This is a genomic window from Sinorhizobium medicae (assembly GCF_007827695.1).
Classification (GTDB): Bacteria; Pseudomonadota; Alphaproteobacteria; order Rhizobiales; family Rhizobiaceae; genus Sinorhizobium; species Sinorhizobium medicae.
Window position 1 is genome coordinate 114,578 of the sequence record NZ_VITA01000014.1, and the last position, 57,671, is coordinate 172,248.

Annotated in this window: 47 protein-coding genes and 4 pseudogenes (1 of these 51 cut by a window edge); 31 read left to right on the plus strand and 20 right to left on the minus strand. The window is 58.8% G+C overall.

Annotated elements, in window-relative coordinates; genetic code table 11:
* Positions 1-473: 473 nt before the first annotated feature.
* The 6 genes from FB009_RS22415 to FB009_RS22445 all read left to right on the plus strand — a co-directional run bounded on the left by FB009_RS22415 (position 474) and on the right by FB009_RS22445 (position 6,672).
* Positions 474-701 carry a hypothetical protein gene (locus FB009_RS22415; RefSeq protein WP_101798855.1) on the plus strand — a complete coding sequence of 76 codons (228 nt, stop codon included), beginning with the start codon at positions 474-476 and terminating at the stop codon, positions 699-701.
* 319 nt (positions 702-1,020) lie between these two features.
* Complete coding sequence (locus tag FB009_RS22425; RefSeq protein ID WP_011970438.1) at positions 1,021-1,944, plus strand: ArsR/SmtB family transcription factor; 924 nt, start codon at positions 1,021-1,023, stop codon at positions 1,942-1,944.
* A gap of 101 nt (positions 1,945-2,045) precedes the next feature.
* Positions 2,046-3,554: an arabinosylfuranosidase ArfA gene (gene arfA, locus FB009_RS22430; protein ID WP_011970437.1), complete on the plus strand. Its 1,509-nt coding sequence runs from the start codon at positions 2,046-2,048 to the stop codon at positions 3,552-3,554.
* Positions 3,555-3,601: 47 nt separating this feature from the next.
* On the plus strand, positions 3,602-4,876 hold the full coding sequence (locus FB009_RS22435; RefSeq protein WP_011970436.1) for an extracellular solute-binding protein: 1,275 nt from the start codon (positions 3,602-3,604) through the stop codon (positions 4,874-4,876).
* 72 nt (positions 4,877-4,948) lie between these two features.
* Positions 4,949-5,833 (plus strand): carbohydrate ABC transporter permease, encoded by an 885-nt coding sequence (locus FB009_RS22440; RefSeq protein WP_033043310.1) that lies wholly within the window; start codon positions 4,949-4,951, stop codon positions 5,831-5,833.
* Complete coding sequence (locus FB009_RS22445) at positions 5,830-6,672, plus strand: carbohydrate ABC transporter permease (RefSeq protein ID WP_011970434.1); 843 nt, start codon at positions 5,830-5,832, stop codon at positions 6,670-6,672. The genes FB009_RS22440 and FB009_RS22445 overlap by 4 nt, the downstream gene beginning before the upstream one ends.
* Positions 6,673-6,747: 75 nt before the next feature.
* On the opposite strand, the gene FB009_RS22450 is transcribed toward FB009_RS22445, so the two are convergent.
* Positions 6,748-7,833 (minus strand): ABC transporter ATP-binding protein, encoded by a 1,086-nt coding sequence (locus FB009_RS22450; protein WP_011970433.1) that lies wholly within the window; start codon positions 7,831-7,833, stop codon positions 6,748-6,750.
* 530 nt (positions 7,834-8,363) lie between these two features.
* Here FB009_RS22450 and FB009_RS22455 point away from each other — a divergent pair.
* From FB009_RS22455 to FB009_RS22490, 8 genes and pseudogenes are all read left to right on the plus strand, one after another.
* Positions 8,364-8,801, plus strand: coding sequence for a pyridoxamine 5'-phosphate oxidase family protein (locus tag FB009_RS22455; protein ID WP_011970432.1), 438 nt, complete (start codon positions 8,364-8,366; stop codon positions 8,799-8,801).
* A 483-nt stretch (positions 8,802-9,284) separates the two neighbouring features.
* Positions 9,285-10,787, plus strand: a complete 1,503-nt coding sequence (locus FB009_RS22460) for a serine/threonine protein kinase (RefSeq protein WP_011970431.1) — start codon at positions 9,285-9,287, stop codon at positions 10,785-10,787.
* Positions 10,788-10,878: 91 nt separating this feature from the next.
* Positions 10,879-12,468 carry an ATP-binding protein gene (locus FB009_RS22465; protein WP_011970430.1) on the plus strand — a complete coding sequence of 530 codons (1,590 nt, stop codon included), beginning with the start codon at positions 10,879-10,881 and terminating at the stop codon, positions 12,466-12,468.
* A gap of 181 nt (positions 12,469-12,649) precedes the next feature.
* A pseudogene (locus tag FB009_RS22470) lies at positions 12,650-12,850 on the plus strand (hypothetical protein); the annotation flags it as partial.
* Between the two features lie 211 nt (positions 12,851-13,061).
* Positions 13,062-13,937 (plus strand): LysR family transcriptional regulator, encoded by an 876-nt coding sequence (locus FB009_RS22475; protein WP_011970429.1) that lies wholly within the window; start codon positions 13,062-13,064, stop codon positions 13,935-13,937.
* A gap of 108 nt (positions 13,938-14,045) precedes the next feature.
* The gene (msrB, locus tag FB009_RS22480) at positions 14,046-14,489 is read left to right on the plus strand and encodes a peptide-methionine (R)-S-oxide reductase MsrB (protein ID WP_011970428.1); all 444 of its coding nucleotides are present in this window, start codon (positions 14,046-14,048) and stop codon (positions 14,487-14,489) included.
* Entirely contained in the window at positions 14,490-14,996 is a 507-nt protein-coding gene (gene msrA, locus FB009_RS22485) for a peptide-methionine (S)-S-oxide reductase MsrA (protein WP_011970427.1), read from the plus strand. It begins immediately after the preceding gene.
* Between the two features lie 201 nt (positions 14,997-15,197).
* Positions 15,198-16,424 (plus strand): bifunctional alpha/beta hydrolase/OsmC family protein, encoded by a 1,227-nt coding sequence (locus FB009_RS22490; protein ID WP_011970426.1) that lies wholly within the window; start codon positions 15,198-15,200, stop codon positions 16,422-16,424.
* 393 nt (positions 16,425-16,817) lie between these two features.
* Here the strand turns inward: FB009_RS22490 and FB009_RS22495 are convergent.
* Positions 16,818-17,787: pseudogene (locus tag FB009_RS22495) on the minus strand (DMT family transporter).
* 267 nt (positions 17,788-18,054) lie between these two features.
* On the opposite strand from FB009_RS22495, the gene FB009_RS22500 reads away from it, so the two are divergent.
* Complete coding sequence (locus FB009_RS22500) at positions 18,055-18,972, plus strand: LysR family transcriptional regulator (RefSeq protein WP_011970424.1); 918 nt, start codon at positions 18,055-18,057, stop codon at positions 18,970-18,972.
* Between the two features lie 143 nt (positions 18,973-19,115).
* Here the strand turns inward: FB009_RS22500 and FB009_RS22505 are convergent, their stop codons facing one another.
* The gene (locus FB009_RS22505; protein ID WP_011970423.1) at positions 19,116-19,337 is read right to left on the minus strand and encodes a DUF2798 domain-containing protein; all 222 of its coding nucleotides are present in this window, start codon (positions 19,335-19,337) and stop codon (positions 19,116-19,118) included.
* A 538-nt stretch (positions 19,338-19,875) separates the two neighbouring features.
* On the opposite strand from FB009_RS22505, the pseudogene FB009_RS22510 reads away from it, so the two are divergent.
* The 4 genes and pseudogenes from FB009_RS22510 to FB009_RS32815 all read left to right on the plus strand — a co-directional run bounded on the left by FB009_RS22510 (position 19,876) and on the right by FB009_RS32815 (position 22,097).
* Positions 19,876-20,618, plus strand: a pseudogene (locus tag FB009_RS22510) (SDR family NAD(P)-dependent oxidoreductase).
* A gap of 21 nt (positions 20,619-20,639) precedes the next feature.
* The gene (locus tag FB009_RS22515; RefSeq protein ID WP_011970421.1) at positions 20,640-21,047 is read left to right on the plus strand and encodes an organic hydroperoxide resistance protein; all 408 of its coding nucleotides are present in this window, start codon (positions 20,640-20,642) and stop codon (positions 21,045-21,047) included.
* 92 nt (positions 21,048-21,139) lie between these two features.
* Positions 21,140-21,565, plus strand: coding sequence for a DUF6130 family protein (locus FB009_RS22520; protein ID WP_011970420.1), 426 nt, complete (start codon positions 21,140-21,142; stop codon positions 21,563-21,565).
* A gap of 160 nt (positions 21,566-21,725) precedes the next feature.
* Positions 21,726-22,097 carry a hypothetical protein gene (locus FB009_RS32815; RefSeq protein WP_162305159.1) on the plus strand — a complete coding sequence of 124 codons (372 nt, stop codon included), beginning with the start codon at positions 21,726-21,728 and terminating at the stop codon, positions 22,095-22,097.
* Positions 22,098-22,381: 284 nt separating this feature from the next.
* Here FB009_RS32815 and FB009_RS22530 read toward each other — a convergent pair whose 3' ends face one another.
* The 8 genes from FB009_RS22530 to FB009_RS22565 form a co-directional block, all read right to left on the minus strand.
* Complete coding sequence (locus FB009_RS22530) at positions 22,382-23,662, minus strand: glycerate kinase type-2 family protein (RefSeq protein WP_127581531.1); 1,281 nt, start codon at positions 23,660-23,662, stop codon at positions 22,382-22,384.
* A gap of 38 nt (positions 23,663-23,700) precedes the next feature.
* Positions 23,701-24,552 carry a 2-hydroxy-3-oxopropionate reductase gene (locus FB009_RS22535; RefSeq protein ID WP_024324966.1) on the minus strand — a complete coding sequence of 284 codons (852 nt, stop codon included), beginning with the start codon at positions 24,550-24,552 and terminating at the stop codon, positions 23,701-23,703.
* A 3-nt stretch (positions 24,553-24,555) separates the two neighbouring features.
* Positions 24,556-25,341 carry a 2-oxo-tetronate isomerase gene (gene otnI, locus FB009_RS22540; RefSeq protein ID WP_127581528.1) on the minus strand — a complete coding sequence of 262 codons (786 nt, stop codon included), beginning with the start codon at positions 25,339-25,341 and terminating at the stop codon, positions 24,556-24,558.
* A 12-nt stretch (positions 25,342-25,353) separates the two neighbouring features.
* Positions 25,354-27,066, minus strand: a complete 1,713-nt coding sequence (locus FB009_RS22545; protein ID WP_011970415.1) for an ABC transporter ATP-binding protein — start codon at positions 27,064-27,066, stop codon at positions 25,354-25,356.
* Positions 27,067-27,078: 12 nt separating this feature from the next.
* The gene (locus FB009_RS22550) at positions 27,079-28,254 is read right to left on the minus strand and encodes an ABC transporter permease (protein WP_011970414.1); all 1,176 of its coding nucleotides are present in this window, start codon (positions 28,252-28,254) and stop codon (positions 27,079-27,081) included.
* A 9-nt stretch (positions 28,255-28,263) separates the two neighbouring features.
* Positions 28,264-29,250, minus strand: coding sequence for an ABC transporter permease (locus FB009_RS22555; RefSeq protein WP_101806571.1), 987 nt, complete (start codon positions 29,248-29,250; stop codon positions 28,264-28,266).
* 27 nt (positions 29,251-29,277) lie between these two features.
* Positions 29,278-31,392 (minus strand): family 10 glycosylhydrolase, encoded by a 2,115-nt coding sequence (locus tag FB009_RS22560; RefSeq protein WP_127581525.1) that lies wholly within the window; start codon positions 31,390-31,392, stop codon positions 29,278-29,280.
* 103 nt (positions 31,393-31,495) lie between these two features.
* Positions 31,496-33,424 carry an ABC transporter substrate-binding protein gene (locus FB009_RS22565; RefSeq protein WP_011970411.1) on the minus strand — a complete coding sequence of 643 codons (1,929 nt, stop codon included), beginning with the start codon at positions 33,422-33,424 and terminating at the stop codon, positions 31,496-31,498.
* Between the two features lie 208 nt (positions 33,425-33,632).
* Between FB009_RS22565 and FB009_RS22570 the strand changes: the two genes are divergently transcribed.
* The 8 genes and pseudogenes from FB009_RS22570 to FB009_RS22625 all read left to right on the plus strand — a co-directional run bounded on the left by FB009_RS22570 (position 33,633) and on the right by FB009_RS22625 (position 45,749).
* Complete coding sequence (locus FB009_RS22570) at positions 33,633-34,643, plus strand: LacI family DNA-binding transcriptional regulator (protein WP_018210452.1); 1,011 nt, start codon at positions 33,633-33,635, stop codon at positions 34,641-34,643.
* A 225-nt stretch (positions 34,644-34,868) separates the two neighbouring features.
* A complete protein-coding gene (locus FB009_RS22580; protein WP_011970409.1) occupies positions 34,869-35,078 on the plus strand; it encodes a hypothetical protein in 210 nt (69 codons plus the stop codon).
* Between the two features lie 847 nt (positions 35,079-35,925).
* On the plus strand, positions 35,926-37,152 hold the full coding sequence (locus FB009_RS22595) for an MFS transporter (RefSeq protein ID WP_162304051.1): 1,227 nt from the start codon (positions 35,926-35,928) through the stop codon (positions 37,150-37,152).
* 5 nt (positions 37,153-37,157) lie between these two features.
* Complete coding sequence (locus FB009_RS22600; protein ID WP_234888288.1) at positions 37,158-39,563, plus strand: PAS domain-containing sensor histidine kinase; 2,406 nt, start codon at positions 37,158-37,160, stop codon at positions 39,561-39,563.
* A 365-nt stretch (positions 39,564-39,928) separates the two neighbouring features.
* A pseudogene (locus FB009_RS33970) lies at positions 39,929-42,053 on the plus strand (FdhF/YdeP family oxidoreductase); the annotation flags it as partial.
* A 56-nt stretch (positions 42,054-42,109) separates the two neighbouring features.
* Positions 42,110-43,633 (plus strand): aldehyde dehydrogenase (NADP(+)), encoded by a 1,524-nt coding sequence (locus tag FB009_RS22615; protein ID WP_011970404.1) that lies wholly within the window; start codon positions 42,110-42,112, stop codon positions 43,631-43,633.
* A 702-nt stretch (positions 43,634-44,335) separates the two neighbouring features.
* Positions 44,336-45,376, plus strand: a complete 1,041-nt coding sequence (locus FB009_RS22620) for an alpha/beta fold hydrolase (RefSeq protein WP_011970403.1) — start codon at positions 44,336-44,338, stop codon at positions 45,374-45,376.
* Positions 45,377-45,461: 85 nt separating this feature from the next.
* The gene (locus FB009_RS22625) at positions 45,462-45,749 is read left to right on the plus strand and encodes an aldehyde dehydrogenase family protein (RefSeq protein ID WP_024324951.1); all 288 of its coding nucleotides are present in this window, start codon (positions 45,462-45,464) and stop codon (positions 45,747-45,749) included.
* A gap of 319 nt (positions 45,750-46,068) precedes the next feature.
* Here the strand turns inward: FB009_RS22625 and FB009_RS22630 are convergent, their stop codons facing one another.
* The 3 genes from FB009_RS22630 to FB009_RS22640 all read right to left on the minus strand — a co-directional run bounded on the left by FB009_RS22630 (position 46,069) and on the right by FB009_RS22640 (position 47,728).
* Positions 46,069-46,434, minus strand: a complete 366-nt coding sequence (locus tag FB009_RS22630; RefSeq protein ID WP_024324950.1) for an EF-hand domain-containing protein — start codon at positions 46,432-46,434, stop codon at positions 46,069-46,071.
* Between the two features lie 142 nt (positions 46,435-46,576).
* Positions 46,577-47,038: a YybH family protein gene (locus FB009_RS22635; RefSeq protein WP_102045402.1), complete on the minus strand. Its 462-nt coding sequence runs from the start codon at positions 47,036-47,038 to the stop codon at positions 46,577-46,579.
* 15 nt (positions 47,039-47,053) lie between these two features.
* Positions 47,054-47,728: a type 1 glutamine amidotransferase domain-containing protein gene (locus FB009_RS22640; protein ID WP_011970400.1), complete on the minus strand. Its 675-nt coding sequence runs from the start codon at positions 47,726-47,728 to the stop codon at positions 47,054-47,056.
* A 322-nt stretch (positions 47,729-48,050) separates the two neighbouring features.
* Here FB009_RS22640 and FB009_RS22650 point away from each other — a divergent pair, with 322 nt between their 5' ends.
* Positions 48,051-48,731 (plus strand): response regulator transcription factor, encoded by a 681-nt coding sequence (locus FB009_RS22650; protein WP_011970398.1) that lies wholly within the window; start codon positions 48,051-48,053, stop codon positions 48,729-48,731.
* Here the strand turns inward: FB009_RS22650 and FB009_RS22655 are convergent.
* Complete coding sequence (locus tag FB009_RS22655) at positions 48,728-49,936, minus strand: YbfB/YjiJ family MFS transporter (RefSeq protein ID WP_011970397.1); 1,209 nt, start codon at positions 49,934-49,936, stop codon at positions 48,728-48,730. The two genes, FB009_RS22650 and FB009_RS22655, sit on opposite strands and share 4 nt — an antisense overlap.
* A 164-nt stretch (positions 49,937-50,100) precedes the next feature.
* Entirely contained in the window at positions 50,101-51,195 is a 1,095-nt protein-coding gene (locus tag FB009_RS22660; protein WP_145161964.1) for an NAD(P)H-dependent flavin oxidoreductase, read from the minus strand.
* Between the two features lie 260 nt (positions 51,196-51,455).
* Here FB009_RS22660 and FB009_RS22665 point away from each other — a divergent pair, with 260 nt between their 5' ends.
* Genes FB009_RS22665 through FB009_RS22675 form a run of 3 tightly spaced genes read left to right on the plus strand, consistent with a single transcriptional unit; the run spans position 51,456 to position 53,661 of the window.
* The gene (locus FB009_RS22665; protein WP_011970395.1) at positions 51,456-52,181 is read left to right on the plus strand and encodes an SDR family NAD(P)-dependent oxidoreductase; all 726 of its coding nucleotides are present in this window, start codon (positions 51,456-51,458) and stop codon (positions 52,179-52,181) included.
* Complete coding sequence (locus FB009_RS22670; RefSeq protein ID WP_101806561.1) at positions 52,175-52,645, plus strand: RidA family protein; 471 nt, start codon at positions 52,175-52,177, stop codon at positions 52,643-52,645. Before FB009_RS22665 ends, FB009_RS22670 begins: the two co-directional genes overlap by 7 nt.
* 29 nt (positions 52,646-52,674) lie before the next feature.
* Complete coding sequence (locus FB009_RS22675) at positions 52,675-53,661, plus strand: enoyl-CoA hydratase/isomerase family protein (protein ID WP_234824717.1); 987 nt, start codon at positions 52,675-52,677, stop codon at positions 53,659-53,661.
* Positions 53,662-54,845: 1,184 nt separating this feature from the next.
* Here the strand turns inward: FB009_RS22675 and FB009_RS22685 are convergent.
* The 4 genes from FB009_RS22685 to FB009_RS22700 all read right to left on the minus strand — a co-directional run.
* Positions 54,846-55,439, minus strand: coding sequence for an NADPH-dependent FMN reductase (locus FB009_RS22685; RefSeq protein WP_011970391.1), 594 nt, complete (start codon positions 55,437-55,439; stop codon positions 54,846-54,848).
* A gap of 36 nt (positions 55,440-55,475) precedes the next feature.
* A complete protein-coding gene (locus FB009_RS22690) occupies positions 55,476-56,504 on the minus strand; it encodes a D-cysteine desulfhydrase family protein (protein ID WP_162304050.1) in 1,029 nt (342 codons plus the stop codon).
* Positions 56,505-56,589: 85 nt separating this feature from the next.
* Positions 56,590-57,399 (minus strand): SDR family NAD(P)-dependent oxidoreductase, encoded by an 810-nt coding sequence (locus tag FB009_RS22695; RefSeq protein ID WP_127581517.1) that lies wholly within the window; start codon positions 57,397-57,399, stop codon positions 56,590-56,592.
* 94 nt (positions 57,400-57,493) lie between these two features.
* Positions 57,494-57,671: the final stretch of an epoxide hydrolase family protein gene (locus FB009_RS22700; protein WP_127581514.1), read on the minus strand. The gene runs 1,118 nt beyond the window's last position; only the last 178 of its 1,296 coding nucleotides appear in the window; its start codon lies beyond the right edge, outside the window; it ends in the stop codon at positions 57,494-57,496.

Below are 57,671 nucleotides of genomic sequence, written 5' to 3' on the forward strand. Positions count from 1 at the left end.
CGGAAGCAGCGCGCCAGCTACAGGCGAAGCCGGCCAGACCGACGACGATACTGAAGAACGTTGCGGGTATGCGTGTGAGAACCCGCTTGGTAGAGTCGGGCCACTTAACGAAGTGCATGACAATTGTAAGGCTCCTTCCCTCGTGAAGGCTTCCTGAACCCGCTTTCGACTGGTGCAGGAAGCCCATCGACTTCAACTTCGCGACCTTGTGGTCGAGGAAGCTTCGGATCAGCGGCGCCATCTCGCCCAACTTGTCCGCAAGCGCGAAAGGTTCTGGACCTCGAAGGCACAAAGATCGGCATCACCGCCCCTCAACCCGTACACACGGACGGCGACATCTCGGTGTACTTCAAGGAAGCAAATGCCATCCATGTCGGAGACATCTTCTGGAACGGTCTATATCCCTTCATCGATACTCGACGGGCGGGAGCATAGACGGAACGATCGCAGCTTCAGCAAAGGTCATTGCCTCGGTGGGCGCCGACACCGTGATCATTCCCGGCCATGGCAAGCCGCTTAGCACTCTCGACGACCTGAAGCACTATCATGAGATGCTGGCGACCATTCGGGACAATGTCGCAAGGCTCAAATCAGCAGGGCGCTCCGTCGAGGAAACGGCAGCGGCGAACCTGCGTGAAGCCTTCGACGATCAGTGGGCCAAAGCGATCATCAGCCCCGCCTTCTTCACGCGCTTTGTCTAGAAGGGCGTTTAGACGAGACGCCAACAACCACAGCGCCGACCTTTGATCCTAAGAAACGAGCAGCGCCATACCAGCCATCATGAGGACCATCATGACCGACGACCACCCTTTGAACGTCTCGCGTCGAGACGTCTTGCTCGGAGGCTCAGCCCTGCTGCTGGCCTCCGGAATCTCTGCGCTTGCCGCTGGTTCGATGACGCAACCGCGATCAGAAAAGACCGTGCTGTAGGCTCCTTAGTGTCACACATCCGCACTCAAGGCAGTAGTTGCTTTCATATCGCAGAACCTGATATGTAGCGTAAGAAAGCGTGTGGACGATATGACTGGTAAAGTACTCGTGATTGATCCGATCGAGCGGCAAGACCTCATCAAAGGTCTCGCAAGCGACGTTCGCGTAATGATGTTGAAGTTGCTTCGATCGAGCGGTCCGAAAAACGTGAACGAGATCGCGGAGGAACTAAAGCTTCCCCAGTCGACGGCGTCGATCAACCTGAAGGTGCTCGAGGATTGCGGACTAATCTATACTGAGGGACAGCGGGCCAAAAAGGGCAGCCAGAAAGTCTGTTATTCGGCTTTCCAGGAAATACTCATTTCGTTTTCAGAGCCAGTGGTTGATCGATTAGCGGACGCGATAGAAGTTTCCATGCCGCTTGGTCTATATACCCAGTTTGAAGTCACGGGCCCGTGTGGGATGTGCTCCAAGGATGGCGTCATCGGCCTTCTCGACGTACCCGACACCTTCCTCGATCCGGACCGTATGAAAGCGGGGCTTCTGTGGTTTAACACGGGGTTCGTAGAATATCAGTTCCCCAACAACACCCTGCTCAAGAAGGCTAGACCTAAGGCGATCGAGTTCTCGATGGAGCTGAGTTCTGAAGTGCCGGGGACGTCCGCAAACTGGCCATCCGACATATTTCTGCAGGTCAACGGAATCGAAATCGGCACGTGGACGTCGCCTGGCGATTATGGAGATAAAAGAGGTGCTTTCACGCCGGACTGGTGGAAGCTCGCGGGTTCACAGTATGGCATGCTCAAGAACTGGCGCATCAACGGGCAGGGAAGTTTCGTCGATGGAGTGAAGATATCAAACATCAACCTCGATGATCTCGGTCTGGACAAGCATCGTTCAATCCGGTTGCGGGTTGGCGTCAAGGACGGGGCCGAGCATCCCGGCGGAATCAACATTTTCGGCAACGGCTTCGGCAATTACGACCAGGATATCGTGCTCCGCATTCAACTTTGAAAAGTCATACTTTCGCTTGACGTGACCTCCGAAACGGCTTCATATACCAACAAATCGGATACGAACCGAAAACTTGGATATTGAATTCGAGGGAGAGAGTTTTGGAGGCTCGGGTTACCGCGCATTCGCGCTATACAATCGCGGACATAGATAAGCGGCTATACGGATCGTTCCTGGAGCACTTGGGTAGGGCTGTCTATACAGGCATTTACGAACCTGGCCATCCGACGGCGCTCCCCAACGGGATGCGCAAGGACGTGATCGATCTCGTGCGGGAACTCGATACGCCGATTTGCCGCTATCCAGGTGGCAATTTCGTGTCGGCCTACAATTGGGAAGACGGCATTGGGCCGAAAGAGGGCCGTCCAACGCGCCTTGATCTCGCATGGCGCACCTCGGAATCTAACCAGGTCGGTATCCATGAGTTCGCCGAATGGGCTGAGGCTGCTGGCACCGAAATGATGCTGGCGGTCAATCTGGGCTCGCGCGGCCTGGACGCCGCACGGAACTTCGTCGAGTACGTGAACCATCCCGGCGGCAGTCAGTGGTCGGACCTGCGACGCCAGAACGGGCGCGCGGAGCCTTGGAATGTCAAGCTGTGGTGCCTTGGCAACGAAATGGACGGGCCGTGGCAAGTGGGTCATAAAAGCGCCGCCGAGTACGGCCACCTTGCAAACGAGACCGCAAAGGCCATCCGCGCCTTCGACGACAAGCTTGAACTTGTCGTTTGCGGATCATCCCACTCCGATATGGCGACCTATCCTCGGTGGGAGGCAACGGTCCTCGACGCGACATACGACCAGGTCGACTACATCTCCCTCCACATGTATTTCGAGAACTACGAGAAGAGAACTTCAGAATTTCTCGCTCTTCCGGAAAAGCTCGATCGCTACATCGGCACGGTCAGTGGTGTTATCGATTTTGTGAAGGGCAGCAAACGGTCCAATCGAGACGTCAAGATTTCCTTCGACGAATGGAACGTCTGGTATCACGAGCGCAAGAACGACGCCAAGCGGATGCGAGAATGGAATTGGCCTCATGCGCCGGTTCTCCTCGAAGACATATATAACTTCGAGGATGTGCTCCAGGTCGGGTGCATCATCAACACCTTCATCCGCCGCTCGGACGTCGTGCGAGTCGCCTGTATAGCGCAGCTGGTCAACGTGATCGCGCCGATCATGACCGAGCCAGGCGGTAGTTCCTGGCGTCAGACGATCTACCATCCCCTCCATCTGGCATCTCGCTACGGTCGAGGCACCGCGCTGCAACTCGACGTCGACTGTGCGACTTATGTCTCCAACGTTTCCGAAGCTGTGTCCTATCTCGATATCGCCGGCGTTCATGACGCCGACGCGGGCACTCTCACCTTCTTTGCGGTCAATCGCCACTCGTCCGAAGCGGCAAGCATCAAGCTCGCCGTGGAGCGTTTCGGAACCATCAGGGGCGTCGAGCACACCCTGATCAAGCACGACGATCTCGAGGCCCGGAATACCAAGGACAATCCGGACAACGTCTCACCGCGCAAGACGTCCGATGCGGTCATGGACGGAAACAGCGTCAGTGTTTCCGTTCCGCCATACTCGTATTCGATGATCAGAATTCGACTTTAAGATCAATCGGTAGCGACGACACGCTGCTTGTCTGGGAGGAAAGTGACATGCCGAATTGGTTTAAACTTACGAAGGCAGTGCTTTTGGCGGGAGGTCTCATGACCTCCGTCGCCCACGCCGAGGAGACCGTCACATGGTGGGACTTCTTCGGCGGCGGTGACGGCGTTCGCATGAAACAATTGGTCGCCGATTTCAACGAGGCCCACAAGGGCAAGATTAAGATCGATGCGACCACGCTGGAATGGGGAACGCCATTTTATTCCAAGGTCCAAACCTCTGCGGCGGTTGGCGAAGCCCCTGATATCATGACGTATCACGCCAGCCGCATCCCGCTAGCGGTGAAGCAGGGCATTCTGCAGGAAATCACCGCCGACGACTGGAAGACGATGGGCCTCGGACGATCTGACTACGCCCCCGCGACTTGGGAGGCTGTGAGCATCGACGGCAAACAGTATGCGGTGCCGCTCGATACACACCCAATCGTCCTTTATTATAACAAGGACCTGCTCAAGAAAGCCGGAGTGCTCGGCGACGACGGCAAGCCGAAGGGCATGGACTCGCGTGAGAACTTCACCGCGACGCTGAAGGCCTTGAAGGCCGCTGGGGTCAAGTTCCCGCTTGGCTCGGTGACTGCGGACGGCAACTTCATGTTCCGCACCGTCTATTCCTTCATGGGCCAGCAGGATGGTGAGCTCATGACGGACGGTGAGTTTCTTGCTGGCGACAGCGCAAAGAAGCTCGAAAACTCTCTTGCCGTTCTGTCCGAATGGACGAAGGAAGGGCTTCAATCCACCTATACGGACTACCCTGCGACCGTGGCGCTCTTCACATCGGGTGAAGCTGCGATGATGATCAACGGGGTTTGGGAAGTCCCCACTATGACGGACCTCAAGAACAACGGCAAGCTCTTCGAATGGGGAGCCGTCGAACTCCCTGTAATCTTCGATCATCCCTCCACCTACGCCGACAGTCACACCTTCGCACTCCCTGCCAACAAGGGCGAGGAGATGAGTCCCGAGAAGCGCGCCGCGGTCCTCGAGGTCATGAGCTGGATGTCAAAGAATTCGTTGTTCTGGGCGACCGCGGGGCATATCCCCGCATATGGTCCGGTCACGAACTCGGCCGAGTACAAGGCGATGGAGCCGAACCACACATATTCTTCGCTCACCGCGAACATCATCTTCGATCCCAAGACTCCGCTGGCGGGCATCGCTGGGCCAATTTTTGACGTGATGTCGAATTTCTTCGTGCCGACGCTCAATGGTGAAATGGAGCCCGCGAAAGCGGTCGAGGAGATCAAGGCCGGTTTGGCCGAGCTTTGACGACCCGAGGCCCAGGCAGTCGATCGTTCGCCTGGGCCATCCTCGTCTGAAAAGAAGTGGAGCGGGAGGATGATGCTCAGAAACCGGCGCAACGAAGGTCTCTTCGGCTTGGCGCTCGTCGCGCCTTTCGTCGCCATTTACGGACTTGTGTTCGTCTATCCGACGATCAAGCTTTTCATGACAAGCTTCACAGATGCGCCCCTGATTGGCGATGGAAACTTCGTCGGGTTCGACAACTACGCACGCCTTCCTTCTGACCGACGGTTCGGCACCGCGGTGTGGAACACGGCCTACTTCGTACTCATCACCGTCGTCCCTGGAACGCTTTTGGCATTCGCAATAGCGCTCGGCGTCAATCGTCTTGCCGGACGGCTTCAGGCGGCCGTGCTCGCTCTATTCTTCTTGCCATATATTCTTCCGGTTTCGGTCGTATATCTCCTCTGGGATTGGACGCTGAACTTCCAGTTCGGCATCGCGATGTACCTTTTCGACATGCTCGGCATCGCGCGCATCCCCGTTTTCAAGTCGACCGCCTGGTTCATGCCCGCCGTGGGTATGATCACAATCTGGTGGACCGCCGGATTTTCCATATTGTTGTTCCTCGCCGGGTTGCGAACCATCCCGACGGAAATCTACGAGGCTGCGGCCTTGGACAACGCCGGCAGATGGTCGACCTTCCGCCGGATCACTTGGCCTTTGATGTGGCCAATCACAGCGCTCGTATTGACCATCCAGTTGATTTCACAGCTCAAGATTTTTGACCAAGTCTACCTGTTCTCAGTCGGCGGACGACCGAACGACAATATGGTCCTGGTCTATTATGTCTTTCAGCGAGCGTTCCAGTCGGATCAGGGAGGCAGGGCAGCAGCCGTCGCGGTGGTTCTCTTTGTAATCGTCATCGTCGTGTCGGTTTTGAATTTTCAGCTTACACGCCTTTCGGGAGGGCGGGACCGATGACCGCGACAACAGCGCGCCGACTTAACGCCATCGGCCTCATTATCACTGTCATAACCGTCTTCTGCGCCATCATCTGGGCGTTTCCCCTTTACTGGGCTGTGGTTTCGTCACTGAAGCCTGAGCACGAAGTCGTCAGGCCCTATATCGAGCTCTGGCCCGAAACTTTCACCGTATCGCACTATGTATTCGCCCTGACGCAGACAGAGATCGGGCGGTGGTATGTCAATTCCATCGTCACGGCGACAGCCGTCACGGTGCTGACTGTCAGTTCGTCACTGTTTTGCGGCTACGCCATCTCGCAGCTGAACTTTCCGCTTCGGAATGTCTTGTGGTGGCTAATCTTGGCGAGCTTCATGATCCCCATGCAGACCCTGATCGTCAACCACTTCGAATTGGTGGCCGATCTTGGCCTGATCAATACCTGGAGTGGGATCGTGCTCCCGCAGCTCATTCATCCCGTCATCATCATCGTCTACAAGCAATTCTTTGACGGCGTGCCGAAGGATTTTCGCGAGGCCGCGGTTATGGACAATGCGTCTGAATGGCGGATTTTAACCAAGGTCTATATTCCAATGAACTGGGGTGTGACAACGGCGCTCTCGATCGTCTGCTTCATCTGGTCCTGGAACGCGTTCTTGTGGCCATTTCTTGCGGTGACCAAGACCGACATGATGACGATTACTGTGGGGATCACGCAGGTGAACGATGCCTTCGGGGTCTATTATGCAAGGCAGCTTACTGCGGCGGTTCTCGCCGGCCTGCCGGTGGCCATGGCTTACCTAATCTTTCAGCGGCGCGTCACTGAAGCGATCACACTGTCAGCGGGTATTAAAGGCTAGATCGTTATTCTCCCGCTGGCCGTTGCACGGACCTCCGATTAGATGATTGGAGGTCCGCTGCTATTGGGACGCGTATCAGATCGCTTGATAGGATTTCCCGGCCGCATCAAAGAGGTGAACGGCCAGAGGGTCGAGTCCCACGCGCACACGATCTCCCGGACGAACTTCGGAACGCCCCGCATCCTGAGCGATAAGCTGTGAACCGTCCTCAAGCGTGCAATATGCCAGCGTCCGCTCGCCGAGTTGCTCGACGACGCCAACCTGTGCCTCGATCGAGGGCCGAGAGGGATCGTTTTCGCCAGTCATGATCCGGACCGACTCTGGCCGTATGCCAAGATCGAATCTGCCTGGCGCGGGCACAGGGGCCTCAATCTCGAGTTCGAATCCGTTTCCGAATCGGATGGGTGTCCGCCCTGGACGGATGACATCGACCGGAACGAAATTCATTCCTGGGCTTCCGATGAAACCTGCGACGAAGCGGGACGCGGGTTTGAGGTAAACCTCCATTGGTGTCCCGATCTGCTCAATCTTGCATTGGTTGAGCACCACGATCCGATCTGCCAGCGTCATCGCCTCCGTCTGGTCGTGCGTGACATAGATCATCGTAGACTTCATCCGCTGGTGAAGTTGCGCCAACTCGACGCGCGTCCTCACGCGCAGCGCGGCATCGAGGTTCGACAGAGGTTCGTCGAAAAGAAACGCCTTTGGCTCCTTCACGATCGCACGCCCGATAGCCACGCGCTGCCTTTGACCACCAGATAGCTGCGCGGGTTTGCGAGAAAGCAGGTTTTCCATTTCGAGCATCCGCGCCGCCTTCAAGACCCGCGTCTCGATCTCCGCCCCCGGAAGCCCGATGTTCTCGAGCCCAAACGCCATGTTGTCCCGCACCGACATGTGCGGATAAAGCGCGTAGTTCTGGAAAACCATCGCTACGTTGCGATGGCCGGGCGGCAGCGCTTCGCTGCGCATGCCGCCGATCGTCAGAGAGCCGGAGTCGATTGTCTCCAGACCGGCGATCATCCGAAGAAGCGTCGATTTTCCCGACCCCGATGGTCCCAGAAACACCATCAGTTCGCCGGCGTTCACCGTCAGGGATATGTTGCTGATCACCGATACCGAGCCGAAGCTCTTGGAAACGTTCTCCAGACGAATTTCCGCCATGTAATCCTCCCAATGTTTCCATCATTCTTTTCGGTATGTATCGGAAGTCAAGATATCGCCTCCAACAAACACCGGGCAGCGAGCACGAATGTGGACCAAACAATATCGGCGAAGTAATCGTTGACGGCGAGTACCGGTACGGCGAGTGTGAACGTCGCGGCCAGGCTGGAGCAACTCGCGTTTCCAGGTTCCGCGCCAGGCTTGTCGGAACACAATTCCGTCCACCCCTAGGCGACGTCCACGCTTAACGGCAGCTTTGCGCCCCATCTCTGCCGGGAGGTGTGCGGCGGCGTTTTCCCGAAAACAGACGTCGACCATGACAAGCTTCAACGGCATCAATGCGCCATCAAACGAACATCATACGGGCCTTCTGAACTCAGATCGGCGGGCAGCGCATGCTACTCCAGCTGACAAAACGTTCGGAGCGGGGGTTGCCGCGGCGTTGGACGCCTGAACACTTAAACCATCTGACCGCATCGGAACCTCTCGCCGCAAACCTCGTTGTGCTTCAACAAACCGAGGAAAAACCCATGGCCGCAATGTCACTCGAAGAGCTTTCCGAAAAGATTCGCAAGATCGACTTCTGCATGCTGTCGACGCGCGAAGCCGGCGATGGAATCTCGACCCGCCCCATGAGCAACAACGGGGATGTCGAATACGATGGCGACTCATGGTTCTTCTCCTTCGAGGACACGCGGAAGGTAGCGGCCATAGGCTCTGACCCTAGAGTAAGTTTGTCGCTCTCGGCACCTCCAAGCCTGCTCGGCAAGCCTGGTATCTTCGTGGCCATAGACGGCCGCGCATCGATCATCAGAGACAAGGCAATGTTCGAAGAGCATTGGGTCGCAGAACTCGAACGGTGGTTTCCTCAGGGTACTAAGACGCCCGGGCTCGTCTTGATCAAAGTCCATGCTGGCCGCCTTGAGTATTGGGACGGCGAGGACAACGAAGTGGTTACGGTCTCCTGAGGAAACAGCAGGGATCCGCCAGGGCGTAACGTTCGTCGGGTCGCGCTTGTCACCGTGCAGTTTCGCAGGTTCGGAATTGTGCTCATGTGCGACCCACCATGCGCAATCCGGTTTGACAAACCGCCAATCGCGCAGTCGCCTCAGGGGCACCTTCCCAGCAAAGCAGGGCGCGTGCCAAGCAGACATCGGAGCCATAGATCACATGAAGGTCCTGCAACGGAGACTCTATCGATCCCTCGAGGGCGAAATACTGAACACATGAGCTTCAATATTGACCATGTCCAAAGCGTCTCGGGATCATCGAACATGACGATGTCGTCAGTTCTTTCCGCGCAAACGGCGTCGAAATCGTCTGCAACCCCGCGCGCCGGCAGGATCGTTTGATACGGATGTAATCATTTGAAGCGAGCCATTTTTTTCTGCTAGGTATCCAAACTCTATATTGTAAGCAGCGCCGTCAAATCAGCCCGACAGGAGAGTATGATGAATACAGGGGGGTCAACAAAAGCTCGCTTGGGAGTGGGTGGGTTGGACGACATCCTAGTTGGCGGCCTTTCGCGCGGTCACGTCTTCCTTCTTGAAGGCACTCCTGGGTCAGGGAAAACAACGATTGCGCTCCAATATATGATAGAAGGCGCTGCCCAGGGAGAGAAGTGCCTTTATATAACACTGTCAGAGACCGAGCAGGAACTGCGTGACGGCGCTGCCTCCCATGGGATGACATTAGAAGAACATGTCGAGGTCTTCGAGCTTGTACCCCCGGAAAGCCTGCTTGACCCGAGACAGCAGCAGAGTCTGCTCTATTCTTCGGACCTGGAACTCGGCGAAACTACAAAGCTGATTTTCGAGGCAGTGGAACGAGTGAGGCCGTCGCGGATCGTGCTGGACAGCCTTTCTGAAATCAGATTGCTCGCCCAAGGCTCGCTCCGCTATCGAAGGCAAATTCTCGCTCTCAAACACTACTTCGCGAAGCGGTCGGCGACAGTCCTGCTGCTGGACGACATGAGCACCGAACAAAACGACAAGACAGTCCACAGCGTGGTTCACGGCGTCATTCATTTAGAGGAACTCGCCCCCACTTATGGCGCCGAGCGTCGACGCCTGCGGGTACTCAAATACCGCGGACAGGCATTCCGCGGCGGATTTCATGATTTCACGATAAGAACCGGTGGCGTGCAGGTTTTTCCGCGTCTCGTTGCCGCGGAACACCGGACAGCTTTTGAGCGTAAACTGGTATCGAGCGGTATCGCAGAAGTCGATGAGTTGCTCGGCGGTGGCGTGGAGCGTGGATCAAGCACTCTTGTTCTCGGCCCGGCCGGAACAGGAAAGAGTACATTCGCGTTGCAGTTCCTAGCAGCGGCCATTGGCCGTGGCGAAAAGGCAGCGGCATTCATTTTTGACGAAGAATTGGGACTTCTCTTTACACGGATGAAGACCATGGGAATTGATCTGGAAGCCATGCGGGCTTCAGGCAACCTGCATATTGAACAGGTCGACGCAGCCGAACTCTCTCCTGGGGAATTTGCGCACCGCGTACGCGAAAGAGTCGACAGCGCCGGAGCCAAAACGGTCCTGGTCGACAGCATAAATGGCTACCAGGCAGCGATGCCTGACGAGCAGTCGCTAATACTTCACATGCACGAGCTCCTACAGTACCTCAACCGCCAAGGAGCCAACACCTATCTGACTGTCGCACAGCACGGATTGGTTGGAGACATGAAGTCGCCTGTCGACATTACATATTTGGCAGATAATGTAATTCTACTTCGGTACTTCGAGGCTTTGGGCAAGGTTCGGCGTGCAGTTTCAGTGATCAAGAAGCGCACCGGAATGCACGAGGAAACGATCCGCGAATACAGAATTTCGAAGAAGGGGTTGACTTTGGGAGAACCCCTTTCGGAATTCCAGGGTGTCCTTAGAGGAGTACCGCAATTCGCCGGTGGAAGCAAACCGTTGATGTCCACGGAGGGCGGAAGAAATTCCTGAAGCAGATCCCACCGCCCTCGTACTGACGCCTGCTGGTCCCACCGCCCTCGTACTGACGCCTGCTGGCCGCGATGCTGAGCTGGCTGTCTCAATGCTAAGTGAAGCCGCGGTGCCCTCGATTTCAATTCCCGATTTAGAGACCTTAGCAACATCAATCCATGACGATACAGCCTTCGTCGTCTTGACTGAGGAGGTGTTGCGGGGACGGGATATCGGGAGGATCTCGACATTGCTGGCAAATCAGCCGAGCTGGTCGGACCTCCCCTTTATCATCCTCACTTCGCGTGGGGGGCCGGATCGCCATTCCAGTGCCCGACTTTCAGAATCACTCGGCAACGTCACTTTTCTCGAGCGGCCTTTCCACCCCACAACATTCATTAGCGTCGCTCGCTCGGCTATGAAGGGACGGCGTAGGCAGTTTGAAGCGCGTACCAGGCTTGAGGAGATCAGTCGCCTCAATGAGACGCTTGAGGAGCGCGTGGCGATACGCACTGCAGAATTGCAGCGCGCGAACAGAGTTCTCTCTGAGCAGATTGCACAGCGCGAAGATGCCGAAGAGAGACTGCGGCAATCTCAAAAACTTGAAGCCATCGGCCAGTTGACTGGCGGCGTTGCCCACGACTTCAACAATCTCCTCATGGCAGTGCTCGGCAATCTTGGCCTGCTATCTAAATATGTCTCTCACGACCCGAATGCAGCCCGTCTCCTTGAAGGGGCGACGAGAGGGGCGCAAAGAGGGGCGGCACTTACCCAGAGGCTACTCGCATTTGGACGCCGACAGGACCTGACTGTTAGACCCACAGATATGGTGGGTCTCATCATTGGTATGGATGATCTTTTGATCCGATCAATAGGCCAGAATATTGAGCTCGAGAAGCACCTGCCACGGCAGTTACCCAGGGCGCTGATAGATGCCAACCAAGTCGAACTGGCGCTGCTTAACCTTGCGATCAACGCGAGAGATGCAATGCCAAGCGGCGGAAAGCTGGTGCTCTCTGTGAGGCAGGAACGTCTCTCTGCCACGCGAGGCGAGTTGTGTGCACGCGAATATCTTGTCCTTTCGGTTTCGGACACGGGCCATGGCATGGACGCGGCAACCCTCAAGAGAGCTATAGATCCGTTTTTCTCAACCAAGGGGCCGGGTAAAGGCACGGGGCTCGGACTCTCAATGATCCACGGTGTTGCGGTCCAAATGAACGGCGCGCTGGAACTTACTAGCGTACTCAACGAAGGTACGACCGCTGAGTTGTGGTTTCCGGCGACTTCAGAGGCCACGCTTGACGAACCGGTCAAACCGCCGGTCGCATCATCCGAAACCGCAAAGTTGCTACGAGTTTTGTTGGTAGACGACGACGCACTTATCGCGATGAGTTCAGTCGATATGCTGGTGGACTTGGGACATACTGTAACTGAAGCCAATTCGGGCAAAGCGGCTTTGGCGCTGCTTGAGGCGGGTAACGAGTTCGATCTTATGATCACCGATTACTCGATGCCTGGAATGAATGGTGCCGAACTCGCTCGCGCCGCACTACTGCTTGCACCGAAAATGCAAATTCTTGTCGCATCTGGGTATGCGGAACTTCCATCAGGCGCGGGTATCGATCTTCCCAAGCTTGGAAAACCATATAGTCAGTCGCAACTTGCGGATGAGATAAGCAAGTTGTTCGCCGGGGATGAGTAACGTTCTCCTGTATGGCTCCCCGGAATTTGATAACTCGGAACTCATCTAGTGGCTGCGGTGGCCGTTGCGTGTGCGTGCAGTTCCTATGTGGGAGACTGGTGTAAAGCTGTAAAGCGGCTGGTGACTGGCTGTTCGAGATTGCCGACGTTACATGAGCCAGCGAGGGAGCGAAATGTGGGATGGCTCCTGGTCGACGAAAACTACCGTTCCCGGGGTGCTGGCTGCCGGCAATGTCATCGACCCGGTATTCCTTCAGGCAATCAGCGCTGCAGACATGGGAAGCATGGCGGCCCTGGAAGCCGAGAAATTCCTGGCCGAGCATTCACCCGATCCGGCCGTCCGGCCGATCGAGGCGCCTGAAGCGGAGATGGTTGGAGCGTAAGTGTGGGAAATCACTCGACCACGCGCCGCCCCCCTGAGGAAGCGCGGACCCGCCCACCCGCAGTTCATCTGCGGAGGCCCGCGCTTTCCCAACGCCTTCCGGCTGCCCTTGCATTCAAACGGCACCGGGGTGACAACCGGTGTCCGGCAGCTGCCAGTGTCTCGCTTGCCGAGATCATGGCCGTTCAACCCAAGCCAAGCGAGACCGATCCATGGACATCAATCAGGTCAGGTACTTTCTCAATCTGGCCGAAACATTGAATTTCACCGAAGCCGCGCGTCGAAGCGGGGTTTCCCAGCCCAGTCTCACGCGGGCAATCCAGCGCCTCGAGGAAGACTTGGGCAGTCCGCTGATCTATCGCGACGGCAAGGACAGCCGCCTGACCTCGCTCGGCCGCGACGTTCAGGCCGAGTTCATGCGCATTGAGCTCGCGCTTAGAAACGTGCGCGAGCATTCCGAAAACACGGTGCTCGGCCGGCGCCGTATTCTCGATATCGCTGTCGCTCCCACCATCGGCCCTGCCGCATTTGCCGCATTCTTTGACGACGCGCTTGACGAGCTTCCTTCGGTGAAAATCAACATGCATCAGCTTTTGGCCGGCGAAGGCGCGAACGAAGTGCTTTCGGGCAAGTATCACGCCTGTATCCTGCCGCGGGCGCCGCGTCCCAACCCCAAGCTCAACGTCGTGCCGCTCTTTCGCGAGCCGTTCCTCCTCGCCTGCGCGGAGAGCCATCCGCTGGCGCGCAAGGATGTCGTCAGCACCGAGGCGATCGCCGCCTATCCCTATGTCGACCGGCTAGCCTGCGAGTTTCACACCGAGATCACCGAGCACCTGATGGACCATGACGCGGTCATGCAGCCGCGCTTCAGTGCCGACCGCGAGGACTGGGTGCAGCAGGTCGTCGCCGAGGGCCGTGCGATCTGCATCATGCCCGAGCGGTCCATCGTCGTGCAGGGCATCGTTACCCGCCCGGTCAAAGGGATTTCCCTGGCGCGCGAACTGGTATTCGTGACGGTCTCCGGCTCCGGCACGCCGCTCGAGATCCGCAAGATCGCGCAGCTGGCGGCTCGGCGCGACTGGTCGTGAGCGGGTGCAACCGTAGCGCGGCTATGGAATCTATGCACATCCGATATTGGGAATCCTCATGACCATTCGCCATATTCACGCAACCGATGCAGCAACGGAGACAAGGCAATGACCTATAGAAAGACTGACGAAGCGGTCAGCAAGCTTACGCCCGAACAGTATCGGGTGACCCAGCAGAATGGCACCGAACGCCCCTTCACCGGGGAGTACACTGACAACAAAAGACCGGGAATCTATGTCGACATCGTTTCAGGCGAACCGCTGTTCGCCTCGGCCGACAAGTTCGATTCCGGCTGCGGCTGGCCGAGCTTCACCAAGCCGATCGTACCGGCAAACGTCAACGAACTCAGGGACAAGTCGCACGGCATGATCCGCACCGAGGTCCGCTCGGTTCATGGCGGCAGCCATCTCGGCCATGTGTTTCCCGACGGCCCTCAGGATCGGGGCGGCCTGCGTTACTGCATCAATTCCGCCGCACTGCGGTTCATTCCGCGCGAGGAAATGGAGGCCGAGGGCTACGGCGGCTATATCAACCAGGTGGAGGATATCTGAATGACCAAGAGAGCTGTTTTGGCTGGTGGCTGCTTCTGGGGGATGCAGGACTTGATCCGCAAGCTCCCCGGCGTCATCGAGACCCGCGTGGGTTACACCGGCGGCGACGTGCCGAATGCGACCTACCGCAATCACGGCACGCACGCCGAAGGCATCGAGATCATCTTCGATCCCGAGAGGATCAGCTACGGGCGGATTCTGGAGCTGTTCTTCCAGATCCACGATCCGACTACGAAGAACCGACAGGGCAACGACATCGGCACCTCCTACCGCTCGGCGATTTACTACGTCGACGACGAGCAGAAGCGAATAGCCGAGGAGACGATTGCAGACGTCGAGGCCTCTGGCCTGTGGCCGGGCAAGGTCGTGACCGAAGTCGAGCCGGTGGGAGACTTCTGGGAGGCGGAGCCGGAGCACCAGGATTACCTGGAGCGCTACCCCAACGGCTACACTTGCCATTTCCCGCGCCCCGACTGGGTCCTACCCCGGCGGTCGGCGGCCGAGTAAACGGCGGCGATTTTCGTGATCTCAAGCAACTCCGAGGGCCTTGCGGATACGCCGGCTCCTCGGAAAACACTCGGGCAGTTCCCCCGCTACCGGCTGCGCTACGCGAGCTACGCTCACCAGGAATTCGAACGATGACGACTTCCGCCTAGCCCGCAGCCGTTGCAGATGTAGAATAACTATCTGCAACGGAGGGTCGTCACCATGGCATTCAAAACGCAACGGCTCCAATTTTCCGGTCATTCAGGCGCGACGCTCAGCGCCCGCCTTGATCTGCCAAATGGGCCTTTGCGCGCCTACGCGCTTTTTGCCCATTGCTTCACCTGTTCCAAGGATCTGGCGGCAGCACGCCGGATTGCAGTGGAGCTTGCGCGTGAAGGCATCGCTGTCCTGCGTTTTGATTTCACGGGGCTGGGATCGAGCGAAGGCGAATTCGCTTCAACGAATTTCTCCTCCAACGTTGCCGACCTTCTTTCAGCCGCGGACTATTTACGCCAACACTATGAGGCGCCAGCGGTGCTGATCGGCCACTCGCTCGGTGGTGCAGCGGTCCTCACCGTCGCCGGGGACATTCCGGAAGTGCGCGCCGTAGCCACCATAGGCGCGCCGGCTGATGTCGGCCACGTATTGAAGAACTTCGGAGCGAGCCTCGACGAGATCGAGAAGAACGGCGAGGCCGACGTCGATCTCGCCGGGCGCACGTTTCTCGTCAAAAGACAGTTTGTCGAGGACACGCGTGCACACCGCATCAAGGATGCTGTTGCGGGGCTGAAAAGACCGCTCCTCGTCCTTCACGCGCCGCTGGACCATACGGTCGGGATCGAGAACGCCACCGAGATCTTCGTCGCGGCGAGGCATCCGAAAAGCTTCATTTCGCTGGACAAGGCTGACCACCTGCTCACCGACCGTGAGGATGCGGCCTTTGCCGGACGGATCATTTCGGAATGGCTGACACGCTATCTTGCCGCCGACACGCCGCAAGCCACCGGGCCGATCGAATATGTCCGCGTGAGGGAAACGGGCGAAGGAAAGTTTCAGAACGCTGTTCAGGCTGGCGGGCATCGGCTGTTCGCCGATGAACCCGAAAGCGTGGGCGGGCTTGATTCCGGACCATCGCCCTACGACTTCCTGGCGGTCGCACTTGGCGCCTGCACCTCGATGACGCTGCGCCTCTATGCCGGCCACAAGCAGCTGAAGCTCGGACGCATCGCCGTCGACGTCTCGCATGCCAAGACTCATGCGAAGGATTGCGAGGAGTGCACCGAGCTGGAACGCAGTGGCAGCGGCAGGATCGATCGTTTCGAGCGCGTCATTTCCATCGATGGCGAGGTCTCGGAGGAGCTTCGCGAGAAGATCGGCGAAATCGCCGGCAAGTGCCCGGTCCATCGCACGCTCGAAGCAGTGACGAAGATAAAAACGGTCGTGAAGTAAGGTGCCCAAGAGACAGGACGTTAGCACCAACTTCGATGATCTGTTCATGGCGAGCATGTCTCGCGCGTCTCGACGACGATGCAAAGGCCAAAAAAGCAGCTCCTCTTTGGAATATTTGGCGTTCCGCTCTTTTCGAAGAGTCGGCTCTGGCGCGTACTGCTGTCACTCAGCAAGTTGCCCACCGCTTCCGCTTACGCCGACTGAGACGATCGGAAGCCGGCAGGATGCGGCCCTGTCCCGGATGTCGACTCCTACCCCTCGCCTTGAATGGGTCGAACTGTCGACCCTGCATTTCTCGCTGCTAACCGCAGCTTCGCGGCAATGCGGGCGCTGCGTTGGACGTGATTTTCATATCCGATGCCAGTGCCTGTCATTGATCCTGCGCGCAGCAGGTCACTCGTGCGCAAGCAATGTCTTTCCCGATGCGAATTGGCGATCGTAGAAAATCCGCACTGACAGAACAACGCCGGCGATCAGCACAACCACCCCAGCCACTTCGATCGGGGTTGGCCAGCGGGCATGTACGAGAAGTCCTCCGATGACACCGAAGGCGGTTTCCGAGACGATCAATTGCGCGACCAAGGCAACCGGCAGGCTCCGCGATGCAACGTTCCAGGCCCAGACGCCGCCTACGGTTGCCAGCAGCGCGAAGGACACACCCCAAGCATATAGGCTGCCCGCGGCACTCCAGCCGAATCCCAATGTTGGAAGCTTGAAGAGGTCCATCGAGGCACCGACAGGATAAAACGCCAGCATCAACACGCCGCCTCCGACCAGTATCAGCGCTGACCACACACCGGAGGGCATTTCTGGTCGGGCGGCGAGTGCAGCCTGATTGGCAAGGGCGAACCAGACCCAAAGGCCCACGGCAGCGAGCGATAGCGGCACGCCAGTCCACACCGATTGGACAGAGTTCAATCCTTCGGCCGTGAATGCCGTGCCATTGACAAAAACGAGGCCGACCAGCACCAGCGCCAAAGGCAGCATAAGGAATCGCCATGGCATTGATCCCTGGCGCTGATTACCGATGACCATCGATACAATCGGGACGAGACCCAGAAAGGCGGGAGCGATGACTGGGCCGGCAAAGATGGCCGCTCCCGTCACCGTCAGAAAGTAGCCGACGTATCCGACGAAAGCGAGCCAGATGGCTTTCAGGCAGTTTCGAAGTGTGAGGTGGCGCATGACGTCCTTCTCGGAAATCAAGATGTAAAGCCCGACGAGCGAAGAAACGACGTGCCGGACTAGCGCAAAATCAAAGGTGGAATAGTCACCGATGATGAAGGGCACAACGAAGTTGAGCGAAAAAGGCAAAGGCCGCAAAGAGAGCCGCTGACACGCCAACATAAAAGACCCTGTTCATGGGGGCATCCCTTTCGAGGTTGCGTCACTGGAAATTAGCTTTTGGCGACGCCGACGGCTTTGGTTAGCAACCAAGCGAGACCCTTGATCGAACGAGCAAAATAACCTGCCGCGAGCCTGTCGCGGTACTCAGCGAAAATGAGAACTACCCTCTCCATGAGCACCGATCGGACCATGATCCGGGCACGATTCACCAGATGGCTTCGCCTGTTCAGCAGAACTGATTTCTCATATCCTCAACATCGAGGCTTTCAACCGTGGGGGCGTTATGGATCGGCTTGATGCAATGCGGGTTCTGCTTGCGGTGGTTGACGCCGGGAGCTTGTCGGCGGGCAGCCGGAAGCTGAATGCGCCGCTGCCGAGCGTAAGCCGCAAGGTCGCCGATCTGGAGCGATATCTCGGCGCAAACCTCATCATCCGAACAAGCCGCAACCTGCAGCAGCTTACCGACGCCGGCCGCGACTATGTCGATGCGGCACGCAAGATCATCGCCGATCTGGACGAGGTCGAACGCAGGGCCTCAGGCGAATATCAAAGGCCACGGGGACTGCTCACCATCACGATGCCTATCGAGTTTGGCCACCGGTACGTTCTGCCGATCGCACTCGACTTCATGAACGAGCATCCGGAGGTGACTTTGAACCTCCTGTCCCTCGACCGTTCTGTTCATCTCGCCAACGAGCAGGTCGACGTCGCCATCCGACTTGGCGAGTTGGCCGACAGTACGCTCTACGCCGTCAAGGCCGGCGAGTTCCGCCTGTTGACCTGCGCAAGCCCGGCCTATCTCGAACGGCATGGCGTTCCCCACCATCCCACAGAGCTCACCAAGCATGACGGAATCATGTTCCACAACCGGTCGTTCTTCTGGAGTTTCGAGGTCGACGGGAAGTCTGTCGAGGCGATGCCACGCAGCCGAATCGAAGTCAACACGGCGGCCAGTTGCGTCACGGCCGCCCGAAATGGAGCCGGGATCGCCCGCCTCTTCGACTACCAGGTTCCGGAGGAAGTGTCCTCGGGCGCGCTCGTGCAGATCTTGAGGGAGTACGGCGGTAGGCCCAAGCCGATCCACATCGTCTACTCGCGTCAGGGGCTACTCGCTCTCAAAGTGCGTGCCTTCATCGATTGGACGCTCCCCCGGCTTCGCGCCGCTTGCAGCAAGTATTGCGATGCGCCGTCACCGGAATGAAGAGCGTACTTCCTCGACCGTCCTCACCAGCTTCTGGAGATGCGGGTAATGGCCAGTGTCAGGGAGAATTGAAAGTTCGGCCCCGAGCCGTTCGGCGAGTTCTACCCCCATTTCCTCATGTCAGTAGCTCCAGCTTGGCCGCTTCAACGGACAACGCGGTCGATTTGCGCTTGAAGGCGCGGGCCGACCAGCAGGATGGCGGGGATAACGATGAGATAGGCGATGCTCCACGAGCGGAGCCATGTCAGGACAAACCCGCTTGAAAAGCCCAGATTGAGCGCGAGCAATGTGAAAGAGATCAACCCTGTCGTTACGATACCCATCGACAAGGCGAAGGCGATCTTGCGTTTGAAATGCGTGTCCATGTCGGTCTCCCCGCTTCGAATGGGGATCGCCTCAGGGGGTTACGATCCCGAATTATGGCTTCGAAGATCGCGCAACGTCGGCACCGGCGGTAGCGGGGGAACGCGAGAGGCAGCCTCTTGAATCCGGCAAGTTCTCAATTGCGAGGAAACCGTTAGACCGATCGCGAAAGGACACCCGTCATATCGCGACCGCGCCCCAAAGCTCTCATCACTGATCCGTCCTGTGCGATTGGCCTGGTCTAGGCCGATCCCCTGGCACGCCGTGGGTATGATCCCGTGCTGCTCGCAATTCGCGCCGACCGCCCCGGCGCGCTCGCGCGCTTCCTTCGAAGCCGAAATTTCCATAACGCACAGCTTTTTCGACATCGTCAACGGCGATCCCGCTACTCGCTACCTGAAGAGTCCCTGATCGAGAACGAGAGGCTCACTCTCGTTTTCGCCTGCTACCGCGCAACTTTTCCCAAGCTCATATTCCGGTCTCGCAGCCCACAATCGCATTGGTCCGGGCGGCGTACATCAAAAACCGAAAGGAAATGCCATGGCTGAGAAAATGGGAACGGCCGTCGTTACCGGGGCCTCAAGCGGCATCGTCGCCCGAAATGCTGAGCGGTTGGAGCGGATCGCGCGTTCGATCCGTGAGCAGACAGGCCAACCATCGAGACCATCACTGCCGACCTGATATTGGCCGATGACGTCAATCGCGTCGCCAGCCTGATCACCGACAACGCCGAGATCACCATGCTGATCAACAATGCAGGCGTGGGAGCAACCGCTCCGTTGCTTCAATCCGACGCCAACGCGATGAGCGCGATGATCGCGCTCAATGTCGAGGCGCTGGTGCGGTTGACCCATGCCGCCGTCCCCGGCTTCGTAGCACGCGGGCGAGGAACGATTATCAATATCGCATCGATCGTGGCGATCACGCCTGAAAGGCTGAACGGCGTCTATGGCGGCAGCAAGGCGTTCGTCCTCGCCTTCAGCCAGAGCCTCCGGCAGGAGCTCGAGGGTAGCAATGTCCACGTTCAGGTCGTCCTTCCGGGAGCTACCGCCACCGACTTCTGGGACGCCGCCGGTCTGCCGGTCGCCTACCTGCCGGAGGAAATCGTAATGCCGGCCGGTGCCCTCGTCGATGCGGCGCTCCTGGGGCTCTCCCGCAAAGAATTCGTCACCATACCGAGCCTGCACGATGTCACGCAGTGGGATGTCTACGAAGCCGCCCGGCAGGCCATGGCCGGAAATCTGTCTACCAACAAACCGGCAGCTCGCTATCTCGCCGGCTGAAATTCAACAAGGGACATCTCAATGTCGAAAGTCGTCTACACTGGCAACACCAACACCACGGGCGGCCGCGAGGGCGCGTCTCGCAGTTCCGACGGGCGTGTCGATATCAAACTGTCGTCGCCGGGCTCTTCGGACATGGGCACCAATCCCGAACGGCTCTTCGCGGCGGGCTGGTCCGCCTGTTTCCTAGGCGCAATCGCAAGGGCGGCTGCCGAGCGCCAGCTCCGCGTGCCCGCCGACGCTGCGATAAATGCCGAGATCGACCTGGTCTTGAATGACGACGGCTATGTGCTGCAGGCACGGCTGAACGCAAAGCTGCCGGGCATTGAGACGGCCCTCGCCAAGTCTTTGGTCGAGCGCGCCCACCAGCTCTGCCCGTATTCCAAGGCCACCCGCGGCAACATCGCCGTCGAGCTCAACGTCGTTTGATCGGTGTCCGATCAAGACCCTCCAACCCAAAATCGCTCCGGCGCTCCGAGATATGTCGGTCGTGACCGGCGCGACCACTGCGGGATTTTGTCATGACCACGATCCTGCTCGCCGCGGGCACACCCATCTACGCGCAAACGCCGCAACATGCAGCCACACAATTCCTGCCGATCAAGAACGAGCCTGCACCCAAGCTCTTCGTGGATCAGCCCCTTCCGAGACCGCTGATTACGAGAGGCGTGGCCATCATTCCCTATCGGGCCGAGAACTTCCGCATCCTGCCCATCTTTGGCGCTGGCGCCACCGATATCTCACCGCGAGCTGGGCACCTCCATGTCAGCATCGACGATCTGCCGTGGCGGCGGGCCGATGCAGGCGGCACTGGCGCGATCGTCCTGACCGGGCTGCCGCCAGGCGAACACAAAGTGCTCATCGAAATCGCCACGCCAGAACATCAAGTGCTAGGCGGAAAGGTTGTGAAATTCACCGTACCCGCGATCGACAGCTCACACCTTTAGACGTCTAGTTGGTGTGATGACCAGTTCCACTTTTCCCAGCTTGGGCGGCGGGCTCAAATTGGCGAGCGCTCAAGCACTCGGGTTGTTTGTCGAAGATGGACAAGAGATCTGAACCGTTGACCTCTGCCACAATGCCGGCCATCCGAAGGATTCTTTCAAGATGGCGGGCAGAAACTCTGCGCTCCGACGTTGGCAAGCGACAAGTTGGGTTTGCGAGTTGAAAGGACTTGATCCAAAGATCAGCGCTTTCGACAGGCCTCAAGGTGATCGGCACATCGGCGCGCCGAAACGCTGCTCAGTCCGTCGTGTGTCGGAACAGTTAGATCTGGTCCTCGCAAGTCAGCTTGTCGAGCGCATTGTGGCCGGCCTGCATGATGTCCATGTCGTGTATGTGACAGATGGCCGCCAATTCCATCATCAGATCGCCAACGACAAGATCGACGCGCCGAAGGGCACTCGCCTGATCTTGCATTATGGCTGCCTCGAGTTGCTCAAACGACCCTCCGAGAATGCGGTACAGCTCCAGGGCTGACAACAGAAGGTTTCGTTGGCGCAGTGCGAGGTTGCCTATTGAAGCGTCTCCGTCATAGGAGGCCATAAGTCTGATAGCTTTGTTCTGAAATTCGCTCATCAATATATACGCAAATCGAAAGCAATGTGCTCACTCGATATCCTTAAAAGTTGAACATCGGATTAATCTCAACCGCTGTCGATGGCGCGAACGAGCACTTCGTTGCCGCCGGTTGTCTTGGCGGCTACCGAACTTCCTGCTGTTGACCAACCGCACCCTGCTAACGATGCGTCTTGTTCCATCGCTCACCTGCGCCAAGCCGCTAACGCACCAAGGATTGAACGGAAATCGTTGACGTTGACACCGGTAGGTCCGACCACGAACAGGTCCCCGACGGCAGAAAAGGCGGAATAGCTATTGTTTGCTGCCAGTGCTGCGTCACCATTGATGCCATGGGCGACGAAGCGCCTGACGCTGCGCCCGTCTGCAAACGCTCCTGCATTGTTACCTGAGCCGTCTATACCATCGGTATCAGCGGAGAGCGCGAACACATCGAGACCATCGATGGCGAGCGCGAGAGACAGAACAAATTCTCCGTTGCGTCCGCCTTTGCCGCCACGTGATGACAAGGTCACGGTTGTCTCGCCGCCAGACAGCAAAACACAAGGTTTGGTGAACGGGCTGTCGTACAAAGCAATTTCACGCGCGATAGCCGCATGTACGCGTCCAACATCTCGCGCCTCCCCTTCAAGGCAATCAGACAAAACCACTGGTCTGACGCCGGATGCACGCGCGAACTCAGCCGCCGCTTCGAGCGAAATTCGGGCAGAGGAAACGAGGTGATGGCTATGGGAAGCGAAGGTCGCGTCCGCTGGCTGGGGTGCATCGGCAACATCAGTGCCAATAAAATCAAGCATTCGTCGCGGAAGCTTCAGTCGGTACCGGTCGATGATCTCCAAAGCATCACGACGGATACCTAGGCCGGGAATCGTCGGGCCGGAAGACACCAGCGCCGCGTCGTCTCCGGGGATGTCGGATACCACGAAACTAACAACTCGCGCTTTCGTCAGCGCCGCAAGCCTTCCACCCTTGATAGTGGAAAAATGCTTGCGCACGAGGTTCATCGCTGAGATTGGAGCCCCCGACGCCAACAATTCCTCGTTTAGGGCAATCTCGTCTACAAGCGAGAATCCTGGTGGCGGTGCTGGCAGAAGAGCCGAGCCCCCGCCACAGATCAATGCCAGCACTAGATCCTCGCTGGACAGATTCGCCACAGTGGCTTTCAGCCGCTGGGCCGCCTCCAAGCCGGCCCTGTCTGGGACCGGATGGGCTGCCGATATCACGTCGATCCGCTTAGTGTTGCATTCGTAGCCATAGGGTGTCACCACGACACCGCTCAGTGGACCATCCCAAAGTTCCTCCAGTGAACGCGCCATTTGGGCCGCACCCTTTCCGGCACCGACAACGACCACGCGCCCGCTCAAAGGCGGAGTCGGCAGGAGATCCTTGATCCTATTGATCGGATCCGCGGCCTGCACGGCGACCTCATACAATGACGTCAGGAACAGACGGGGGTTTGCTATCATTGCCGGTTGCTTTCATCGGTCGGGCCGAAATGGAGGCCTCATAGTGCCTCAATCAACGCCGAGTGATCCTTGTCACCTAGACCCTTGGCCAACGCGCCATTCATGAGCTGGTGCACCATTGCGGTATTTGGCAACATAAGTTCCAGCAGTTGCGCCGAGTCCAGCGCCAGCGACAGATCCTTGTGATGCAGGCGAATGCGGAAACCTGGCTCGAAGGATTCGCTGATCATCCGCTCTCCGTGGACTTCGAGGACCCGCGATGCTGCAAACCCTCCCATAAGCGCCTGACGGACGACGGCGGGATCGGCTCCAGCCCTGGCAGCGAACCGCAGCGCTTCCGATACCGCCTGGATGTTCAGGGCAACGACGATCTGATTCGCGACCTTGGCGACCTGACCGTCGCCGACGCCCCCGATCAGCGTGATGTTCTTGCCCATCTTCTCAAATAGTGGTTTGGCCCGCCCGAAGACCTCCGGCTTTCCGCCGACCATGATGGTCAGGGAGGCAGCCTTGGCGCCGACCTCTCCGCCCGATACCGGCGCATCGAGATACTCGCATCCGCGGGCGTCGAGGCGGGCGGCAAAGTCCTTGGTCGCCAGCGGCGAAATCGAACTCATGTCGATGATCAGTTTGCCGGGTTCGACACCCTCCAGGACGCCGTCTTCGCCGAACAGGACGTGTTCGACGTCCGGCGTGTCGGGAAGCATGAGAATAATGACCTCTGCCGACCGCGCCACCTCCGACGCGGACGTGCAGGCCGTCGCACCGCTTTCGACGAGATGAGCCGATCGAGGCTTCACCCGATAGAGGTAGAGCTGATGCCCGGCAACGATCAGATGCTGCGCCATCGGGCGCCCCATGACGCCCAGCCCGATAAATCCGATTCTCACTGTTTAATTCCCTTGCTGTAACATCTTAAGCCAATCGAGACCCGCGCGCGTGCCGACTGCAGGCTTGTATTCACAACCCACCCAGCCCTCGTAGCCGAGCTCGTCGAGCCGCTTAAAAATGAAACCGTGGTTGATCTCGCCGGTGCCCGGCTCGTGGCGGCCGGGATTGTCAGCGATCTGGACATGGCCGATCCTCCTTTGCAGTCTCTCGAAGGTGGAGAGGAGATCGCCCTGCATGATCTGCATATGATAGAAATCATACTGGATCAGCAGATTGTGGTGGTCGACCCGGTCCATTATCCGCTCGGCGTGATCAGTCGTTGCTACAAAGTAACCGGGAATGTCGCGGGTGTTGATCGGTTCGAAGACCAGCGATATCCCGGCAGCGGCCAGTCGCTCTGCGGCATATCTGAGATTGTCGGCGAGCGTCGCCTCGGCCACGTCCGGCTCCATGCCAGCGGGCGCGATTCCTGCAAGGCAATTGATCTTGCAGCAGTCGAGCGCCTGGGCGTAGGCGATCGCCGTGTCGACGGATGCCTCGAATTCCTCGACTCTATCAGGCAGGCAAGCGATGCCGCGTTCGCCTGCCGACCAGTCGCCGGCTGGAAGATTGAACAGGGCCTGGGTTAGTCCGTTCCGCCTCAGTTCGACTGCGATGGCATCCGGCGTCTCCTCATAGGGGCTGACATATTCGACTGCCTTGAAGCCATCGGCAGAGGCGGCGGCAAACCGCTCGATAAATGAATGCTCCGTATAGAGCATAGAGAGATTGGCTGCGAACTTCGGCATATTGGATGGCCCTTAGACTTGATCTGTGCGCAGGCGGTGAAGCATGCGCTTGTTGCGGGGATCCGGGTTTGGAACAGAGGAAATCAGCCGCCTCGTGTAGGGCTGCGACGGGTTGGTGCAGATAGTTTCGGCATCACCGACTTCAACGATCTTGCCCCGGTGCATGACGGCGACGCGATCGCAGAAATAGCGCACGACCGAGATGTCGTGGGAGATGAAGATGAAGCTGAGATGCAACTGCTTCTGGATGTCGATCATAAGATCGAGAATCTGGCTGCGGATCGAGACATCGAGAGCGGATGTCGCTTCGTCCGCAACGATGACCGTGGGATTGAGGGCAAGCGCCCGGGCGATGCCGATGCGCTGGCGCTGACCGCCCGAAAATGCGTGCGGGTAGCGCTCCATGGCGAGCGGGTCCAGACCCACTTTGCCCATAAGTTCGGCAACCCGTACCTCCACGGCCTTGCCGGACATGCCCTTGGAGATGACGAGCGGATCGCCGATGATCTGTTTCACGGTCATGCGTGGATTGAGCGACGCGAAGGGATCCTGAAAGATCAGCCGTACATCCTGATGGTAGCGCCGCAGATCTACCTTGCCGAGCGCGGTGACGTCGACAGGTGCAGACGTCGCATCGGCACGATACGTCACGGTCCCGGACGTCGGCTCGACAATGCGCAGGATCATGCGTCCAAGCGTCGTTTTGCCGGAGCCGCTTTCGCCGACGATGCCAAGGTTCTCGCCCGGGAAGAGGTCGAGGCTGGCATCATCGACAGCCACCAGTCCGCGGCCGCCGCTGCGCGCGAACATGCGCGAGGGTGCGCCGTAGATCTTGGTGAGATTGCGAACAGAAAGCACTGGCTCGACGGACGGTGTCAGCGATGCCGGCAAAGCACGGATCGCCGCGCCGCTTTCGAGCTTGACCGTCGCGTCGAGAAGCTGGCGCGTATACGGGTGCTGGCTGGCGTGGAATATGTCGTCAACCGGCCCCTGTTCAACGATCTTGCCGAAGCGCATGACGGCAACGTCATCCGCGACTTCGGCGACGATGCCCATGTCGTGGGTGATAAGCAGCATTGCCATGCCGCGTGCGTCCTGCAGCCGCTTGATGAGGTCGAGGATTTCTGCCTGAGTGGTCACGTCGAGCGCCGTCGTCGGCTCGTCGGCAATAAGCACCTGCGGATCGCAGGCGAGCGCCATCGCAATCATCGCCCTTTGCCGCATGCCGCCGGAAAACTCGAAGGTATACCGGTCGGCCATTAGCTCTGGTTGCGGGATCTCGACCTGACGCAGCAGTTCGACACAGCGGGCGCGCGCCTCCGACTTGGACACCCGCCGATGCAGGCGCACCGCTTCGACGATCTGCGATCCGATAGTGTGGACCGGCGACAGGGAACTCATTGGCTCCTGGAAGATCAACCCGATCCGCCCACCACGGATGGCGAGCACCTCGCGGCTGCCTTCCTTGAAGCGTGCCACATCCACAGGGCCATTCGGGCCGTCGAGCAGGATCTGGCCGCCGATCATTCGGCCGGGCTTATCAATGATCCGCATCAAGGCGCGCGCGGTCACCGATTTTCCCGAGCCGCTTTCGCCCACGAGAGCCATGGTCTGGCCGCGCTTCAGGTCGAAGCTGACGTTGCGCACCGCGTGGAGCACGTGCGTGCGCAGGTGGAAATCAATCGAGAGATTGCGCACCGAGAGCAGCGTGTCGGGCTTTGTCATCTAACCTTCCTCTCAAGTATCGTAGGGATCGGCTGCATCGCGCAGTCCGTCGCCGAAGAAATTGAAGGAGAGCACAGCAAGAACCACGGCAAGGCTCGGCCAGATCAGCAGCCAGGGCGCGGTTGCGACGGTGCGCACGTTCTGGGCATCCTGCAGCAGCACGCCCCAGCTGACGACCGGCGGCTTCAGGCCGACGCCGAGGAATGACAGCGAGGTTTCCGCCACGATCATCGTCGGGATTGCGAGCGTCACGACGGCGAGTATGTGGCTGGTGAGCGACGGCAGGATGTGACGGAAAATGATCCGGCGCTCACCGGCTCCGTCAAGCCTTGCGGCCGTGACGAAATCATCGCCGCGCAACGCGAAAAATCGTCCGCGCACCTCTCGCGCCAGTCCCGTCCAGCTAAGCAGCGAAACGATGAGCGTGACCATGAAGTACACCGACAGCGGAGACCAGCTGAGCGGGATGGCGGCTGCCAGTCCCAGCCAGAGAGGGATGGTCGGCATGGCGCTGACGATCTCGATGACTCTCTGGATCAGGGTGTCGACCCAGCCGCCGTAATAACCCGAAACTGCTCCCATGACGACGCCGAGCGTGAGCGAGATCGCCACCCCCACCAGGCCGATCGACATGGAGACGCGGGTTCCGTAGATCAGGCGGCTCATGAGATCCCGCCCGAGGCGATCGGAGCCCAGCAGATACATCGGCTCGCGTGCGTCTAGGGGTCCGACAAGATGGGTTTCCATCGGGATGACGCCCCACAGCTTGTATGGGGCGCCTTTGACAAAGAAGCCGATCGGAATGATCTTGGCCTCATCTACGACAAAGCTGCGGCGAAGGGCCTTGGGCTCGATCTCGATCCGGTAACCCTTGACGTGGGGCAGGAATCGCGTACCGGCATTGTCCGTATGTGTAAACAGCGAGATCCTCTGAGGCGGCGCAAATGTATATTGCGGCCTCGACGCGTTCGGCAGACCGGGTGCTAAGAACTCGGCGAAAGCACCGATCAGATAGAGCACCAGAATGATGCCCGCGGCGAAGGCCGCTATCTTGTGACGGAGAAAGCGCTTGCAAATGAGCGTCCACTGGCCGGCGGCTTCCAAGGTCACCACCTTGCCACCCGAATTCAGGGGGCTGACGGCAGGACCGGTTTCCATGACGAAAACAGACTGTGTATTGATCGACATGGCGCGCCCTCAGTTGAACCGGATACGCGGATCAAGCACCGCCAGAAGGATGTCGGAGATCAGCATCCCCACCAGCGTCAACACACCCATCAAGAGAATGAAGCTGCCCGCCAGATACATGTCCTGTCCGACGAGTGCCCGCAGGAGCAAAGGGCCGGCGGTCGGGAGGTTGAGGACGATGGCAGTGATGGTAACGCCGGACACGAGGTCGGGCAGCACCCAGCCAATCGAACTGACGAACGGGTTGAGCGCGATGCGGACCGGATATTTGAGGATCATCTCGCGTTCGGGCAGTCCTTTGGCGCGCGCGGTCACCACGTAGGGCTTGCTCAATTCGTCGGAAAGGTTCGCCCGCAGAATCCGGATCATCGCAGCCGTACCCGACATGGCGATAACGATCACAGGGATCCACATGTGGCTCAGCATGTCCAGCAGCTTTGCAAGGCTCCACGGCGCATCCACGAAGGCCGGTGAGGAGATGCCGCCGACGCTCTGACCAAGAAACCGGTAGCTCGTATACATGAGGGTGAGTGCCATGATGAAATTTGGCACCGCCAATCCAATAAAGCCCAAGAGCGTGAAGGCGTGATCGCCAAACGAATGGCGCCTCACAGCCGAATAGATGCCGATGGGAAGGGAGATCGCCCAGACTAGCAGCAGGCTCGCCAGCGAGATCAGCAGCGTCGATCCCATCCTGTCCCAGATCAGGGTGGACACCGGCTGGTTCCACTCAAACGAGTAGCCGAAATCGCCGCGCGTCAGGATCCCTGTTATCCAAACGAAATATTGGACATATGCCGGCTGATCGAGGCCATACTGGGCCCGCAGCCGCGCGATTGTCGCTTCATCCAGGTTCTGTCCGCCATCGGCCATGGTCGACAGCAGCGACGTAAGGTAGTCGCCCGGCGGCAACTGGATGATCATGAAGGCGATCAACGACATGCCGAACAATGTCGGGATCATGTAAAGAACGCGCTTTGCCACATAAGCCAGCATGGTTTCCTCCCGCTGCGTATTCTCGGCTTACGACTGCCAGATGATATGAACGGTTTCGAGCGCCTCAATGGACGGCACCTGGATCTCGACCCGATCGCCGACGATGCAGCACTCACACTTATCGCCGTTGACCAGCAGCTTCGCCGAGGCGGACCTTCGACCCTTCGGCATCGCAACGGACACCGTCTGCTTGCCGATCGGATAGACCTCACGAAGGGGTCCCTTCATCATCATTGGGTTGGTGAGATTAACGAGGAAGATCGCCGTCGCATCGTCGCTCTCGTAAACGGCGATGTCGATGATCCCCTTGCCTTCCACCCGAACCCGATGATCCCTACCTATGGCCCAGTTGACGGCGTTGGCGATCAGCCGCCCGTGATCAGGGGCAAGAACCTTCCAGAAGACCTCGCCGATATTCCACGGGATGTAGACAACACGGCCGCCGTGGCCGGTCTCGCGTGCGACGACGGCAGCCCCCTCCGGCGCTTCGCGCGGATAGACTTCCTCCATCGGCAGGTCGGGGAAATCGGGGATGTAGAGGAACGGCGTCTCTGCCTTCGCATCCGCATCGACGGCAATGAGGCGTGTCCCGCCAATTATGCGAGTGGCTCCCTCGTAACCCCGGTTCAACGGATGCGGGTTGGACAGTGCGACATAGGTGTTCTTCACCGGACCACGGGGAGCCGATGTCAGCGTTGCGCCGAAGACCCGTGCCAGCCCGAAATCGCTCCTTTGCCTTCCCACTTCGTCATAGAGGGAGGTCTCGTTTGCCGCGACGACCGAACCGCCGCGATTGACATACTCTTCGATGGCAGAGCATTGCGCGTCGGACAAATAGGTTGCGTTTGCCAGCACGATCAGCTTGAAGCGATCCAGCGCTTCGGCTGTCATCACCTGGTCCGAGAGGAATTCGAATGGAATGCGCGCTTCCACCAGCGCGTGATAGAATCCGAGATCATTGTGCTCGGCGATGTGCCGTTCTTCCGGTGCCCAGTGCCGCAGCGTCGTCGACGGATCGATGATGGCAATTTCGGCCGTCGGCGCCATTCCGTCGATCTGCGGTTCGATGTCCGCATGAAGATTGAACGCATCCACGACAGGCTGAACCCATCGATCGTCCGGAACGCAGGCATTGAATTTGGTAAACCAGGGAAACAGGCCCTGCGCCATGCCGTCATGGATCCACAGCTTGGTTTCCTCCCCACTCTGGACGGAATCCTTCCAGCGATATTCCTCCTCCGGCCCGATGGAGGTGATCAGCCCAACCGGGCGGTCACGAAATGTGCCGCGAATGCGCTTGCCGTTGCGGCCGGCCGACCAGCCGACCTCGATACCTTGGCGCGCCTGATGATCGACGAAGAGGATCGGGCAATGCTTCTGGATGAGCGACAGGTCGAATTCCATCAGTGACGAGCCGCTCATGTTAGGAATGAAGCTGGCGTGAGGCCGGATGGACTTCACGGTTTCGTCCCAGTGGACTACGAGGTCCGTCAGGATCCGTCTCCGCCATGCGGCCCATGCCTGCCAAGCAGGATCTCTGGCATCTGCCTTCGCCGGCAGGTCGTAGCCCGTTTCGTCCCGGAATCGTCGCTGATTGTCTTCGCTATAGGAGACGCCATGCCCCTGCCAGCGATTGGCGAACACTGCGTCGATATCGTATTTGGCGACAATCTCACGGATGACGTCGGTGGTGAAATTGCGGTTGTAGCTTCCGAGTGCGTCGGTGACGAAGATGCCGGGGAATGCCCAGTGCTCGCGCGGGCTGCCGTCCCGGTTGATCGCCACCCACTCCGGATGCGCCTCTGCCGCATCCGCATGGATCGCATGCGGATCGACGCGCGCCATGACATGCATGCCGAGTTTACGTGCGCCCTCGACGATGGTTCCGAACGGATCGGTTCCGCCGATAAACTTCGATACGTAATGCAGCGGAATTTCGCTCGGATAATAGGCGATGTAGCCTCCAGCCGAAAGGCACACCGCGTTCGACTTCGTGCGCCGGAACACGTCGATCCAGAATTCCGGATCATATTTGTCCGGATCCTCTTCCGCGAAAGTCAGTTGCGTCCAGCGGGTGGCCGACTTGTACCATTCAGGCGAACGGGCGGTGGAACCGGTGATTGCGTTTGGTCGATGCAGCATTTGGGTTTTCCATGGCAGTAGAGTGCCGGCGCGCCGTGAGGCACGTGCAACAGGTTTGGAGTGCCCGCCCAGTCCTTGTCAGGACCGGGACGAGACGGAGTGATCAGACCTTGAAGAAAGTCTCGGGATTGACAGGTCCGGGCGTCGGATATCCCCAGGAGTTCGGCATCGCCTCGGGGACGTTCTGCATGTCGTTTTTAACCACCCCATAGCTGTCGGCGGGCAGGCAGATTCCGAACACATAGAACTGGTCGGCAGCGATCTCCAGAATCTCGGCCATGAGCTTCTTTTGCACATCGGGATCGGCCGAAGCGAGCACCCGATCGTAGAGAGCCAAGGCGTTTCTGACGGGCTGCGGTGGCTCCACCGCACCCTGGGATTGCGAATCTCGATACCAGAGTTGCCAACCTTTCGCGTACAGCGCTTCTGTCGTATTGGGAATGAAATAACGCGGGTCAAGGATTGCCGCGATGCCGCCATTGCCGCCAAAGCGATGGGCTGTCGCGTCATACTCGATACCCTGCCGCACGCGCACTTCCCAAAGCGAGCGGTCCATGCTTCTCATCTGGACATCAACGCCGACAGCCCGGAACATCGGCAGAGCAAGTTGGAAGATGTCGAGGAAGGTGGCGCGCGCCTGATCGATTTCAAAAATGATCGATACCCGTTTTCCGCCTTCATCGAGACGGAAACCTTCACTATCCTTGCTCGGCAGGATCTTGTCCAGGAGAGCGTTGGCGCGATTGGGGTCGTATTGCGTGTACTGCGTTGCGAGGCGTTCGTTGTAGAGCGGATCGTCCGCTCGCACGGCAGGCTGCGAGATCGTTCCCTGTCCGATGAACACGGTATCGATGATGGCCTGGCGATCGAGCGCCATTGAGAGCGCTGCCCTGAAGTCCTTGTTGTTGTAGAGCTTGCGCTTGACCTCATTGGGGTGGTTGAGATTGAGCTGGAAAACCATCTCGTTTGTTTCGGTTGAGGTCAGCGTGTAGAATCCAAATCTGCCCTGCTCTTGGGAATCGTACAGCACGGCACGATTGGCAGGCGTGGCAATATACTGATCCATCAAATCGATCTCGCCCTGCATCGCCTTCAGAAGTAGGACCTGCGGATCGGAAACCATCTGGTAGACGATCCGATCCAGATAAGGCAGTTGATTGCCCTCGGTATCGACTTTCCAGTAGTAGGGATTTCGCTCGGCAACGGCACGGTCGGTACTCTGACCGGGCGCGATGGCCACCTTCCAGGCATGAATGACCGGGCGCTGCGAGTTCTGGAAGAATTCGTTGTCTACGACGAGACCAGCTTCCCGCTGGAAAAGCTGGATCCATCCCGAGGCGCCCTTGGTCTTGGCTTCCTCTTCGGCATTTGGATTGTACTTGATGTGGAACTGCTTGAGGTAATGCTTCGGTGCCCGCGTCGTCTGATCGTCGTTCGCCCATGCGAGCCGGAGGGGAAAAAGTCCATTGGGTGCTGCGAAGATCACCTTGAACGTGACGTCGTCGACAGCTTCGAAGCGCGCCTTCTTGCCTCCGGCGCGCAGATGGTTCTGCCCGACATCGTTGAGCCCCTCGTAGTTGAAGATATCCTCGTACCAGAACAGGATGTCTTCCGTGGTGAAGGGCTCGCCATCCGACCATTTCATGCCCTTGCGCAGCCTGAACGTGAACTCAGTCGCGTCGGCATTGCTTTCGTAATGTTCGGCAACGTTTGGCACCACGCCCGACCAATCCGGCGCATACCTTAACAGAGGCTCGTAAGCCTGATAGCGGAACAGCATCGACAGGGATCCCCCGCCAACGATTGCACTGTTCCAGTCGCCTCCATGGGTCCCCACCCGATCCAGCGGGGTGACGACCATCGGGTTGAGCGGCAAGCGGTCCGCAACGGCTGGCAGGCTGCCCGTCTTGGCCAGCGCCTCCAACATGGCAGGCTCTTTGGCCGAGTTGGCCAGTGCAATCATTGGCATTACAGGCAGTAGAACGGCGGCGGTGCTCGAAAAGAGAAACGCGCGACGGCTGAATTCTTGCATGTATTTCCTCCTCCAATCAAATCGTCGCAGGATGGCCTCCCCTCCTCAGGATCGGTTCTGCCACGCCTTCCTTCAAATAATTCGCTTCATAAACGTAGCTTGCTTCCGTTTGATTTTTACAGCTTGTATTATGCTTTTTGTTAGGTAAAGCGTTATGTTCAATTTTGTTTCCGGACTGCCGGAAGTGGTCTGACGACGGGAGATGATGATGAGCCGGATCACATTGCAGGACATCGCTGATCACACAGGCCTGTCCAAATTCGCTGTCTCCTGCTCCCTTTCGGGAAAGCCGGGGGTCAGCGACACCACGCGAAAACGCGTGCAGGATGCCGCCGTACAACTCGGCTATCAACGCTTAAAACCCGCAGAAGAGCGGCGTGAAGTCACCCTGATTTTCCATGATCAAGTCGACAGTGTCAGCTATGAGCTGCGAACGATGCTGCAAGACGGGATGCAGCGCGAAGCGCATCGGCTCGGCCAGCCGGTCAGGCTTCAATGGACGCATGATGCCAATCGGGTGGAAGCCATGGTCAAGGATAGTGCCGGGATCATCCTGGTCGGTCCTCACGAACAGAAAACGCTCGACATCCTGAGAGCCTCCGGCGTTCCCGTTGTGCGTCTCGGCTGGGTCGCCCCCCTCGAACAGGCCGATCATGTCGGCGGCACCGACCACGAGGCAGGGATTGCAGTTGGCGAATACCTGATTGGCCTCGGCCATCGGGACATCGCCTTTCTCCAAGGGGAGGAAGGGTATCGCGGCCGCATGGAGCGATATCACGGTCTGCGCGAAAGTATCGAACAGTATCCCGATGCGCGGCTGCACAATCTGCACTTCAAGGAGGACGGGGGCTTCATTCCGGCGCTTCAATCTCTCCAGACGACGGGAATTGCGCCAACGGCGCTGTTCTGCGCGCATGACGGACTGGCTCTCACCGCCGTTTCGGAGCTCCTAGCGCGGGGTTACCGCATTCCGGAAGACATGTCCGTTGTCGGCTTCGGTGATTTTTCTGCCGCAACGCAAATATCGCCACAGCTAACCACCATCAAAGTGCAAGGACTTGAAATGGGGGCGACAGCGTTGCGGCTTCTGCTAGAGCGCATTGAAACACAAGGCAACACCGTGCCTGCCAGACGCATTCTGATTGCATCTACCTTCGTTGAGCGTCGATCATCGGGGCCTGCTCCGAAGCACGGAAAGAGCCTTGACAGACGAAAATGAAAGAAGCGGGGTCTTGGACGGAATCGAATCATTGGCCCGACATCAAGCCATTAAGCTACTTCTTGAGAGGTGCCGAAGTCGGATTTGCAGTGACGGATCGTCTTCGTCGCGAAATGCTCCATCGAACCGGCCTCGGCGAACTGCTGCCAAATCTCCCCTGCCAGTCAAATACCGTAGCACACGCGACCCCGCTTCAACCCGAGGCGGGGCTCCGGCTAGATCTGATTGGCCCAACGACGAAAGGAAAAGCCATGTCGGACGCAAGCGTATCGCCCTGATCACAGGGGCCAATCAGGGCGTCGGATTCCGGTCGCCAAGGAACTCGCCGCCGATGGCACCGTCCTTCTCGGATCACGCGATATCGAAAAGGGCGAGGCTGCGACCAGAAAGATCGGCGGCCGCGCGATTGCCATCCAGATCGACGTGACCGACTAGGCTCCGATCGCCGCCGCGGCGGACCGCATCAGGGCGGAATTCGGCAGGCTTGACCTTCTCGTCAACAACGCGGCGATGATTGCGCTTGAGCGTGTATTGTGAACGCCCGAATTCATTTGCTCAAGCCAACTACAGAAAACGCGCGTCGGTGAATAGGCGCATCCGGCGCCGCGAAACGCGCTGCCGCCAGCCGAGACCGCCATGACGACGCCAGCGGCATGAGCTGTGCTCCGGACGCGCCCGTGCCGTGCAGGAAGATGACAAGCGACTTTTCTGGCATTGGAAACCTGTCGTTGGACACACAGAGGGCGCTCGACGTCGTCATGACGGAGCGCCCTCGTCACCGGATGGCCGCGACCTGCGACGATCATGTCGCGGTCATCGGCCAGTATTTTCGGTGGAAGACGTTAGATGCTATCGCGGGCCCGCCGTTTCAAGACAGGGACTCAGCGGTTGTGTTGCCGGCCACCCGGTACGAGGTCATTTGCCAACCCCTCCCCGAATCAGAGGATGCGAAAGCGACTGACGCCAGCAGGAGGAAATCGGAAGCTTCGATCGGATAATCCGTCAAGATCTCTTGGGTACATTCGGGATAGCTGACTGCTGTCAGTCGCCCTCGACGCCGTCCCTTGCACCATGATGTAACTCGTCCGACGTTCTGCCAACAGAGATCAGAGCCAATACCTTAGTATAGTGTGCTTGGTGCAAGTTTGCGATAAACTCAGCTTCCTGATGGCGGGTCACACCCATGTTTCCAAGTCACCGCACGCGGGGCGCACCCACCAACTGTGCTGGAAATACTTCGAAAGGTTTACCTGCGGACGATACGGCCAGAATTGACGGAAAAATGAACTGGGGCGGTCTACAAAGTCATCAGACTATCCGCTGGGCGGTGGCCTACGGCTTGTTCGGCGCGCCCCGCTCAGGAGCGTCGATAGCCTTCGCCTTGGCAGCACTCTCGATCACGGGCAACCCCGCCAGTGGGGCAACGGCGCTCGCGGCCATGACAGCCGCGCAACTTGTCGGAGCCTTGCCAATTGCCCGGTTGGGGCGGGGTGCGAACTCAATCGCATTCTTCAAGGCTCTCATCCTTATTCGGACGGTAGCACTGTTCGCTTGCGCTACTGCATGTGGAGTGGGTGCGCCGTACGCGGTTTTCATCGCTTCGGCAGTGGCCGCTGGCCTCGTGCAAGGTGCGGCCTTCGGCTATCTGCGTGACAGCGCAAACTATCTCGTTGTGCAGTCACAGATGACAAGGGCCCTTGCCTTGGCAGCTTTTGCATCGGACCTCACCTTCCTCGTCACCCCGATTCTGGCAGCCAGTCTTGGATCGGTGTCCGCATCCTTCTCGATAGCTGTCATCGCGATACTCGGCGCGGTGCCTGCAATGATCTTGCCGTCCGCAAGAGGCAATGTGGAGCCGCAAGCGGTGGAAACCCGAACAAGATCGCTGACGCCTGAAGTCCTTCTCTGGCTCGGATGCGCCTGTGCCAGTTCCGCCGCGATCAGCGGCATCGAAGTTGGCGCGGTCTCGCTTGCGATGGGGTTCGACCTGCAAGCAGGGTACGGCGCGATATTCACTGGAACCCTGTGTGCGGCGTCGCTTGTCGGATCCGTGGGAAACGGCCTGCTCAACAAAGCCTACTCGAAGCAGCATGTCGCGGCGATGTTCCTCTCGATCATTATCGGCATGGCGCTGATACTTCAGAATTCCTTCGGGTTATCGATACTCGGCTGCGCGCTTGTCGGGATATGCGCCCCCTCGCTCGGCATCCACTACTCATTGCAGCTCAACAGACTGGTGACGCCAGAAATGAGGGCTGAGGTTTTCTCCGTGCTGAAAATTTCGACTTCATTGGGAACTATCCTAGCCTCGGCGACGCTCGGCTGGACTTCTGTCACGTTTGCCCTGACCGCTTCGATATGGATGCTTGCTTGCGCGCTGGCCGCAATTCTCTCGAAGGACTTCATCATTGGGCGGCGGTTGTCCGAGACGCGCCTCAGTGGCGGCGCCGAACTAGCGACGGCCCCTGCCCTGACCGCGGGGCGACGAAGTGAACGGAATGACCGTTGATGTCAATGTCACTTGACGAGGACGCAAGCACGTATGGGTCCAACGACGGCCAAGGAATCTTGAACAGCCTTCCCGGCCTGGTCTGGACAACGGACGAAACAGGCGCCCTGTGCTACGCGAACTCGCGCTTCACAGAGTTCACTGGACTGATGATCGATCAGGGTGGTTCGCGGCAGTGGGCAAGCTATCTCCATCCGGACGATCATCTCCTCGTCGTTCCGGCGCAGAAGGGTGGAGCTCAACTCTTCGCTGCCCGTTTGCGGCGACGGGACGGACAATTCGAATGGTTCAATCTTTCTGCTTCGCCAATGAAAGGGTTCGGAGGGGAGGTCTGTTGGCTTGCGACAGAGCGTCTTGAGAGGATCGACAACCAGTTTGGCAACGCCGATCGTGACTTTCGGAGTTTCCTAGATTCCCTGTCACTCCAGGCGCTTCTACTAACGCCTTCCCTGGAACTTGAGTTTGGAAATCAGGCAGCATTGCGGTGGTACGGCTTGTCACCAGGCGCCCAGGTGCAAGACAGATCAGTCCACTCCAATCTTAGCAAACTGAAAGAAATCGCTTTTCATTCGCAGGCCGGGCAGGGCCGAAATGACTCAGCTGTCGTGTCGTATCAAGCGCTCTCTGCGGACGGAACGCTGCGCTGGCTGGAGGCACAGGTCGTACAAATTCGAATGCAGAACGGAGAGTTGGCGGGCTATTGCGTCCTTCAGACCGACGTTCAGGACAGCCGGGATTCCTCCCACCTGCTCGGGCAGGAAATGGAGATACTCGAAATGGTTGCGCGAGGCGCACCGTCGGCAAGTGTTCTTCAACGGCTCTGCGACGTTGTCGCGGATCTGGTTCCGGACCTCGTTTGCGGGTTCCTCGAGCTTTCGCTTGACCGCAAGCTCTTCCGCATGGGCGCGGCTACCGGGCTGGCAGGAGAGTTCAGGGAGATCTTCGACGGCAGGAGCGTGATTTCGGACAAGAACCCCTGCTCCACAGCCGCTCTGACAAAAAGGACTGTCGAGATCGCGAATATGGTCGAAAGCGACCAGCGCGAGACCTCGATGGGCGAGATCATGTTGGCCAACGGTCTGAATTACTGCAAGGCCATTCCCATTCTGTCCCCGTATGGGAACACGGCCGGGATACTTGCAATCCTAAGACATCAGCAAGCAGACTTCGGACCTCGCGAGCAGCAAATAGTCGATCGAGCCAAGCACATCGCAGCTATCTCGATAGACAGGACTCGTCACGAGGAAGCTCTAGTCAGGCGAGAGACGCAGGTCGAACAGAGCCAGGCGCAGCTCGTCGCCGCTCAACGGATTAGTTCAACAGGCAGCTTTACATCTGATATCCAGCGGGATGAGAACATCTGGTCCGAAGAGTTCTATCGAATTTTTGACCTCGACCCGAAGCTAGAGCCCAGCATCGATGCGGTCAGGGAACGGGTTCATCCAGAAGACCTGGATCTCTTTGACTTCGAGATGAAGAGAGGGTTTGCTGGCGAGGATGCCGATTTCGTCTTCCGGATCATCAGGACAGACGGGACCCTCAGGTTCATTCGAGGACTTGCGAGGGTTACACATTACATCGGCGATCACCCAGTGTTCATGGGAACGGTACAGGACATCACCGAGACAAGACGAGCGGAAGATGCTCTCCGACGCGGCGAGGAAGCACTTGCGAAAGCCCGAGAAGAACTCGCGTATGTGTCCCGCGTGATGACAATAAGTGCTCTGACGACGTCCATAGCGCACGAGGTGAGCCAACCACTTTCGGGCATTCTCGCGAACGCCAATGCATGTGTCCGTCTTTTGGCGCTCGATCCGCCGAACATCGCCTCCGCAACAGACACTGCCCGGCGGACGATCCGAGACACGATGCGTGCGACCGAAGTTATCAAGCGACTTCGGGCTATGTTCAGTCGACAGTCTCCACCCATGGAGAAGATCGACCTCAATGAGATAGCTCGCGAGGTCATTGCATTGTCGGCGCGAGACATGCGTGAGAAATTTATCGTCCTGGAGGCCAGGCTGGCGCCAGAGTTGCCGCCTGTCACAGGCGATCGCATTCAGCTTCAGCAGGTCATTCTCAATATGGTCTTGAACGGGATCGAAGCCATGGCGGAGACCGAGGAGCGGCCTCGCCGTCTGCTCGTGCGCACTGCACTGGTGAGCGAGGATATCCTCACGTTGTCCATCTCGGATGCGGGCGTCGGAATCGCTGCTGACGCTGCGGACAAGATGTTCGAACCGTTCTTCACGACCAAGCGCGACGGGATGGGCATAGGCCTCTCCATCAGCCGCTCGATAGTTGAAAATCATGGCGGCCGAATGTGGGCGATGTCGAATGACGGACCAGGCGCAACCTTTGCCTTCTCTCTTCCGAGCCTTGGCAAGCCGACGGACCGATCGGCAACGTGAAGCGCGCGCCAGATGGCCGATACCTAAGTCTGGTTTTGCAACGGCTCGAAGATGGCTATTCTCTGATCATCGCCTCCTCCTCCTATGGCGATACGCTGATGCAGCAACAGCGCTCCCGTGTCCTCCCCTCCGCCGGAGCGCGCGGATCCTCCCGGTCCGCTGAAGGCCGTCTCCACCCGCCCGGAGGCGGCCTTCGTTCGGGCTCACGTTACCCGTGACAGCGGGCGATACCATTGTGCAGTAGGATTCAAGCCTTAGGCGCGGCTAGGTGGTTGCCTAGCAGCGACGAGAGGTAATCCATATCAGCAAGCAAATCGAACTTTCCCGCTCCTGGCTTGGTACGGGCGACATTCAACAATCCGCCGAAGGCAAACCAGCCCGAGGGATTCGACTGCCCAGGCTGCGCTTGGCCGGATCCGAAACATAACTCGTCCTTCGAATTCTGCGAGAACGGCGCCGAAGCCATCAGTTGGGAATCCACCGCCAAGCGGACGGATGCCGATTTTCTTCAGCGAGCATACAGTCTCGGAGCTATGGGAGTGGTCCGATCATCAACTCGAAGACGCTGGCCAACTGTCACTGCCACTGCGTTACAATTCCGAGACTGATCACTATGAGCCGATCGCATGGGAGGATGCGTTTGCGCTGACTGCCGCTGGACTCAACGCGCTCGACGATCCCGACAGAGCGGAATTCTACACGTCGGGACGAGCCTCAACGAGGCGGCGTTTCTATCTCAGCTTTTCGGTCGGGCCTACGGGACCAACAACCTCCCGGACTGCTCGAATATGTGCCACGAGGCCACCAGCGTCCGCTTTGGAGTGGGAAAAGGCACCGTAACTCTCAAAGATTTCGGCCACGTCGACGCGATCGTCAGCTTCGGACACAACCCCGGCACCAAACACCCGCGCATGATGTCCACCCTTCACGACGCGGAACGCCGCGGCGTTCCAATCATCGTGTTCAATCCTCTGAAGGAGCGCGCACTCGAACGCTTTGCCGCGCCGCAAGACCCGATTGAGATGGTGACGCTTTCCTCCACCCGCATCGCGTCCGCGTATCATCAAGTGCGGGTGGGCGGCGATCTCGCGGCACTCAAAGGCATCATGAAGGCCGTGTTCACGCTTGATGCTGAAAGTCTGACTGGTGAAGAGCCGGGCGTGTTGGACCGCGCCTTCATATCTGAGCACACGACGGGCATTGACGCCTCAAGGCTGATATCGAAGCGACCACCTGGGATGAAATAGTGTCGGCAAGCGGTTTGTCACAAGCGGCGATCGAGTGCGCCGCTGAGGTTTACGCCCATGCGAAGAACGTAATCGTTTGCTATGGGATGGGCGTCACCCAGCACGCTCTAGGTATGTCGAATGCTCAGCAGATCACCAATTTGCTCATGCTGCGAGAAACATCGGCCGCCAAGACGCCGGAGTTACTCCGATTCGCGGTCATTCCACCGTCCAGGGCGACCGGACAGTCGGCATCACCGAGATCCCAGGCAAGTCACTCCTCAAAGGCATGGAACGGGCTTTCGGTTTCCAGCCCCACGCGGACAAGGGACACAACGCGGTAGAGGCCATGGAGGCTATCATCGCGGGCGAGTCAAAGGCATTGATCTGCCTCGTCGGAAATCTTCCGGTCGCGATGTCGGATCACTTACCTTTGCGGGAATGCGAAGGCTCGATCTTGCTTTCCACATCGCAACGAAGCTGAATCGCTCCCACCTCCTCGTCGCGAGGACATCCCTTTATCCTGCCCTGCCTTGGTCGAACGGATCTCGATACTCAAGAGTCAGGCCCCCAAGCGGTCACTGTCGAGGGTTCGACGTCGATGGTGCACGCATCACGAGGGTTCCTGAAGCCGCTGGCGACATGGTCAGATCCGAAACTGCGTTATAGCTGGAATAGCGAAGGCTAGGTTTGGTGATCGTCACGGCATCGACTCGGACGGCCTTGTTGGAGACTACGATCGCATCCGCGACAAGATCGAGGCGGTCTTCACCGATTTCTTCGACTTCAATGCCCGGGTTTGCAATCCGGGTGGTTTCCGATTGGACGTTGCGGCCTACTTCCGTCGCTGGAATACCGTCAGCGGCAAAGCTACCTTCCTGATCGCGCCCGGAATCCGCAAGGATCGGCACTCGCAGCGAAAGAAGCGCTCTTCCTGACGACGATCCGCAGCCACGATCAGTACGATACCACCGTCTATGGCCTTGATGATCGCTGCCAAGGCGTTTTTGGCCGACGCGACATTGTCTTCATGAGCCAGGAGGACTTGGCCAATCGTGGGCTCGCCGACGGAGGTCAAATCGAAATCTGCGGGCTTTTGGGCGATGAAGAATCGCACTCGATAGGCAGCCTTACTGCCGTGGCGTATGACATCCCACGTGGCTCCGTCGCAGGCTATCATCCGGAAATGAACCCGGTGATGTCGCTATCTCGTTTCGTTCCGCAATCGGACACACCCTCATATATGGGGTATCCGTTACGGTGACACGAGCCGCCGGAACTCCTATATCAAGCTCGGTAGTTCAATAAGGAAATTCGAGCATGACGATCATTGGAAACCTGCTTATCGCGGGATCGGAAAAACGCGGCACCAACGGCGAGTTCCACGGAATCGAGTCAGCCACTGGCAACCCGCTTCCGGTGTCCTTCGGCGGAGCAACGCCCGAGGATGTCGAACGTGCTGCAAGCAAAGCCTGGGCGGCTTTCCAGCTCTATCGGGAGACCGATCTCGAGTCTCGGGCAGCTTTCCTCGAGACAATTGCGGAAGAGGTCGAGAGCATTGGCGACAGTCTGATCGTCAGAGCGATGGCAGAGACTGGTCTGCCGCGTGGAAGGCTTGAAGGTGAGCGTGCGCGCACTCTCGGCCAGCTTCGACTGTTCGCCAAGGAGGTTCGCGATGGGCGCTTCCAGGAGCTGCGTTTCGATGGTGCCGATCCGTCTCGCAAACCAGCGCCGAAACCAGATCTTCGGTTGCGAAACGTCCCACTTGGCCCGGTGGCGGTATTCGGTGCCTCCAACTTTCCCCTCGCCTTCTCCGTCGCCGGCGGCGACACGGCCTCGGCTCTCGCCGCTGGTTGCCCAGTTATCGTGAAGGCTCACTCGGCGCATCCGGGAACTTCCGAACTCGTTGGCCGGGCGGTGCAACGCGCCGTGGCGCGAGCGAACCTGCATCCCGGCACATTCTCTCTGATTTTCGATACCGGATTCGAGGCTGGGCAGAAGTTGGTCGCAGATCCGCGAATTCGCGCAGTCGGCTTCACCGGATCCCGCCGAGGCGGAACTGCTCTGATGGAGATAGCCTCGCGTCGGAAACAGCCGATCCCGGTCTACGCCGAGATGAGCAGCATCAATCCAGTCATCCTCTTTCCAGATGCCTTGAAAAACCGCGCGCGTGAAATCGCCTCGGCGTTCGTTGCTTCTCTTGTCCTTGGAGCTGGGCAGTTCTGCACGAACCCAGGCTTGCTTCTGGCTCTCGATGGAGCAGACCTCGATACATTCACCCAAACGGCTGCGGAGCTGCTTGCCGAGATCAGCGCGCAGCCGATGCTGACACCCTCGATTGCGAAGGCCTATAGTGATGGAGTGGCAAAGCTCGAGCGGCACCCGGAAGTGCGATCCATCGCGTCGGGGAAAACCGGATCGGCGTACGAAGGTGCGGCCGCACTCTTCGAAACCTCGGCCGAAGCCTTCCTTGCCCACCACGAACTGCAAGACGAAGTGTTCGGCGCCGCTGGCCTGATCGTGCGCTGCAGGAATTTGGCTCAGCTGGATGAAGTCGTGGATGCGCTGGAAGGACAGCTCACTGTCGCGCTTCACATCGATGACGGCGATCAGGAGGCAGTGACTTCCCTCATTCCAAAGCTTGAATTGCTTGCTGGACGACTGCTCGTGAACGGGTTCGGCACGGGGGTGGAAGTCTCCCCTGCGATGGTCCACGGCGGTCCCTACCCGGCGACTTCCGACGGAAGATCGACCTCCGTAGGCACGCTCGCGATCTACAGGTTTCTGAGACCAGTCTCGTATCAGGACTTCCCTGTTATACTGCTTCCCCAAGCCCTGCGGTAAGACGCTATCCCGTGGGTGGCCTGACCAAAATCAATTGGCCACCCCAATTCCGCTTTTCATAAAGTCGCCTCCTGAGCTCCTCCTCGGTGCTCAGGCCGTTCTGATATAGGGTGACCAAGTACCTGGCGGCCTCCTCGGCAACGTCTCCTTGTCTGTCGCATCGCCGCTGAGAGCAGTATTCCCTCACCAGACTGCGCATCATCGCGATTTCTTCGGCGCCAAGCGGCCGCCCACCTATCGAAAAGCTTTCGTGCATCCGCGCCCCTGACCGCTCTTACGCCGGGTCGATCGATCTGCACTGTGGTGCACAGGTCGCGCCGACATTCCGGATCGAGTTGCTGGCGCCTGTCGAGGCAGGAACCCAAACCCGTGCGGCCTGCGTCGGTTGCCTCACGGACACCAACGCGACAATCAAGGCGGCGATGGCCACCAGGATAACGAAGCCCGGAAAGCCGGACCCCGGGGGGCGGTAGTCTTGCGACATAATCTTCTCCCTTTCGGTCGTTTGCACGCCGTCATGGAGAACGAGTATGTCGAATGCCGTCTTGGGCGGGATTGAACATAGGTATCGCCGAGACCTTGGTATGACCAACACCTTCGTTTAGTAGCGGCAAGCGATTCATCTCTCCAAAGTCCTATCGACTTCGTTCTTGGACACCCCCCGATAGCGGATGGGTCCTACGCCATATCGAGGAGACAATCATGAGCACCACCGAGCCTGCCATCCTGACCCGTCGTTCATTCAGTGGGGCTGCTCTTGGCTTGACTGCCACGGGAATCCTCGGCGCCATCGTGGGTACTGCACGCGCGGATCAGACCAGCAGCCCGAAACCGACGGCACTTCCTCTCGCCGCCAGCGAAACAGTCGATGCTGGCGACCTCAAGGTAGCATACTCAGCGGTCGGCCCGCAGGATGGATCACCCGTGATTCTGCTTCATGGGTGGCCGTATGACATCAACAGTTTCGCAGAAGTTGCTCCGATCCTAGCTGCACGGGGCCACAGGGTGATTGTCCCGTTCCTGCGCGGTTATGGCGGCACCACGTTTCTTTCTAAGGAGACGAAACGAAACGGACAGCAGTCGGCGCTCGCCGTTGACGCCATCAAATTGATGGATGCCCTCAAGATCGATCGCGCCACCATCGCCGGGTTCGACTGGGGCGCTCGCACCGCCGATATTGTGGCCGCGCTGTGGCCCGAGCGCTGCAAGGCACTGGTCTCGGTCAGCGGCTATCTCATCGGCAGCCAGGCTGCCGGAAAAGTTCCCCTACCCCCGTCCGCCGAGCTCCAGTGGTGGTATCAGTACTATTTCGCAACTGAACGTGGGCGCGAGGGTTACGCGAAGTACACGAACGATTTCGCCAAGCTGATCTGGAAGCTCGCCTCCCCTCAATGGCAATTCGACGACGCCACTTTCGACCAGACGGCGACCGCGTTCACAAACCCAGACCATGTCGAAATCGTCGCCCATAACTATCGATGGCGCCTCGGGCTGACTTCGGGAGAAAAGCGGTTCGACGAATACGAGGCAAAGCTCGCGACGGGACCGGAACTGTCCGTCCCCACGATCACTATGGAAGGCGATGCCAACGGCGCGCCGCATCCCGATCCGAAGGCCTATGCAGGCAAGTTCATCGGAAAATATGAGCACCGCCTGATCTCGGGCGGCATCGGTCACAATCTTCCCCAGGAGGCACCTGCTGCCTTTGCCCAAGCGGTCATCGACGTGGATGCGTGGTCCTAGCTGAAGAAGTGGACACCACAATGATAGATCTGGCCCACGAACACCCAAAACGCATCCTCGACAGCTTTTTGTCGGGGGCCACTGGGTGAGAGCTACTGGATCGAAATCGAAGGAGCTTGTCAGTCCCGCTGATGGCAAAACGCTTGCCGACGTGCCGATAGCAACGGCAGACGAAATCGATCTGGCAATCGCGTCCGCGGCAAACGCCTTCGAGCATGGGCCATGGCCCAGGACCCACCCGAGCGAGCGCGCAGCACTGATGACCACGTTCGCCGAAGCGCTCGAACGACGCATGCCCCTTTTCCGAGGCTTTGGGCCGCACAGGTCGGCGCCCCCGTCGCTCTGGCAAGTCGGCTGGCACCGCTCGCTGTAGCTCGGTTGCGGTACGTCGCAGGCCTCGCCCTCACCTACGGAGTTCGAAAAGGGGCGTAACGCGACGCTTGGCTCTGCGCGGATCCTTCCGAGCCAGTTGGTCCGGCAGCGATCATAATCCCTTGTAACGCGGCCTTTCCGATCCTGATGACCAAGCTGAGCGCTGCCCTTGCCGCCGGATGAACGTGCGTTATCAAGCCTTCAGGGATTGGCCGCGAGGGTGGAGCCCGAGGGGCTCGCCGCATTTCTTGAGACCAAGGCTGTCCTATTCCCATCCTAGGGGCAGCCTTGAAAATCAGCGAGATCGCGGCAGATAGCGCCTACGCCTCCTTGTTGTCGTTCATTCCCAGAATGGCCGCGGCTTGCAGCGCCGCCGGATCGTCTGCCTTCGCGCGCAGATATCCGAGGAGAGAGGAAAAGTCCGTGTCGCACATATTTGCGGGCATAAGAATTCCGGTCGAATTCATTTCGTCCAGGTCAACAGCGCCGTCTCCGTTGTGGTCGAGCTTCTGCTTCATATCGACCGTGGGGCGGCCGTTATCATCGAGTGCTACACCCGGTCTGAGAATCTGATCAAAGTTATTGAGTTCGTCCCCCGTCAGCTTGTTGTTCCCGTCCCTGTCGAATTTGGCGAAAGCCTTGTTCAGCATCTGGGAAAGCGGCGAGGCGTCGGCAACGACGGTCATCAAAATCTCCTGTGAGCAACGAGAATCAATAAAATTCGGCAGGATTCACCGTGGCGAAAATATTTGTCCGTTTATCTTGAGCGGGCCTGACCGCACGCGGCGCAAGGAGCGGGGCGATCTGCACCGCCGCTCGCTCTGCCTATCAGCCAAAAATCAGACGCTGGTAATCGCGAAGCATATCCGCGTCCTCAACCGAGCCATGGTGATGGAGCTGCCGCCAGGAACCATCAAGTCTGACGAGCCAACGCGTCGTTCGAAATGCGATCTCCAGCTCTTTGTACGCGGTAACGCACTTGCCACGCTCTCTTCCGACAAAGAGATGCCAATCGGGTCCTCCCTGACTCGTAAAGTCATGAAAGGTGACGTGGACCTTTGCAGGTCCGCTGAAGAGCTTGGAATAGCCCTCCTCGATCGCAATCCAGCCCCGACGGATGCCGCCGATCGGGTTGTCCATGCTCGGGGCCTCGCCTGCAAGCCACACGGATTCCAAGCCCCGAAGATCGCCGGCGTTGAAGGCCCGGTAGAAATCGATCAGGACATCGAGGGGGCCGCCGTCTCCGGATTTGAGCTCGACGCCTTCAATCTCCGAAAGTTGGGTCTTCATGACAGTCCTCGCCGATCAGAGAAGGCCGAGCAGCGATCTCGCCGCTGCAGTCGACGAGGCGGGGTTCTGGCCCGTGACCAGGTGGCCATCCACGATCGCGAAGCTTTCCCAGTCGCCCGCCTTCTCATAATGCGCCCCCAGCGACTTGAGATCATCTTCGACCAGGAACGGGACGACCTTGGTCAGCTGTACCGCCTCTTCCTCAGAGTTCGTGAATCCGGTCACCCGCTTGCCCTTCACCAGCGGGTTGCCCTGGAACGTCACGTGGTGGAAGACGGCAGGCGCGTGGCAAACCGCTGCAACGGGTTTTCCGGAGCCATAGAATTCCTCGATCAGGGAGATCGACTTCCGGTCCTCGACGAGATCCCACATCGGCCCGTGCCCGCCCGAATAGAAGATCGTGTCGAAATCCTTGGCATCTACGGTCGCGAGGCGCACCGTGTTTGCAAGGACGGACTGAGCATCCTTGTCGCCCTTGAACCGGGTCATGGAAGCTGTCTGATTGCCGGGCTCGTCGCTCTTGGGATCGATCGGCGGTTGCCCGCCCCGCGGAGAGGCGACGGTAATGCTGGCGCCTGCATCCTTGAAGACATAGTAGGGAGCCGTAAATTCCTCCAACCAGAACCCGGTCTTCCGGCCCGTATTGCCAAGCCGATCATGCGAAGTGAGAACCATCAGGATGTTGCTCATCGTTATCTCCTTGAAAAAGTTAAGACGTTCGGCGTCTTGTCCGGTCTGGCGAACAGAGGCCAGCTCGCTGAACTGAGCTGCCGCGCTCGATCGACCTCATGAGCATGCTCAGGTGACGGGGCGTATGCCATTGTACGATGGTGTCGTGGAAACAGGTCGAAACGGATGCCGATACCATCGTACAATGGATTTTCGCCAGGAAACTCGCATGCTCTGCGTCGAGGGGCAGCGGGATATCGATCATCAGGGCAATAGTGCCCGCGCCCACACATGATATAGTGTTTGCACTCGATGAGCTTGCGCCCTCTTAAGGAGGCAGCACATGTACCGGATGACCTCGGCGATGAATCATGCGACTACCGCGCCTCTGAACACTCTGAGTGGACCGACGGTGTTCGTGGTTGACGACGACATTTCTGTGCGGGAATCTCTGGAACTCTTGATCGGGTCGGCAGGGTGGCGGCCAATTCTTTTTGACTCTGCTCAGGCATTTCTGAGCGCCACACCAAATGCAGGACCGAGCTGCCTCGTTTTGGATGTGAACATGCCCGGGCTCAATGGCCTGGATCTCCAGTCCTTGATCACGAAGAGCGGCAATCGAACCCCGATTATATTTGTGTCGGGCTTCGGCGATGTCCCCATGACCGTAAAGGCTCTGAAGGGTGGCGCTCTCGATTTCCTGACGAAACCGATCGACGCGGAGGCACTCCTTGCCGCTATACAGTCAGCTCTTTCACAGAGCGAGGCACTCATTCGCGATGAGGAAGAGCTGATGCGCCTTCAAGTGTGCTACGATGCCCTGACCCCGCGGGAACGCGAGGTCATGTCGGGGGTGGTGAAGGGTCTATTGAACAAGCAGGTCGCGTTCGAGCTCGATATCAGCGAGATCACAGTCAAGGCGCACCGCGGCCAGGTTATGCGAAAAATGAGTGCCCGGTCCCTACCGGATCTCGTGAATATGGCGGCAAAGCTCAGGATCGACGACGGTCGAGAGATCCACTAGCGCTCCTGAGGCCTGTGATGAACCCTGGCCGGGAACATCACGATCATCGCCACCAGGATCACCGCCCCTACGACCAACGTTATGCTTGCAATGCCCAGGGCGAGAGCAAACGCACTGTCGGAGTTCACCTGGCGGGCGAATATTGCGCCTACGACCGGCGGCCCCATGATCTGGCCGACGGCGAACACCGCCGTCAGCAGCCCCATGTAGCGGGCGTGATGACTTGATCGGATCCGTCGGACCTCATTCATGGCAAAATAGCTGATCGCGGTGAACGGGACACCGACTAGAATGCTGCTTAAGGCAAGACCGACTGCGTCCTCCCACACGACAGACATTGCTACGCCTGCCGCTTGCACGAGATACGAACCAATGAGGTATAGGCGAGCGTCGGCGCTCTTCCGCACACGCGATGCCAGAAGTGAACCCACTACGGCTGAAATGCCAAACAGCGGCCAGAAGACGGTCAGCAAAGGGGAATCCGGTATTGCGTTCTTCGCGATCACAGGCAGGTATGTAGCAGTCACGATGTAACCGAAGCCAGCGAGCCCGTACGCAACGGCGAACATGGGCATTTCGGTTCGCGGGACCCGACCCGACGTCCTCGCTTTACCAACATAAAATGGCTCCACGTCTCTGCCGGGCTTTCGAAAGACACGCCAGATAAGTGCGCTGATCGCCGCCGACATCACGGCAAATGTCGTCCAGGCCCCCTGCCCAGTGAAGCTCAATGCTGTCATCACGCTGGCTGCTAGACCAGAAACGGCGATCCCCGCTCCGGGCCCGGTAAAGATCGCACTGCCGATCGAGGCGGTTGAACCGGTAAGCTCCGCCAGGCACCAACCTGACGTGAATACAAAGCCGATTGCCGATGCTACGCCTGCGAGAAATCGTAGTCCTGTCCATGTCGTTGGGAACGGAAGCGCCATCAAGGCAGTCAGCACGACGGTCAGGAGAAGAGCCGATTTGATAATCGTCGTCTGCGGCCACTCCTTCGGTATTAGCATCGCCGCCAACGCTCCCACGAGGTACCCGACGTAGTTTGCGGTTGCGAGCCTTCCGGCAACAGTGAGATCGACCGTTCCGTCGTGCAGCATCATCGGCAAGATTGGGGTGAACGCAAAACGACCAACACCCATTGCGATAGCAAGAGAAGCGGATCCTGCGAGAACGATTGTGAGTTGATCGGCCACTCGTCGCGACATGCGGATTCCTCCGGCGTTAGACGGTCTGATTGTTAAATTGATGTGACTTGTTCGGGAGCTCCTTGAAAAGCTCCGCAGGTTTGGCGTCTATGCCGTACCCAAAATATGCGCTCGGGTATCTGTCTTGAATTGACGCGCTGCGGGGGGCAGTCTGCCGCGCACCGCTACAGTCGCCTGATCGCCGAACCCGCCCCCAGGGCTGCCATCGCGTCCTCGAACAACTTCACGGTGAGTTCCGCTGAGGGAAGCCGCCTCGCCAAACCAAGGGCCTGCCCCGCCCAGAGGTTGGTGAAGTCATCGCGTCCCTCCTCCTCCGCCCTCGCGCGGATCGCGGCGAGCGCCACTCCGGCGGTCGGAAAGGCGGGCGCCACGTCCGAAAGCGGACCTAGTTCTCGCATCAGTCGGTTTACGACGCCTCTCGCGGGCCTTCCTGTAAAGACATTGGTGATGGCGGTACTGGCGTCGCCGGCACGACCCAGAGCATCGGCGTGCAGATCCGGAATTTTGGCCTCTGGAGTTAGAAGGTAAGCAGAACCGATCTGCACCGCTGACGCTCCAAGCATCAACGCCGCCGCAACTCCGCGGCCATCTGCGATACCCCCGGCAGCAATGACCGGAACCTTAACCGCGTCCACGACCTGCGGAATGAGCGCCATCGTTCCCACTTGGGTTGTCATGTCCTGCGTAAGAAAGTTTCCGCGATGCCCGCCAGCCTCGAAACCCATTGCGATCACGGCATCAACACTATGTGCCTCGAGCCAGACGGCCTCGGCGACGGTCGTCGCGGACGACAGCACTTTGGCCCCCGCGGCCTTTACCCTATCAACGAGTCTTCGATCGGGAAGACCGAAATGGAAGCTCACCACCTTGGGGCGGAACTCTTCGACGACCTCGCAGAACTCGTTGTCGAAGGGCGCACGTCCGGGGCCGCTGATCGGGGCAGCGGGGTCAAGGCCAAGTTCGACGAAATACGGCGCCAAGAGTGCCCGCCACCTCATCTGACCAGCAGGATCAGCATCAGGTTTCACGTGGCTGAAGAAATTTACATTGATTGACCTGGTTGTTCTCGCAGTAATCTGCGAGAGCGCCTCGTGCAATTGGTGGACCGAATATTGCGCGCTCGGCAACGAACCCAAGCCGCCAGCTTCAGAAGCGGCAATCACCATTTCTGCCGTCGTCGCTCCGGCCATCGGCGCCTGAATGACGGGAATCTCCACTCCCAGAAGGTCGAGGATTCGGCGGTCATGCCACGTTCTCATTTTAGGCTCCATTCGATGCGCTGGTCTTCAAGAGGTATTTGAACAGGCAAAGGGAGTCTATTGGACCTTGGTGTCTTCAACATCCCTACCGATCCAAAGGTATCGGAGACACCTTGGTACAATAGCGTCTGCACGTTCTTTGGCGCGACAGTCGCCACCAACGCCCCATTGGGCAGCCCCTGAAATTTAACAGCTGCAATGCTCCAGCGATCGTTCGCTGGCCGCTGTCGGTCGAAAGCAAACAAATGGAGGCAGCACGAATGAGTGTTCATAAAACGGTTGTGATTACCGGTGCATCGCAGGGCATCGGCGCCGGGCTCGTGAAGACGTTCCTGGACAAAGGCTGGAGCGTCGTCGCGACGTCCCGGCGGATCAGCGAGGCGACATCGTTCGATCGTGCGGGAAGGCTTGAGCTTATTGACGGCGACATTGGCGATCCCAAGACGGCGGAGCGCGTCTCTCAGGTAGCTGTCGAACAGTTCGGCTCCATCGACGCCCTCGTGAACAATGCAGGCGTCTTCTTCACCAAGCCGTTTCTCGAGTACACGATCGAGGACTTCCGGCGCCTCTCGGCGACCAATCTCGAAGGCTTCGTCCACTTCACGAAACACGCTGTCAGACAGATGCTTCGGCAGAGATCCGGTGGAAGCGTCGTCACGATTACGTCGTCGCTGACCGACCATCCGATCGCTGGCGTCAAGGCATCCCTACCGATGATCACCAAGGGCGGGCTGAATGCGATCACCAAGAGCCTGGCGCTGGAGTTCGCCAGCGACAACATCCGAGTAAACGCGGTTTCGCCTGGTGTTGTTGACACACCGCTCCATGCTACGGGTTCACGGGACTATCTTCGATCCTTGTCGCCGATGGGCACCATCACGGCGGTGCAGGAAATCGTGGACGGCGTGATCTATCTCACGGAAGCGTCCAATATCACTGGGGAGGTGCTGCACGTCGACAACGGCGCACATCTCGGCAAATGGTAACGGTGAGCTCTGAGGCGCGAATCCTGGAGACCTCACTGGTACTGCCACCGCCGCCGACTCCGTTCGGGGCGTATGTCGAAGCTGTTCAGGTCGGCTCGCTTCTCTTCCTGAGTGGCATGCTCCCCGTCGTCGGACACGCGCCACAGTACATTGGACGGGTTGGCAGGGAGCTGTCCGTTGCCGAAGGTTACGACGCCGCGAGGACCGCGTGCCTGAGTGGGTTGGCGGCCGCGCGAGCGCATCTCGGATCCCTTGATCGCATACGCACCGTGGCGAAGCTGGGTGTGTACATAGCCGCCCCCGACGACTTTCGCGAACACCCCAAGGTCGCAGACGGAGCTTCCGAGCTGCTGCTTTCGGTCTTCGGCCACAGCCGCCTTCCGCCGCGCATCGTGCTCGGCGTCTCCAGTATTCCGCTGGGGATGCCGCTCGAGGTCGAGCTCGTTCTCGACATCGCCCGATAGCAATCCCCTCAACAGCAATGGAGACCGCAATGAAACCGAACTCAAATCGATCCATTGGGATCGCGATGTCGTCGAAATTCCTGACTGCCGCCGCCCTGCTCATGCTCCCGGAGCTGGCACTTTCCGGCCAGACCATGGTCGCGGAGACGCGCAGTAAGCCTGCAGACATCACAACCACACCCGGCAGCGAACGGCCGCAGATCCGTGTCGAGAAGCGCACGCCCGCCTACTGGCGCGTGACCTTCGATAACCCGCCCTTCAACATCTTCGGCCCGGAAACGATCCCGCAGATGGAAAAGGTGGTCGGTGAAATCGAGGCGGATTCCAAGCTCCGGGTGGTCGTTTTCGACAGTGCCGTCCCCGGCTTCTTCCTGACACACTACAACTTCACGCCGCCTCTCGCCGAGTCGACCAGCCTCCCTGCAGGGCAGACGGGTCTGCATCCCCTGCCCGACATGCTCGTCCGCATCAGCAAGGCACCGATCGTCTCAATCGCACTCATCCGCGGTAGAGCCACTGGTGTCGGCAGCGAGCTCGCCCTGGCGAGTGACATGCGTTTCGCCAGCCGCGAGAAAGCGATCCTCTCGCAGTGGGAGGTTGGCGCAGGTTTCGTACCGGGCGGCGGGCCTATGGCTCGTCTGCCGCGGCTGATGGGACGCGGGCGCGCGCTCGAGGTTCTTCTCGGCTCCGACGACGTCGATGGCGATCTCGCCGAGAGGTACGGCTACGTCAACCGTTCATTCGATGACGATAAGCTCGACCATTTCGTCGACGCACTCGCCACCCGCATCTCCGGTTTCGACAGGCAGGCGATCGCCGACACCAAGCGCCTGGTTGATTTCGCCAGCCTTCCCAGCGACCCGGAAATCGGCGCTGGATGGGACGCTTTTATTTCCTCTGTTCAGCGCCCGGTTGCCCAGAAGAATATCGGCCGCCTGATGGAGATGGGGCTGCAGACGAACACGGACATCGAAGCCCGTCTGGGGCACTACACCGGAACCTTGGCCGAAAAGTAGGTCAAGACGGCACCCGCCATGAGCCCGGCAGGTTGCGTGGGTGCCGACGTTCGCCATCATGTCACCTTCGCTTCAGCGGGACGGCCGCGTCAGGAATGGAGTGGCCGGGATTGAAACCATCAGATGCACCGTGGTGCCCACGCGCTGCTCAACAGAGGTCATCAAGCCTGGCGGATGCAAACGACGTCGAAGGAGCCACCGCATACGTGGTGCGAGATTATTGCGCCAACGCAGAGCGCTCCATTGAGAGCGATTGCCATAAACGCCCTCCAGACGGAGAGATCGCGGTCTTTGATCTCGCGTGTCCAGACCTCCACAGTGCCAGCGATGTCGTCATCGATCGAGGCCGTGCTTTCGGCCTCGTGATTTGCAGCCTCATTGGCACTTGCCTGACAGAAACGGGAATGAGCAGTCGGTGCTCGTCCTGATTGCTCATTGATGAAATTCAGATCGGCGCCAAATCTCGTGCGTATGCCTTCTATCTGCTTTATGGCGCCTGGGGCTAACCCATCAATGCTTCTGCGCTCGTTCGAATTCAACTGTTGCCCCAGACGTCCAAACGGAAACTAAACCCTCGATAGGTCACCCGCCGGGTCCGCGGCCTCGGCACCGCACATCGCACAATCGAGGCAACTGCGGAGGTTGTGCACATAGTCTCCGAGGACCAAACTCCATTCGGCCGTGGGCTCGCTCAATATTCTTATTCGAACCGTCGTGTCTGCCGCCCTTAATCTTCTCGGGCCGCCACCAGCGCCTACCGAGCAATTCGTTGATGAGACTGACCAATGCGGCGAGATGTTTCTGCGCGTGTTGGTACTTAAGTCCCGCATCCCGGAAACGGCCGATTAATGTTATCGGGACCTGCTGCTTCACTCACTCATAGAGAGTTGCACTTTCGTCTAGTCGTTGCCGCTTCCGTACGCGCGAGGGTACTGCAGCAACCAACAAGGTTTCAACGCGGTTACACGCACGAACAACGATCTACTTCAAGCGAAGTTCGGCCGTCGGCGGGTTGAAGGCGATATCAGGCGAAAGAGCAGCTTTTGAACAGTGGAGGACCTGCAGCAAGAGCGAGAGTATGCAATCGCCACGAACGGCAAAGCTTCTGACGGCTACAAGGCTGACCGAGAAGCGAAAGCGTCAAGGAAACTTGCATTTCCTTGACGCTCGATGATTCCTGCTGGTTACTGTTGCGAAGCCTTCGCAGCCATCGTGGCCTTCGCCCACCAGGCCAACTCGTCGAGCGCGGTCTTGGCCGACGGCAAGAGGTTGGCCTCGATTTCTTCGATCGGCTTATTGCCGCCGAGCGGTGAAGTAGCAAAGAAATCGCCGGCGCCGATGTGAACGGCGGCATGGGTCGAAACCATCTGCAGCTCCACACCGATCCCGCGGAGATGTTCGAGTGCGCGCGAACCGCCCATGCTTCCGTACGCGATTGCAGTGAACGGCTTTCGGCCCCACTCGATGTAAGCCTGGTCGAGCGCATTCTTCAGGACCCCGGTGATCGAATGATTGTATTCGGAAACGACGAATATGTACCCGTCGTAGCTCCCTACGGTTTCCTGCCACCGGGTAGCATCGGCGCTCTTGCTGGGCGCCCATGCGTTCGACGCCACTTCATCGAAGAACGGCAGCGGATGATCGCGCAGATCGACGACTTCGACATCGATATCGCCGCGTTGCTTGGCCTGCTTCAGCATCCACTGGGCAGGCTTGTCCGCGAACCGTGTCGGACGGGTGGAGCCGATTATGAGGGCGATTTTAGGCTTCTTTGACATGGTAACCTCTTTGCCTGTTTTTGGATCAGGTCAGAACTACTTGGAAGTGAGAACGTCGGCGTATGCATAAAGTCCGGGCGAACCTCCGGTCATGATGAAGAGCACGTTAGACTGCGGTGCGATTGCCCCACTTTCAACGTCGGACAGCAACCCTGCCAAGGCCTTGCCGCCGTAAACCGGATCGACGAGAAGCCCTTCTGATCTCGCGAGAAGTTCGACCGCGTCGATCATGCCGGAAGTCGGCATGCCGTATCCTTCGCCCAGTTGAGCACTGCTTATCCGGAGATCGTCCGCGGTCACGCGAGCGTCGCTGGCCAGTCGCTCAAGAACCGCGTTGACCTTGTCCGCAGTTGCGGGGAGACACTTGTCTGCAGGCGAGAGCACGGTGTATGCGGCGATCCGAGAAGGGTGAGACCCCGCAACGACCACGCCAGCAGCCAACCCGGCATGCATGCCGCCGCTGCCGTTGGGGATGATGATCTGCTCGAACGCAACACCCGTTTCAGCCGATTGCCGGGCGAGTTCGAAAGCGCAATCCACGTAACCGAGGCAACCGATTGTCGTTGAGCCGCCGAGAGGCGCCAGAAGAGCTTTCCTGCGAGTTTCGGCGATCTCATCGACCCGACGCCTCGCATACGCGCCAGCATCTTCATCCGGGTCCAGTATATGAACGCTTGCGCCAAACAGACGGTCGAGAAGCACATTGCCGTTGTCCTGATAAATTCCGGTCGTCCGAGGTACCATCTGAGCAAGAACGAGCTCGCAGGCGAGCCCCGACCTGGCGCACGCTGCGGCGGCCAATCGTGCGAAGTTGGATTGAACTCCTCCCGTTACGACGAGGGTGTCACATCCCTCCGCTTTCGCCTGCCCGAGGAGGAATTCAAGCTTGCGGAGCTTGTTGCCGCCGCCGCCGAGTTCCATGAGATCATCTCTTTTGGCCCAGATCGATACGCCCCTACTCCGTTCGCCCAGAACTTCTTCGAGACGCGCCAAGCGCTGGATCGGCGTTGGACCTTTCATCAGTCGCTCACGGGGAAAGCTCTGCAAAGGATCTCGGTCGGTCATCATCGTCCCCCGTCAAATGTTATCGCTAGTGCGGCTGCCGCGTCGTGGGTTCGCTCGCACCACGGCAGCCCATTGCTGACCGCCGCTAGTGCGCCGCAGCGGGCACGTGGTAGCGCGAAGCGGGAATACTGCGCGACAGGTTCTGCATCAGTTTCTGCCGGGCCGCCTCGTAAGCGTTCCAGTCATTTTCGTCGGGCACCGACGGCAACGTGATAAGCTCACCCATGTCCAGCCCGGCCAATGCTGCATCGACAGTATCCTCGGGTTTCATGACGATGTCGGTCGGAAGGCGATCCAACGACCCGCCCGAGGCATCCCAGAAAGGCGTCTCCACGGCGCCAGGAAGCACAGCCTGGATCCTGATGTTCTTGTCCGCGAACTCCTTCTGCAGAGAGAAGGTCAAGGCGATCACGAATGCCTTGGTTGCCCCGTAGACGCCGTTGAGAATTTCGGGCGCGATCCCGAGCGCCGATGCCATGTTGATGATGGTTCCGTTGTCGCGAGCGGCAAACGATGGTGCCGCCGCGTATACCAGGCGCGTCAGTGCCGTGACATTGACCTTGATCATCCGTTCCATTGCCTCGACGTCGGACATCAGGAGAGGGTCGACGGCGCCGACACCTGCATTGTTGACGAGCATCGTTATCGTAGGATCGCTCCGCAGAATCCCTTCGACCTTCAGCAAATCATCCCGCTGCGCAAGGTCGGCGCGGATTGTGGTCACCTTGCGTCCGGTCGAGCTCGAAAGGTCCTTCGCGACCCTGCTGAGGGCATCCTGATTTCGCGCCACCAGCACGAGATCATAGCCACGACGTGCGAGGCGGTCGGCGTAAATGGCTCCCAGGCCAGACGACGCACCAGTGATGAGCGCCGTTCCTTTCCCAATGATGGTCATTTCAGGTCTCCTGATGTTTGAGTGATATGTTGGTCTGGCCCGCGACGGGATCCGGGTTGCCGGATCCCGCTCCGAGGCTCGTCAGGCCGTGCTGCTACACCGAGCGAAGTGACTTGAACGCAGCCCGCAGTTCGGAGCTGAAAAGGTCCGGCTCTTCCCACGCGGCGAAATGCCCGCCCTTGTCGACTTTGTTGTAGTAGATGAGGTTGTGGTAGGCCTTCTCGGCCCAGCTCTTCGGGGCCTGGTAGATCTCGCCCGGAAAGACGGTGATG

Excerpts from the sequence above, each read along its gene's own strand:
- FB009_RS22425 (WP_011970438.1), top strand. The coding sequence starts at position 1,021 with ATGACTGGTAAAGTACTCGTGATTGATCCGATCGAGCGGCAAGACCTC.
- FB009_RS22435 (WP_011970436.1), top strand. The coding sequence starts at position 3,602 with ATGCCGAATTGGTTTAAACTTACGAAGGCAGTGCTTTTGGCGGGAGGT.
- FB009_RS22440 (WP_033043310.1), top strand. The coding sequence starts at position 4,949 with ATGCTCAGAAACCGGCGCAACGAAGGTCTCTTCGGCTTGGCGCTCGTC.
- FB009_RS22445 (WP_011970434.1), top strand. The coding sequence starts at position 5,830 with ATGACCGCGACAACAGCGCGCCGACTTAACGCCATCGGCCTCATTATC.
- FB009_RS22450 (WP_011970433.1), bottom strand. The coding sequence starts at position 7,833 with ATGGCGGAAATTCGTCTGGAGAACGTTTCCAAGAGCTTCGGCTCGGTA.
- FB009_RS22455 (WP_011970432.1), top strand. The coding sequence starts at position 8,364 with ATGGCCGCAATGTCACTCGAAGAGCTTTCCGAAAAGATTCGCAAGATC.
- FB009_RS22460 (WP_011970431.1), top strand. The coding sequence starts at position 9,285 with ATGAATACAGGGGGGTCAACAAAAGCTCGCTTGGGAGTGGGTGGGTTG.
- FB009_RS22465 (WP_011970430.1), top strand. The coding sequence starts at position 10,879 with ATGCTAAGTGAAGCCGCGGTGCCCTCGATTTCAATTCCCGATTTAGAG.
- FB009_RS22475 (WP_011970429.1), top strand. The coding sequence starts at position 13,062 with ATGGACATCAATCAGGTCAGGTACTTTCTCAATCTGGCCGAAACATTG.
- msrB (WP_011970428.1), top strand. The coding sequence starts at position 14,046 with ATGACCTATAGAAAGACTGACGAAGCGGTCAGCAAGCTTACGCCCGAA.
- msrA (WP_011970427.1), top strand. The coding sequence starts at position 14,490 with ATGACCAAGAGAGCTGTTTTGGCTGGTGGCTGCTTCTGGGGGATGCAG.
- FB009_RS22490 (WP_011970426.1), top strand. The coding sequence starts at position 15,198 with ATGGCATTCAAAACGCAACGGCTCCAATTTTCCGGTCATTCAGGCGCG.
- FB009_RS22500 (WP_011970424.1), top strand. The coding sequence starts at position 18,055 with ATGGATCGGCTTGATGCAATGCGGGTTCTGCTTGCGGTGGTTGACGCC.
- FB009_RS22505 (WP_011970423.1), bottom strand. The coding sequence starts at position 19,337 with ATGGACACGCATTTCAAACGCAAGATCGCCTTCGCCTTGTCGATGGGT.
- FB009_RS22515 (WP_011970421.1), top strand. The coding sequence starts at position 20,640 with ATGTCGAAAGTCGTCTACACTGGCAACACCAACACCACGGGCGGCCGC.
- FB009_RS22520 (WP_011970420.1), top strand. The coding sequence starts at position 21,140 with ATGACCACGATCCTGCTCGCCGCGGGCACACCCATCTACGCGCAAACG.
- FB009_RS32815 (WP_162305159.1), top strand. The coding sequence starts at position 21,726 with ATGGCGGGCAGAAACTCTGCGCTCCGACGTTGGCAAGCGACAAGTTGG.
- FB009_RS22530 (WP_127581531.1), bottom strand. The coding sequence starts at position 23,662 with ATGATAGCAAACCCCCGTCTGTTCCTGACGTCATTGTATGAGGTCGCC.
- otnI (WP_127581528.1), bottom strand. The coding sequence starts at position 25,341 with ATGCCGAAGTTCGCAGCCAATCTCTCTATGCTCTATACGGAGCATTCA.
- FB009_RS22545 (WP_011970415.1), bottom strand. The coding sequence starts at position 27,066 with ATGACAAAGCCCGACACGCTGCTCTCGGTGCGCAATCTCTCGATTGAT.
- FB009_RS22550 (WP_011970414.1), bottom strand. The coding sequence starts at position 28,254 with ATGTCGATCAATACACAGTCTGTTTTCGTCATGGAAACCGGTCCTGCC.
- FB009_RS22555 (WP_101806571.1), bottom strand. The coding sequence starts at position 29,250 with ATGCTGGCTTATGTGGCAAAGCGCGTTCTTTACATGATCCCGACATTG.
- FB009_RS22560 (WP_127581525.1), bottom strand. The coding sequence starts at position 31,392 with ATGCTGCATCGACCAAACGCAATCACCGGTTCCACCGCCCGTTCGCCT.
- FB009_RS22565 (WP_011970411.1), bottom strand. The coding sequence starts at position 33,424 with ATGCAAGAATTCAGCCGTCGCGCGTTTCTCTTTTCGAGCACCGCCGCC.
- FB009_RS22570 (WP_018210452.1), top strand. The coding sequence starts at position 33,633 with ATGAGCCGGATCACATTGCAGGACATCGCTGATCACACAGGCCTGTCC.
- FB009_RS22595 (WP_162304051.1), top strand. The coding sequence starts at position 35,926 with ATGAACTGGGGCGGTCTACAAAGTCATCAGACTATCCGCTGGGCGGTG.
- FB009_RS22600 (WP_234888288.1), top strand. The coding sequence starts at position 37,158 with ATGTCACTTGACGAGGACGCAAGCACGTATGGGTCCAACGACGGCCAA.
- FB009_RS22615 (WP_011970404.1), top strand. The coding sequence starts at position 42,110 with ATGACGATCATTGGAAACCTGCTTATCGCGGGATCGGAAAAACGCGGC.
- FB009_RS22620 (WP_011970403.1), top strand. The coding sequence starts at position 44,336 with ATGAGCACCACCGAGCCTGCCATCCTGACCCGTCGTTCATTCAGTGGG.
- FB009_RS22630 (WP_024324950.1), bottom strand. The coding sequence starts at position 46,434 with ATGACCGTCGTTGCCGACGCCTCGCCGCTTTCCCAGATGCTGAACAAG.
- FB009_RS22635 (WP_102045402.1), bottom strand. The coding sequence starts at position 47,038 with ATGAAGACCCAACTTTCGGAGATTGAAGGCGTCGAGCTCAAATCCGGA.
- FB009_RS22640 (WP_011970400.1), bottom strand. The coding sequence starts at position 47,728 with ATGAGCAACATCCTGATGGTTCTCACTTCGCATGATCGGCTTGGCAAT.
- FB009_RS22650 (WP_011970398.1), top strand. The coding sequence starts at position 48,051 with ATGTACCGGATGACCTCGGCGATGAATCATGCGACTACCGCGCCTCTG.
- FB009_RS22655 (WP_011970397.1), bottom strand. The coding sequence starts at position 49,936 with ATGTCGCGACGAGTGGCCGATCAACTCACAATCGTTCTCGCAGGATCC.
- FB009_RS22660 (WP_145161964.1), bottom strand. The coding sequence starts at position 51,195 with ATGAGAACGTGGCATGACCGCCGAATCCTCGACCTTCTGGGAGTGGAG.
- FB009_RS22665 (WP_011970395.1), top strand. The coding sequence starts at position 51,456 with ATGAGTGTTCATAAAACGGTTGTGATTACCGGTGCATCGCAGGGCATC.
- FB009_RS22670 (WP_101806561.1), top strand. The coding sequence starts at position 52,175 with ATGGTAACGGTGAGCTCTGAGGCGCGAATCCTGGAGACCTCACTGGTA.
- FB009_RS22675 (WP_234824717.1), top strand. The coding sequence starts at position 52,675 with ATGAAACCGAACTCAAATCGATCCATTGGGATCGCGATGTCGTCGAAA.
- FB009_RS22685 (WP_011970391.1), bottom strand. The coding sequence starts at position 55,439 with ATGTCAAAGAAGCCTAAAATCGCCCTCATAATCGGCTCCACCCGTCCG.
- FB009_RS22690 (WP_162304050.1), bottom strand. The coding sequence starts at position 56,504 with ATGACCGACCGAGATCCTTTGCAGAGCTTTCCCCGTGAGCGACTGATG.
- FB009_RS22695 (WP_127581517.1), bottom strand. The coding sequence starts at position 57,399 with ATGACCATCATTGGGAAAGGAACGGCGCTCATCACTGGTGCGTCGTCT.